Origin of the sequence: Bacillus sp. J33 (genome assembly GCF_000518885.1) — a bacterium.
GTDB lineage: Bacteria > Bacillota > Bacilli > Bacillales > Cytobacillaceae > Cytobacillus.
Genome location: NZ_JAEL01000004.1, coordinates 1 through 57,671 on the forward strand (window position 1 = coordinate 1; position 57,671 = coordinate 57,671).

At 43.7% G+C, this 57,671-nt stretch carries 54 protein-coding genes (1 of these 54 running past the window's edge); 15 read left to right on the plus strand and 39 right to left on the minus strand.

Annotated elements, in window-relative coordinates; genetic code table 11:
• Positions 1-504: 504 nt before the first annotated feature.
• A complete protein-coding gene (locus tag L634_RS0100900) occupies positions 505-987 on the minus strand; it encodes a GNAT family N-acetyltransferase (RefSeq protein ID WP_034261679.1) in 483 nt (160 codons plus the stop codon).
• 173 nt (positions 988-1,160) lie between these two features.
• On the opposite strand from L634_RS0100900, the gene L634_RS0100905 reads away from it, so the two are divergent.
• Positions 1,161-2,426 (plus strand): sensor histidine kinase, encoded by a 1,266-nt coding sequence (locus L634_RS0100905; protein ID WP_026580811.1) that lies wholly within the window; start codon positions 1,161-1,163, stop codon positions 2,424-2,426.
• Positions 2,427-2,499: 73 nt separating this feature from the next.
• Here L634_RS0100905 and L634_RS0100910 read toward each other — a convergent pair whose 3' ends face one another.
• The 6 genes from L634_RS0100910 to L634_RS0100935 all read right to left on the minus strand — a co-directional run bounded on the left by L634_RS0100910 (position 2,500) and on the right by L634_RS0100935 (position 6,150).
• Positions 2,500-3,090 (minus strand): histidine phosphatase family protein, encoded by a 591-nt coding sequence (locus L634_RS0100910; RefSeq protein ID WP_026580812.1) that lies wholly within the window; start codon positions 3,088-3,090, stop codon positions 2,500-2,502.
• A gap of 265 nt (positions 3,091-3,355) precedes the next feature.
• The gene (locus tag L634_RS33180; RefSeq protein WP_157452324.1) at positions 3,356-3,526 is read right to left on the minus strand and encodes a hypothetical protein; all 171 of its coding nucleotides are present in this window, start codon (positions 3,524-3,526) and stop codon (positions 3,356-3,358) included.
• A gap of 70 nt (positions 3,527-3,596) precedes the next feature.
• Complete coding sequence (lepB, locus tag L634_RS0100920; RefSeq protein WP_026580813.1) at positions 3,597-4,118, minus strand: signal peptidase I; 522 nt, start codon at positions 4,116-4,118, stop codon at positions 3,597-3,599.
• Positions 4,115-4,660: a DinB family protein gene (locus L634_RS0100925; protein WP_026580814.1), complete on the minus strand. Its 546-nt coding sequence runs from the start codon at positions 4,658-4,660 to the stop codon at positions 4,115-4,117. The genes lepB and L634_RS0100925 overlap by 4 nt, the downstream gene beginning before the upstream one ends.
• Positions 4,661-4,822: 162 nt before the next feature.
• Complete coding sequence (locus tag L634_RS0100930; protein WP_026580815.1) at positions 4,823-5,647, minus strand: MBL fold metallo-hydrolase; 825 nt, start codon at positions 5,645-5,647, stop codon at positions 4,823-4,825.
• Between the two features lie 110 nt (positions 5,648-5,757).
• A complete protein-coding gene (locus L634_RS0100935; RefSeq protein ID WP_026580816.1) occupies positions 5,758-6,150 on the minus strand; it encodes a GNAT family N-acetyltransferase in 393 nt (130 codons plus the stop codon).
• Between the two features lie 276 nt (positions 6,151-6,426).
• Between L634_RS0100935 and L634_RS0100940 the strand changes: the two genes are divergently transcribed.
• The gene (locus L634_RS0100940) at positions 6,427-8,106 is read left to right on the plus strand and encodes a membrane protein (RefSeq protein WP_026580817.1); all 1,680 of its coding nucleotides are present in this window, start codon (positions 6,427-6,429) and stop codon (positions 8,104-8,106) included.
• 201 nt (positions 8,107-8,307) lie between these two features.
• Here L634_RS0100940 and L634_RS0100945 read toward each other — a convergent pair whose 3' ends face one another.
• The 5 genes from L634_RS0100945 to L634_RS0100965 form a co-directional block, all read right to left on the minus strand.
• Positions 8,308-9,153 (minus strand): STAS domain-containing protein, encoded by an 846-nt coding sequence (locus tag L634_RS0100945; RefSeq protein WP_026580818.1) that lies wholly within the window; start codon positions 9,151-9,153, stop codon positions 8,308-8,310.
• An 80-nt stretch (positions 9,154-9,233) separates the two neighbouring features.
• Complete coding sequence (locus L634_RS0100950; protein ID WP_026580819.1) at positions 9,234-10,547, minus strand: MFS transporter; 1,314 nt, start codon at positions 10,545-10,547, stop codon at positions 9,234-9,236.
• 185 nt (positions 10,548-10,732) lie between these two features.
• The gene (locus L634_RS0100955) at positions 10,733-11,926 is read right to left on the minus strand and encodes a class I SAM-dependent rRNA methyltransferase (protein ID WP_026580820.1); all 1,194 of its coding nucleotides are present in this window, start codon (positions 11,924-11,926) and stop codon (positions 10,733-10,735) included.
• Between the two features lie 370 nt (positions 11,927-12,296).
• The gene (locus L634_RS0100960) at positions 12,297-13,829 is read right to left on the minus strand and encodes an acetyl-CoA hydrolase/transferase family protein (RefSeq protein WP_026580821.1); all 1,533 of its coding nucleotides are present in this window, start codon (positions 13,827-13,829) and stop codon (positions 12,297-12,299) included.
• A gap of 132 nt (positions 13,830-13,961) precedes the next feature.
• Positions 13,962-14,606 (minus strand): LytTR family DNA-binding domain-containing protein, encoded by a 645-nt coding sequence (locus L634_RS0100965; protein ID WP_026580822.1) that lies wholly within the window; start codon positions 14,604-14,606, stop codon positions 13,962-13,964.
• A gap of 312 nt (positions 14,607-14,918) precedes the next feature.
• Between L634_RS0100965 and cbpA the strand changes: the two genes are divergently transcribed.
• Entirely contained in the window at positions 14,919-15,563 is a 645-nt protein-coding gene (gene cbpA / locus L634_RS0100970) for a cyclic di-AMP binding protein CbpA (RefSeq protein WP_026580823.1), read from the plus strand.
• 106 nt (positions 15,564-15,669) lie between these two features.
• On the opposite strand, the gene lhgO is transcribed toward cbpA, so the two are convergent.
• The 7 genes from lhgO to L634_RS0101010 form a co-directional block, all read right to left on the minus strand.
• A complete protein-coding gene (gene lhgO / locus L634_RS0100975; RefSeq protein WP_026580824.1) occupies positions 15,670-16,878 on the minus strand; it encodes an L-2-hydroxyglutarate oxidase in 1,209 nt (402 codons plus the stop codon).
• Between the two features lie 84 nt (positions 16,879-16,962).
• Entirely contained in the window at positions 16,963-17,682 is a 720-nt protein-coding gene (locus tag L634_RS0100980) for a FadR/GntR family transcriptional regulator (protein ID WP_026580825.1), read from the minus strand.
• A 14-nt stretch (positions 17,683-17,696) separates the two neighbouring features.
• On the minus strand, positions 17,697-19,661 hold the full coding sequence (locus L634_RS0100985; protein ID WP_026580826.1) for a TRAP transporter permease: 1,965 nt from the start codon (positions 19,659-19,661) through the stop codon (positions 17,697-17,699).
• Between the two features lie 13 nt (positions 19,662-19,674).
• Positions 19,675-20,691, minus strand: a complete 1,017-nt coding sequence (locus tag L634_RS0100990) for a TAXI family TRAP transporter solute-binding subunit (protein ID WP_026580827.1) — start codon at positions 20,689-20,691, stop codon at positions 19,675-19,677.
• A 255-nt stretch (positions 20,692-20,946) separates the two neighbouring features.
• Positions 20,947-21,441 (minus strand): GNAT family N-acetyltransferase, encoded by a 495-nt coding sequence (locus L634_RS0101000; RefSeq protein WP_026580828.1) that lies wholly within the window; start codon positions 21,439-21,441, stop codon positions 20,947-20,949.
• An 18-nt stretch (positions 21,442-21,459) separates the two neighbouring features.
• The gene (locus L634_RS0101005; protein ID WP_026580829.1) at positions 21,460-21,843 is read right to left on the minus strand and encodes a MazG nucleotide pyrophosphohydrolase domain-containing protein; all 384 of its coding nucleotides are present in this window, start codon (positions 21,841-21,843) and stop codon (positions 21,460-21,462) included.
• A 76-nt stretch (positions 21,844-21,919) separates the two neighbouring features.
• Positions 21,920-23,131 (minus strand): benzoate/H(+) symporter BenE family transporter, encoded by a 1,212-nt coding sequence (locus tag L634_RS0101010; protein ID WP_026580830.1) that lies wholly within the window; start codon positions 23,129-23,131, stop codon positions 21,920-21,922.
• Between the two features lie 841 nt (positions 23,132-23,972).
• Between L634_RS0101010 and L634_RS0101015 the strand changes: the two genes are divergently transcribed.
• On the plus strand, positions 23,973-27,032 hold the full coding sequence (locus L634_RS0101015) for an efflux RND transporter permease subunit (protein ID WP_026580831.1): 3,060 nt from the start codon (positions 23,973-23,975) through the stop codon (positions 27,030-27,032).
• 708 nt (positions 27,033-27,740) lie between these two features.
• On the opposite strand, the gene L634_RS0101030 is transcribed toward L634_RS0101015, so the two are convergent.
• Genes L634_RS0101030 through L634_RS0101040 form a run of 3 tightly spaced genes read right to left on the minus strand, consistent with a single transcriptional unit; the run spans position 27,741 to position 30,856 of the window.
• Complete coding sequence (locus tag L634_RS0101030) at positions 27,741-28,175, minus strand: GtrA family protein (protein WP_026580832.1); 435 nt, start codon at positions 28,173-28,175, stop codon at positions 27,741-27,743.
• On the minus strand, positions 28,129-29,166 hold the full coding sequence (locus tag L634_RS0101035) for a glycosyltransferase family 2 protein (protein WP_026580833.1): 1,038 nt from the start codon (positions 29,164-29,166) through the stop codon (positions 28,129-28,131). The genes L634_RS0101030 and L634_RS0101035 overlap by 47 nt, the downstream gene beginning before the upstream one ends.
• Positions 29,167-29,182: 16 nt before the next feature.
• Positions 29,183-30,856, minus strand: a complete 1,674-nt coding sequence (locus L634_RS0101040; protein ID WP_026580834.1) for a DUF6044 family protein — start codon at positions 30,854-30,856, stop codon at positions 29,183-29,185.
• Positions 30,857-31,057: 201 nt separating this feature from the next.
• On the opposite strand from L634_RS0101040, the gene galU reads away from it, so the two are divergent.
• Positions 31,058-31,918, plus strand: coding sequence for a UTP--glucose-1-phosphate uridylyltransferase GalU (gene galU, locus L634_RS0101045; RefSeq protein WP_026580835.1), 861 nt, complete (start codon positions 31,058-31,060; stop codon positions 31,916-31,918).
• Here the strand turns inward: galU and L634_RS0101050 are convergent.
• The 4 genes from L634_RS0101050 to L634_RS0101065 all read right to left on the minus strand — a co-directional run bounded on the left by L634_RS0101050 (position 31,898) and on the right by L634_RS0101065 (position 34,075).
• Entirely contained in the window at positions 31,898-32,086 is a 189-nt protein-coding gene (locus L634_RS0101050; RefSeq protein WP_026580836.1) for a hypothetical protein, read from the minus strand. The genes galU and L634_RS0101050 overlap by 21 nt on opposite strands.
• A 47-nt stretch (positions 32,087-32,133) precedes the next feature.
• The gene (locus tag L634_RS0101055; protein ID WP_026580837.1) at positions 32,134-32,697 is read right to left on the minus strand and encodes a CBO0543 family protein; all 564 of its coding nucleotides are present in this window, start codon (positions 32,695-32,697) and stop codon (positions 32,134-32,136) included.
• Positions 32,698-32,832: 135 nt separating this feature from the next.
• Positions 32,833-33,594 (minus strand): MerR family transcriptional regulator, encoded by a 762-nt coding sequence (locus L634_RS0101060; protein ID WP_026580838.1) that lies wholly within the window; start codon positions 33,592-33,594, stop codon positions 32,833-32,835.
• Between the two features lie 109 nt (positions 33,595-33,703).
• Complete coding sequence (locus tag L634_RS0101065; RefSeq protein WP_026580839.1) at positions 33,704-34,075, minus strand: hypothetical protein; 372 nt, start codon at positions 34,073-34,075, stop codon at positions 33,704-33,706.
• Between the two features lie 169 nt (positions 34,076-34,244).
• Here L634_RS0101065 and L634_RS0101070 point away from each other — a divergent pair, with 169 nt between their 5' ends.
• A complete protein-coding gene (locus L634_RS0101070) occupies positions 34,245-34,499 on the plus strand; it encodes a DUF3949 domain-containing protein (RefSeq protein WP_026580840.1) in 255 nt (84 codons plus the stop codon).
• Between the two features lie 115 nt (positions 34,500-34,614).
• Here the strand turns inward: L634_RS0101070 and L634_RS0101075 are convergent, their stop codons facing one another.
• Positions 34,615-36,228 (minus strand): acyl-CoA dehydrogenase family protein, encoded by a 1,614-nt coding sequence (locus L634_RS0101075; protein ID WP_026580841.1) that lies wholly within the window; start codon positions 36,226-36,228, stop codon positions 34,615-34,617.
• Between the two features lie 93 nt (positions 36,229-36,321).
• Between L634_RS0101075 and L634_RS0101080 the strand changes: the two genes are divergently transcribed.
• From L634_RS0101080 to L634_RS0101100, 3 genes are all read left to right on the plus strand, one after another.
• Positions 36,322-36,726, plus strand: coding sequence for a MerR family DNA-binding protein (locus L634_RS0101080; protein ID WP_026580842.1), 405 nt, complete (start codon positions 36,322-36,324; stop codon positions 36,724-36,726).
• A 15-nt stretch (positions 36,727-36,741) separates the two neighbouring features.
• Entirely contained in the window at positions 36,742-38,232 is a 1,491-nt protein-coding gene (locus tag L634_RS0101085) for a class I adenylate-forming enzyme family protein (protein ID WP_026580843.1), read from the plus strand.
• Positions 38,233-39,027: 795 nt separating this feature from the next.
• Entirely contained in the window at positions 39,028-39,900 is an 873-nt protein-coding gene (locus L634_RS0101100; protein ID WP_026580845.1) for an aminoglycoside 6-adenylyltransferase, read from the plus strand.
• 26 nt (positions 39,901-39,926) lie between these two features.
• Here the strand turns inward: L634_RS0101100 and L634_RS0101105 are convergent, their stop codons facing one another.
• On the minus strand, positions 39,927-41,234 hold the full coding sequence (locus L634_RS0101105; RefSeq protein WP_026580846.1) for a uracil/xanthine transporter: 1,308 nt from the start codon (positions 41,232-41,234) through the stop codon (positions 39,927-39,929).
• A gap of 853 nt (positions 41,235-42,087) precedes the next feature.
• Between L634_RS0101105 and L634_RS34095 the strand changes: the two genes are divergently transcribed.
• A complete protein-coding gene (locus L634_RS34095; RefSeq protein WP_026580847.1) occupies positions 42,088-42,267 on the plus strand; it encodes a hypothetical protein in 180 nt (59 codons plus the stop codon).
• A 137-nt stretch (positions 42,268-42,404) separates the two neighbouring features.
• Here the strand turns inward: L634_RS34095 and L634_RS0101115 are convergent, their stop codons facing one another.
• On the minus strand, positions 42,405-43,631 hold the full coding sequence (locus tag L634_RS0101115) for a DUF819 family protein (RefSeq protein WP_026580848.1): 1,227 nt from the start codon (positions 43,629-43,631) through the stop codon (positions 42,405-42,407).
• A gap of 210 nt (positions 43,632-43,841) precedes the next feature.
• Here L634_RS0101115 and L634_RS0101120 point away from each other — a divergent pair, with 210 nt between their 5' ends.
• Together L634_RS0101120 and L634_RS0101125 are read left to right on the plus strand one after the other, a co-directional pair.
• Positions 43,842-44,531, plus strand: a complete 690-nt coding sequence (locus L634_RS0101120; protein WP_026580849.1) for an ABC transporter ATP-binding protein — start codon at positions 43,842-43,844, stop codon at positions 44,529-44,531.
• On the plus strand, positions 44,528-45,865 hold the full coding sequence (locus tag L634_RS0101125) for an ABC transporter permease (protein WP_026580850.1): 1,338 nt from the start codon (positions 44,528-44,530) through the stop codon (positions 45,863-45,865). The genes L634_RS0101120 and L634_RS0101125 overlap by 4 nt, the downstream gene beginning before the upstream one ends.
• Positions 45,866-46,184: 319 nt before the next feature.
• Here the strand turns inward: L634_RS0101125 and L634_RS0101130 are convergent, their stop codons facing one another.
• Entirely contained in the window at positions 46,185-46,916 is a 732-nt protein-coding gene (locus tag L634_RS0101130; RefSeq protein WP_026580851.1) for a DUF1836 domain-containing protein, read from the minus strand.
• 196 nt (positions 46,917-47,112) lie between these two features.
• Here L634_RS0101130 and htpX point away from each other — a divergent pair, with 196 nt between their 5' ends.
• Together htpX and L634_RS0101140 are read left to right on the plus strand one after the other, a co-directional pair.
• On the plus strand, positions 47,113-47,994 hold the full coding sequence (gene htpX / locus L634_RS0101135) for a protease HtpX (RefSeq protein WP_026580852.1): 882 nt from the start codon (positions 47,113-47,115) through the stop codon (positions 47,992-47,994).
• Positions 47,995-48,201: 207 nt separating this feature from the next.
• Complete coding sequence (locus L634_RS0101140) at positions 48,202-48,774, plus strand: CBO0543 family protein (RefSeq protein WP_026580853.1); 573 nt, start codon at positions 48,202-48,204, stop codon at positions 48,772-48,774.
• A gap of 418 nt (positions 48,775-49,192) precedes the next feature.
• On the opposite strand, the gene L634_RS0101150 is transcribed toward L634_RS0101140, so the two are convergent.
• The 7 genes from L634_RS0101150 to kynU all read right to left on the minus strand — a co-directional run bounded on the left by L634_RS0101150 (position 49,193) and on the right by kynU (position 55,289).
• Positions 49,193-49,786 (minus strand): SAM-dependent methyltransferase, encoded by a 594-nt coding sequence (locus L634_RS0101150; protein ID WP_026580855.1) that lies wholly within the window; start codon positions 49,784-49,786, stop codon positions 49,193-49,195.
• A 60-nt stretch (positions 49,787-49,846) separates the two neighbouring features.
• Complete coding sequence (locus L634_RS33185) at positions 49,847-50,023, minus strand: hypothetical protein (protein ID WP_332249024.1); 177 nt, start codon at positions 50,021-50,023, stop codon at positions 49,847-49,849.
• 99 nt (positions 50,024-50,122) lie between these two features.
• Complete coding sequence (locus L634_RS0101160; RefSeq protein ID WP_026580856.1) at positions 50,123-50,377, minus strand: SunI/YnzG family protein; 255 nt, start codon at positions 50,375-50,377, stop codon at positions 50,123-50,125.
• Positions 50,378-50,476: 99 nt separating this feature from the next.
• Entirely contained in the window at positions 50,477-51,820 is a 1,344-nt protein-coding gene (locus tag L634_RS0101165) for a sodium-dependent transporter (protein ID WP_026580857.1), read from the minus strand.
• Between the two features lie 226 nt (positions 51,821-52,046).
• On the minus strand, positions 52,047-52,904 hold the full coding sequence (gene kynA, locus L634_RS0101170; RefSeq protein WP_026580858.1) for a tryptophan 2,3-dioxygenase: 858 nt from the start codon (positions 52,902-52,904) through the stop codon (positions 52,047-52,049).
• Between the two features lie 487 nt (positions 52,905-53,391).
• Positions 53,392-54,021 carry an arylformamidase gene (gene kynB, locus L634_RS0101175; RefSeq protein ID WP_026580859.1) on the minus strand — a complete coding sequence of 210 codons (630 nt, stop codon included), beginning with the start codon at positions 54,019-54,021 and terminating at the stop codon, positions 53,392-53,394.
• Positions 54,018-55,289: a kynureninase gene (kynU, locus tag L634_RS0101180; RefSeq protein WP_026580860.1), complete on the minus strand. Its 1,272-nt coding sequence runs from the start codon at positions 55,287-55,289 to the stop codon at positions 54,018-54,020. Before kynU ends, kynB begins: the two co-directional genes overlap by 4 nt.
• 172 nt (positions 55,290-55,461) lie before the next feature.
• Here kynU and L634_RS0101185 point away from each other — a divergent pair, with 172 nt between their 5' ends.
• Positions 55,462-56,079 carry a TetR/AcrR family transcriptional regulator gene (locus L634_RS0101185; protein ID WP_026580861.1) on the plus strand — a complete coding sequence of 206 codons (618 nt, stop codon included), beginning with the start codon at positions 55,462-55,464 and terminating at the stop codon, positions 56,077-56,079.
• Positions 56,080-56,281: 202 nt separating this feature from the next.
• On the opposite strand, the gene L634_RS0101190 is transcribed toward L634_RS0101185, so the two are convergent.
• Positions 56,282-56,974 carry an ABC transporter ATP-binding protein gene (locus L634_RS0101190; protein WP_026580862.1) on the minus strand — a complete coding sequence of 231 codons (693 nt, stop codon included), beginning with the start codon at positions 56,972-56,974 and terminating at the stop codon, positions 56,282-56,284.
• Positions 56,975-56,989: 15 nt separating this feature from the next.
• Positions 56,990-57,671 carry the 3' end of an ABC transporter permease gene (locus L634_RS0101195; protein WP_026580863.1) on the minus strand. Its footprint extends 776 nt past the window's final position, so the window shows 682 of its 1,458 coding nt (coding positions 777-1,458); the start codon falls outside the window, past its right edge — the gene reads right to left on this strand; its stop codon occupies positions 56,990-56,992.

The following is a 57,671-nucleotide window of genomic DNA, read 5'->3' on the forward strand; positions in this document are numbered from 1 at the left end:
TGAGGACGGAAATCGGTGAGCGGCCTGGAAAATGGTCGACATGTAGAGTTCATGAGGACGGAAATCGGTGAGCGGCCTGGAAAATGGTCGCTATGTAGAGTTCATGAGGGCAGGCATGCATCTCTTTATCTCTTTTCCTGTGCCGCCAAGACAATCCAGCGTTCAGCGGGCTGTCTGACGCTCCCCGGTGCATTCGCACCTTCGGGGTCTCCCGCTGACACGCTTCTCACGCAGGACATTGAATTAGCATCCTTGAATAAACACCTCGTCGTAAGGAAATGCGGTAGCATTTTCGATGAGATCGCACCTTCTACCCAATCAACAGGATGCTAAAATTATCAATAAGCTTTAACACAGCCAATTTTTAATAACAATAGAAATACAATCAGCAGCGTGTTAGCCAAGGCCATTTTCGGATTGGACATGGCCATCACACTTACGATTAAAAAAATCGGAAAAGAAGGATATCAGTTTAATAGCAACCTCATATCACATCTCTTGCCCCTATAAACCCTTTTCCAGCTCGATTTCATCTCGTATTGGAATTCCATCATAGCCGGCCAGCGGAATTTGCGGCTTGATTTTTCTCGCTTCTTTGACAGCATCTTTGTGTAGTCTGCAAAGCGTATATCCTCTTTTTTGGTAAAATCTTAGTGCATTCAGGTTGTCGTTAGTTGTAATGAGATGAATTCGGCTGCAGCCATGAGCCCTTGCAGCAGCTTCCGCTTTTTCAACAAGCATAGTGCCAATCCCTTTGCCTTCTCTGATGCTATCCAAAGAGATAATTTCACAATCATGACCTGTTATGATAAAAGTCAGCAGACCTACCAATTCTTCCTTTTCATCGATTGCAGCAAAGCCATCCAGTTTGCTGCAGTCAAACACACCGCTTGAAATGACCATTTCGGGGGTGCCCCAATGGGTTGTAAAGAAATTCATTACTTTATCTGCTCCAATTTCACCGGTTCCCATAATATTCCATTTCATCTTTTCCCCCTCCTTTATTTTAATATAATTCTTAAAGACCTTAATTTACCATACTTTTTATTTTTTCTGACAATTTTCACTAAAATGTGCTAAAATTTAAATCAGTTATAATCAATAAAAAGAAACAATATAGAATTTTTGTATAACATCTTTTTTATGGGGCAGGTGAAACGGTGGAAATCACGAAGCATTTTTTCTTTAATTTATCGCTCTTGATCGTCATCTTATTTTTGGTGCTCGTATGGGCGGAAAAAAGCTCGAAATTCCGTTTTTCAAAAGGCTGCTCCTATATCTGGTTTTTGTTTATGATGTGGATTTGCTTTCAGTTTTCTTATCAGCCAGACCCACATTATTTTTACGATCTAAGAATCATTGTAATCATTATCGGTGGATTATATGTCGGGATTGGACCGCTATTGGCTGTCTCCCTTATTATTATGAGAGGCTTTTATGGCATCGAACCCGGCTTTTATACCAATATCCTTTTATATTTGCCGTTGGGGATTACTCTCTGGAAGCTGTATCCATGGTTTTGGAGGCAAGCTGCAAGAAAGAGAATTCGAACTGCCATAATGCTGGCTGTGGTTACAAGTGTCCTGACCGTGATTACAATGGAAATAGCCATTCCGCCGCAAAACCGCTTTGACGCCTGGTTTGCCTACCTGGTAATCCCTCCATTGGGTGCTGGCATGATTTCGTATGTGATAGAGTTTGCAAAGAAAAATCTCGATATCCGCGAAAACCTTGTCCGGGCCGAGAAGCTAGAAGCTGTCGAGCAAATGGGTGCTGCCATTTCTCATGAAATCCGGAATCCTTTAACAGCAGCAATCGGATTTGTGCAATTATTGCAGGAGCAAAAACTTCCGCCCCGTAAACGGCAGGAATACTTGACCATTGTGAAATCAGAGCTGGAATCAGCCGAGCAGGTCATCCAGAACTATTTAACCTTTTCCAAGCCTGCTTTAGATAAGATAGAAGAAATAAATGTAAAAAAAGAGCTTATGCAAGTAATTAATATATTAAAACCAACCGCCAACCAGAATTCTGTTGAGATTAATTCGGATTTCGCCCTGCTGGGTTCCATTGAAGGTGATCGCCAGAAATTCCACCAATGCTTTTTAAACGTTATTAAAAATGCAATTGAAGCGATGCCGCGCGGCGGACAATTATACATAGAAACACAATATAGCAGCAGCCACATTACAATCGAAATAAGGGATACGGGTGTCGGAATGACTCAGGAACAGCTCCAGCGCCTTGGCGAACCCTATTATTCAACGAAAGGTTCAAAAGGTACTGGGCTGGGAATGATGGTTGTTTTCAGCATCGTGCGGGCAATGGACGGCACGGTTAAGGTAAAAAGCAAAATTGATGAAGGAACTGTGTTTACTTTTTCTTTCCCGTCTTATAAACCCGATATAAAAAAGCATAAAGCATAAAAAAACAGCATGGATTGATCATCCTGCTGTTTTTATTATTTATAAATTAGGAAGGCGAATTACTTCCCCATGATTATTTAATTTGCTCCTTCTCAAGGTGGTTTGTGCAGTTATACAGCTCGCATCCCCACTGGCTTTCCTTTATAAAAAGCTTCGTAATCGATGTGTTTTTTAACGGGCTGGACAAATCAAGATGCGGGACCAGTTCTTTTAAAATATGGCGGATAAAGGAACCATGGCTGACAACAAGCACATTTTCGTCCTGGTGCTTGGCCGCAATCTCCTTCATGAATTCCATTCCCCTTTCACTCACGCTTTCACGGGGCTCGAATCCCAGGTCCATTTCACGCCAGCTGCTGCCCCATCTTTCAAGCCTCTCTGCTTCGGTTGTTCCTTCAATTAGGCCGCCTCCGACTTCCCTGATTCTAGCGTCAAAATGAATAGGAATAGGACTGAATTTTTCTTTGATGACTTCTGCTGTTTGCCGTGCTCTTAACAAATTGCTGGAATAAATCACATCCCATTTTTCATTTCTGAGCCGTTCAGCCAATAGCTCAGCCTCAGCCATACCTTCTTCATGCAGGGGAATATCCGAACTGCCCTGTGCTCTGCCCTCTTTATTCCATGGTGTAACGCCATGCCTGATCAAACCGATTTTAGTCATTTGTATACGTCCTTTCCATTTTCAATTGATGTTTCAATTAGGCTCTTTTCCCAAAATGGTTGTTATACTTTAAATTCTGCCCGTTGATTACAGCACGGGGCACTTTAGCTTTCACGCGGGAGCCAAATGCCCTCCGCTACAATCAACTCAACTTGTTAAACTTACGCTGAATAGCAGCAAACTACGAAAACAGCCTTCTATTAAAAGGGAGGATTTCCTTCAGCATTAATGCATATAAGCGTAATTAACCCCTCCCCACACCGTTTTATAATCCAAACCAATAATACCCGCTCAACACTATAAAACTAATTAAGAAAATCAGGCAAATATGCCTCATGCCATTTTTCCCAGCAGGTTTCCGTACCCCGCCGAAAAAGAAATACATAGATCCTGCAGCAAAAATAAAATAGATTGCTATATTTAGCAGAATTTCCATGGAAACACCCTTTTTATTTTTCAAAGATATGCAAATAGAGCGGAATTTAAAACACACCGCTCTCAGGCAACTAATCTACTACCCGTATATTTTCAAAAGGATAAAAAACAAACTTGCTGACACCAATGATCTGCCCTTCAGGGATAAAACCAAGGCCGTTGCGGCTGTCAAGGCTTTTCAGCCGGTTGTCCCCCATCACAAAGTAATGATGTTCAGGAACGATTAATGGCCCAAAATCACCTGTCAGGTTATTCACAAGTCCTTCAGCTGCTTTGCGATTTTCAGACAGGTAGGATTCATCCCACCGATTTCCGTTAATAAATAGCTGGTCATTCTTCATCTCTATCTCATCACCAGGGAATCCTATGAGCCTTTTAACATAGTTTTTATCTTGGCCCTTAATAATCACAATATCGCCTCTATCCAGCTCTTCAAATTTATTTACAAAGATCTTTTCCTGGTCATGGAGGGTAGGGTCCATCGAAGCCCCTTCCACATAGTAAGGCGAGAATAGAAAAGCCCTAATGATCATTGCTATGCCCAATGAGAACAGGAGCGATTTTAGCCAGCCTTTTACATCAATTCCTTTCATTTTCCTGCACCTTGGCTATAGCTTTCAGCACTCATATACCGATTAATGATCAAGCTGCGGTGGTGAAGCTCATGCCCGGCAATAATATAGGCGATTGCCCTGGCGGATACTTCGGTTCCGTTCGCGTTTCCCCGCTGAAGCAAAGCTTCCTCCTCCAGGCTTTTTACTAGAGTAATTGTATTTTGCCGGACAATGGACAGCTGCTCTAAAAGTTCGTTGATAGGGAAGCGGTTAAAATTCGCATTTTTCACATATTCATTATCATCGTACCCTGGGAGCATCGCCGTTTCTCCTCTGCTGATGCAAAGCAGGCGGTATGCCATGATGCGCTCAGTATCCGTGATATGGCCAATCACTTCTTTAATCGTCCACTTTTCCGGTGCATACCGAAAGTGAGCCTGTTCATCATCCAGATCTTTTAGCAATTTAACAGTTTCCTTATTTTGCCCAGCAAGAATCTCCAGCAAATCACCTTCAGGCACGGAATTGACATATGCTTTGTAATATGGTGCATACTCGTTTGCTTCTGGTTTCTTCAGCATGGCTTCCACCCCTTTTCTTTTACCTAATTTTACTAAAAAAATTTTATCCAGTCACCTTTCAAGACTGAATATCTGTACATTCTTTGCTAATGTCAATGAAAATAGCAATGCTGCCTGATAAAAAAATAGGAAACAAAAATAACGAGCATGCGTGCACACTCGTTACGTCTGAAAAAGCTCTCCGCTGACTGCCTTTATATATCTATCTGCGGAACGCTGAACGGCTTGGCCTGCTTCTTTTTCTATGACTCTATGAAATGCGTTGTAAATCCTGTCAAAGGATAGTGCCTTTATTTTACCGGCCATTCTTTCAACGGTTTTGGCCGGCAAAGGAATGAGGTTCGGGTAGCTGTACATAAAACTGACCCATTTGCGGTCGGAAACAATCTGGATGATATCGCCTGTCAGCAATACACCTTTTCCATTATTCCCATTTTGCCAGTGGAGCACTGCACCACCTTTGAAATGGCCGCCGAGGCGGCAGATTTCCAGGCCGTCGTGCAGCTTTAAACTTTCTCCGCTCCAGAAAATGATGTGCTTACTGTCCCTCATCACCCATTCCCTGTCATCTTCATGAATGTAAATGGGAACGTTGAACCTCTCCGCCCATTCCGCTTGGGAGGAGTAGTAATGGGGATGGGAAAGTGCAATAGCCTGGATTCCGCCAAGCTCCTTTATCGTTTGGATGGTTGCCTCATCTATATAAGTAATGCAATCCCATAAAAGATTGAAGCCATTATTTTGAACCAAATAAGCTGTCTGGCCGATTGCAAATTCAGGTACAGTTGTGAGGCTATAAAGATTGGGTTCATTCTGGGATATTTCATTACTGTATGCATGACATTCCTGCATTTCTTTCATTGTGGTCCATTCCTGGCCGCCCAGTCCCACATACTGACGTTCTTCCTGGCAAATTGGACAGCTTTCAGGCTCGTGATCGGAAGGCGGAAATTGTGTTCCGCACGTTTTGCAAATATATTTTTCCATTATGATTCCTCCATTTCATTAGCTGGCTACAATATCCATTTTATTGGTGTTCGTCCCTTTCTAAATCGCCGGAATGGATGAAAACTGGCTACACCTTTAGTCTGAATGTTTTAAGAATTGTATTTAAAGCCCAAAGTAAACATTTCAAACCCAAGCTTCTCATAATAACCTGCTTTATCTTCCTCGGCGAGCAGCTGAAGGTAGAGCTTCGCCTCGGTGCATCGCTCTGCCATCATACGCACCATTTCCTTTCCCACCCCCTTGCTGCGATAGGAAGGATCAACGATTAATCCGCAAAGATAGGCATTGATAACTCCATCAGATATAAGCCGCCCTGTTCCAATTAAGCGCTCTCCATCATAGACACTTACGACCATCCAGCTCTGCTTCATCGCTTTATGCAGCGTTTCTTTTGGAAGCTTTAAAAAATCCTTCCAGCCGTCATTCTCATATAAACGGTATATTTGCTCCATTTCGGGAACCCTTTCTTCATATCTAAGCACATGTATTCTCCTTTAAAAATAGATTGGTAGTCCTATTCGCGTTAAGCCTTTGAAAATCCTTTTCGATTCAGTTGACAATTTAAGAGAAGCTGTAAGAGGCTGGCTAATGTCTGACACTTCGGCAGAAATCGTTCATTTTTTTATAAGGCTCTTTTGCTTTATAAGTTCTGGTCCGCTGATTAAACTTAGTTCCGCCCGAAAAGCAGCAAAGTTTACGAAACTTTTTTCATGATCCATCCGTAAAGAAATGTAACGAACTGATTAGGAGAGATAATCATGGGAAACATCTTTATTTTTTCGCTGATTGCCGGACTTGCAATTTCAGTCCTTTTGATGCCATTTAGCCATATGGCCAAGTCTGAGAAGGAAGGCAAAAAGCTTGGAACAGGCATCGTGGCTGGGACTCTTATCGTTACCGTCCTGCTTGTTTTTGGGTTTTATTATTTTAGCAATCTGGATCGGAATTTATCGGGCTTATGGCCAATTTTAATTATCGCTTCCCTTGGCGGAGCTGCTTTCGCGGCCGGGAAAGAACGAATGATTAAAGCAGCTTTATTTGCCGGAAGCCTTATTGCCGGTATATTCTTCTTAACTGCCTTTCTCTTTAATGCTGATGAAAAATATGAAAGTGCGAAAATGAAAGAGAAAACGGAGATAGAGACATTTGACGAAACGGAAACGCCAGCCAGCGTACCTCCTCAATTTGCGCGCAACAAGATGAAAAAGGCTTTTGGCCAGGTGCCGAACACGAGCTATTATGAACTCGGCAGCCTGCAGATCCAGAAGGTCGATGGAGAGTATGTGTACATTGCGCCTGTTGAGTTTTCCGGATTTTTCAAATGGTGGAATGGAGACAAAACACCTGGGTATTTTACCATCAGTGCGACAGATTCCACTGCCAATCCGAAATTTGTGAAGTCGGATATGGTTTACACGCCATCGTCCTATTTTAATAAAAACATTGAGCGTCATATCCGGATGCAGTATCCTCAGCAAATCTTTTATGGAGATGTACAGTTAGAGGTGGATGACGACGGCAAGCCTTATTATATCCGCTCTTTCGGTGAGTTTATTTCTGCCCGAAATGGCTTTGACGTTCAGGGAATGGTCATGGTCGATCCGGTGAATGGAAAAACGAAGGCCTATAAGCTTCAAGATGTTCCCGATTTTATTGATGGGGCCGTGTCGCCGGAAACGGTCAGCCTGCAAAACAGCTATTACGGAAATTATGTTCACGGCTTCTGGAACAGCAAATTTGGCAAGACCGATGTAAGGCTTCCTTCAGATGAAGGTACCGAAGCAAATGTAAGCCCCATTTTTGATGAGAATGGCGACATGTACTATTTTACCGATTTTACAAGCCCGAAAGAAGGCGTGGATTCAATGCTCGGCTACTCACTGACAAACTCCAGAACAGGAGAAGCGACCTTCTTTACCGGCAACCTGGAGGAGTCGTATATGGATTCCCAGGGAGCCCTGCAAATCATCGAGAAGAAGTTTATTGAGAAAAAATGGAGCGGTGAAATGCCTGTTCTTTATAACTTCTACGGCGAAGCCAGCTGGCTGACTCCAGTTCTCGACGCAAATGGATTCCTGCAGAATTACTTTATTGTTTCGGCAGCCAATCCGGAAATTTCCGCATACGGCACAACGCCAAATGATGCGTTAAAGCTTTATAAAACCGCACTTCAAAGAGGCGGCGGCACAGTGGACGGAAGCTCGAAGGCAGAGGAAAAACAGATAAGCGGCACTGTCTTGAGAGTTTATAAAGAAAAGTCCGGTGATTTCACAATTGTCTCGTTTTTACTCGACAACCGCCAGAGTTATGTAGTTTCATCTGAAGCAGTACCGATGGCCATCTATTTGCAGGAAGGCGATAAGGTGAGCGTGAAGTATCTGGGTACTGGCGAGGTATTCCTGCCTGTTAAGGAAATGAAAGTTGAAGGACTGGATTAGGAACAAAAGAAGCTGCTCGAAGCATCATTCTCCGAATCATGCTCCTCGCAAGATATTCAAGGGAGCCTATTCGGGATGAAAACTGGCCAGGTGCTTGTGCTAGATGCAGACAACTGTTGACAAAGATATTCACATACTTGGATTTTATAATTTCCTGCACAGCGAAAAAACACGATGAAGGCAGCCTTCATCGTGTTTTTATTAGCTTGGTATTAAATTGGCTGATTTAATCGCACTGGAAAGCGTGGACTTGATCGATACGCTATCAAATGAAAGTCCAAGCTGGACAGCAGTCTGGGCGATTTCCGGCCTTAACCCGGAGATCGTTGTCTTTACTCCGATCAAGCTCAGTGCTTCAATTAACTGGAACAGCTGATGGGCTACCATCGTGTCGATCATGACAACACCTGACAGATCCAAGAATAGCTGGTTCACCCCCAATTTATTGCACTGCTGAAGGGTATTTTCCAGCATGCTCTTAGCACGGGCCGTATCAATATCCCCAACGAGCGGCAGAAGTGCAATGTCATTCGTTAAAGAGATGACCGGAGAGCTTAATTCAAGAATTAAATCCTGCTGTGCCTCCAGCCTTTTTTGGGAATGATTATTATATTCTTCTGTGAACCATGTGACAACTTCACCGAACGTTCTTACAACAATCCTGTGCCATCTTGAAATTTGGCTGTAGTCATATTGGCCATTGTTCATTTCAATAAATTCATCGATTAAATCCAAGTACTGGCCCTGTGTTCTGAAGAATTCATGGAGAATCAATTGTAAAGGCGTACGCAAATGATCTTCATCCTGTGCCACTTTTACGATCCAGTTTTCAAAATCATTAAAGAAGGTCTCTTCATCTTTATTAAAAACCTCACAGAATTGCTTGTGAAATTCATGATTTTGTTTTTTGACACCTTCAATAACTGCAGGATCATCGGAAGTGTAGATTCCGCCACTTTCGCTCTTATCCAAATTTGCATACCAGTCTTCAGTTAATTGCCACGTTTTTTTCAATAAAAATTGATATAATTCATCATTGCGGTGCATCCCTGACTCCCCTTACCGTTCAAATGATTCTATTCATATTTTAACTGAAGAAAATACAAGTGTCGATTTTCAGCCATTTTTTAACTATTCTTTACAGCCATTTGTCCAGCCTTTTGCTGATAGCTGACACCTGGTTTAGGAAGCAGGATACTTAGCGCAGAAGCGCCGGCAAGCAGAACGATGGAGGCAATAAAGGAACTGTCGTAGCTTCCTGTCAGGTCAAATAAAACACCCGGAACAAAGGAACCCAGCGCCGAACCAAGCTGATGGCTTAAATAGATCCAGCCGATTACTGCCCCGACTGACAAATGCTTGAAGTATTCAGTTGCCAGCTTCATCGTTGGTGCCACTGTTGCAAAATTAACCACCCCAAAGCTGATCGCAAACATAATTAATAGATGTGATTGTGAGATGAAAAAACCAAACAGGGAAGCATCATTCACAATGATTAATAATATCACAATTGTCAGAGCTCTCACTCCGTACAAAAATCCCAAAATCATTCTGCAATTCCACCGGTCAGCAAGAAAGCCTGAAGCGATTGTCCCCATAATGTTAAAACCGGCCAGCAAACTGACAGCTGCCCCTGTTATGCCAGGAGTAAAACCGCAATACTGGGCAAAAGGGATAAGATGTGTATCCATCAGGCCAGTTGTCGTGACTCCGCAGACGAAAAAAGGAAGCATAAGAAACATAAATTCTTTGCGCCGCATGAGCTGGAAAATAGAGAGCGTTTCCTTAGCCGTTACTTCCTTTTGGCCGTTTAGGCTTTTTTCAGCCTCTTCTTTTGCACCATAAGCTGTTATGTTCAAGTCTGACGGGCTGGAACGGATAAACAGGAGAAGCAGCGGAAACACAATGAAAATCAGAAAGCTGCCTAATACAATGACGGTTGTTTTCCAGCCTAGCTGGTCGATTAGGAACAAAGACAAGGGAACAAGGACAAGCTGTCCGGCTGCTGTTCCGGCTGACATGAGCCCCATGGCCATCCCCTTTTTATCAGCAAACCAGTTTGCTACAGCAATTGTTCCTGCTACATTGGAGGCCCCTCCAAAACCGACAGACGCGATCACCCCATAAATAATCATCAGCTGGAATGGACCGGTTGTGAAAAAGGTGAGAATTGTCGATAATCCAATCAGTAAAATGCTCCACGAGAGGATATGGCGGATTCCATACTTGTCAATCAGCCTTCCCACATAAGGCTGTGAAATGGCAAAAACAATATAGCTGATAAACGCTACAAGCGAAATGACGCTGCGATTTGTGGAAAACTCACTCTCCCACGGTGTCATAAACGCCCCAAACGAGAGCCGCACTCCTTGTGCCGCCAGCAAAGCAACAAACGTCAAAACCAAAATCACCCACGCGTAATGAACCCTAAAACGCTGCATGATGTAAACCTTCTTTCTTGGCGAATGGCACCGATACCAGTTGTGCATACCCGAATAGATGTCCGGCGCTTTTTAAGAATTATCATACCATAAAAAGTTTTATAACATTCGGAATTTTGCTTAAAGAAAGTACCAGGTATCTATACCACTTAACGGGAGTGGTATAGGCATCTGGCACTCACTTTTTAGAGCTTTTGTATAAATGCTACCTTGAGGTAATTTCCCTCTTTGAATTCCTTGATGGTGCGGAAGTCTTCCGGGAGGGTAAATTCTTCAAGGATTTTGTAGCGGTCTCCTGTCTGACTGAATGCTTTTTTAATAAATTCATTGAATTTCTTCATGTTGAATGTGCTGCAATTTGAGGAAGCGACAATTATGCCGTTTTTTCCTGTAATTTGAATCGCCTGTTCGAGCAGTTCCGGATAATCTTTCCTGGCACTGAACGTATGCTTTTTGGAGCGCGCAAAGCTTGGCGGATCCAGGATAACCATATCAAATTTCAGCTTTTTTCGGACGGCATATTTAAAGTAGTTGAAGACATCTTCAACGATAATGTCCTGTGCTTCATAGTCAATGCCATTGACACTGAACATCTCAATCGTTTTGCTTTTGCTCCGGTTGGCAAGGTCGACACTGGTTGTTTTCAAAGCCCCTCCCAAAGCGGCAGCAGCTGAAAAAGCCCCAGTGTAGGAGAAGGTGTTCAACACGCGCTTCCCCTCAGCATACTTGTCCCTAATTGTCTTCCTTACATCTCTTTGATCAAGGAACACGCCGACCATGGCTCCTTCATTCAGATAGATGGGATAATGGATGCCGTTTTCCTTTACTATCAGAGGAAATGACGCCCGGTCACCGGCTACAAAGTCATCATCTTCAATATAAGTGCCTTTTACTGCAAAGCGTTTCTTTTCATAAAGTCCTTTTACATCAGCCGTCTTCATGAATGCCTTCACAGCGATATTCTTAAAGGCATAAATCCCTTCACTGTACCAGCTGATGACATAATACCCATCATAATAATCAATGGTTATGCCGCCGATTCCGTCTCCTTCTCCATTGAAGACCCGGAAAGCAGTTGTATCTGGATCATTGAAAAGGGCTTCTCTCCTTTCCAGCGCTTTTTTAAACTTTTTAACAAAGAACGTTTCATCAAACGCTTCCTGCTGATTATGTGTCAGCACCCAGCCTCTGCCTTTGTTTTGCCTGCCATAATAGCCCTTGCCAATAAACCTGTTATTCTCATCTACTAGCTCAATGATGGTCCCCTCTTCTATTCCCTTCGGAAGCCGCTGAACAGACTCTTCTGTCACAAGCGGATATCCAGCTTGAAAATTCTTTTTATATTTGGACGCTGCCGTTAATTTTATCGATTTACCCATATGTTCACCCAATCGTTTTGTTAGTGTAGCTACCATTGTAACATTAAATGTACCTGGTACCTATACCAGCTGGCCGAGTGGTATAGGTGCCTGTCACCTGCAAAGCGCCATCTTTCACTGCTATTCGCTATTTGTCATTTTCAATCAAACGTTTGATTGAAAGGGCTGGCACCCATAATGCGGCCTGATTTTTTCCCGGGAAATGAATGGGAGGATTGTCGATGAGTTCAGGATATCATTCGACAGAAGCTTTATGTTGCAGCAGGCTTTTCCCCTTTAGAAATGGCAGGGAATCGTCCTCTAAAACTCGAATTTTTCTATTCCAATATAAAAACTCCAGGCTCCTTAAAGCCCAGAGTTCGGTCATTGCTTAACAAAAGCTCCACTGCGGAGCGGCTGCTTCTTTTTCTTTCAGCATGGTTCCTCTTTTTGCAAAGTCAGTGTGCCAGGAGAGTGCTTTTTCAAGAACATGCGGAGTTTGGCCGCCTCGCGCAAGAGCTTCCCGGTAATATTCGCGGAGCTGATCCCGATACAGCGGATGTGCACAATTCTCGATAATCAATTCAACCCTTTGCCTTGGTGCTAAACCGCGAAGATCGGCATAACCCTGCTCCGTAACAATTACGTCCACATCATGCTCCGTGTGGTCAACATGTGACACGAATGGCACGATGCTTGAAATCTTGCCGTCTTTGGCAATAGATTTGGTTACAAAAATAGCCAAACGGGCATTTCTCGCAAAGTCGCCGGATCCCCCTATTCCGTTCATCATTTTTGTTCCGAGGACATGAGTGGAGTTGACGTTTCCATAGATATCAAGCTCCAGTGCCGTGTTAATCGAAATCAAGCCGAGGCGGCGAATGATTTCAGGATGGTTTGAAATCTCCTGCGGACGCATGATTAAGCGGTCTCTATACCGGTCAAAGTTCGAAAATACTTCTTTCATCTTCTTATCTGATAGAGTGATCGAGCAGCAAGAAGCGAATTTCACCTTTCCGGCATCCATCAAATCGAACACGGCATCCTGAAGGACTTCAGAATAAACTTCCAAATTCTCAAATTCCGAATCTACCATTCCATGCAGCACTGCATTTGCTACAGAACCAATTCCGGATTGCAGCGGCGCTAGGCTATTAGTCAGCCTGCCTAATTCAATTTCCTTGCGGAGGAACTGAATCAGGTGCTGAGCCATCAAAACGGTTTCGTCATCGGGAGAGACAATCGTAGAAGGAGAGTCCTGCTGATTCGTGAATACGATTCCCTTCACTTTTTCCAAGTCAACCTCAATTCCCGGCGTTCCAATACGTTCATTCGCTTTTGTTAAAGGAATCGGATCACGTTCCCCCTGCTTTCCCGGGTCATATAAATCATGCAAGCCTTCCAGCTGTGTGGATTGTGCAAGATTGATTTCGATAATAATAGATCTTGCATTTTCTGCAAAAGATAGCGAGTTTCCGATTGATGTAGATGGAATGATCATCCCATCTTCCGTAATTGATACCGCTTCCAAAACAGCGAAATCGACAGGGTCCATGACGTTAGCGCGAACCAGCTCGGCTGTATGGGATAGATGCTGGTCCACAAACAGGAAGTCACCCTGGTTAATCCCTTTTCTCATTGTCGGATCTGCCTGGAATGGCAGGCGCTTTCCTAAAATTCCGGCTTCAGCAAAAAGCTTATCAACATCTGAACCCAGTGAAGCCCCCGTATAGACATTCACCTTAAAGCGTTCATGTTTGGCACGATCGACCAATGCAAATGGCACCGCTTTCACGTCACCCGCACGTGTAAAGCCGCTTAATCCAAGCGTCATCCCGTCCTGAATCCAGGATGCCGCTTCCTCAGGTGTGACAATCCGGTCATGCAAACGCGTATCTCTAATCCTGTCTAAATGTTTCTCCATAATGCTCATCCCCTCTATCTTGATATATGTAATCATTTTACCCGCGAAAAAGAGGGAGCCAGGATTTTTGGATTATATTACGGAAAATTCCGATAAAACAGCAAATTTTTAGACTGAACCAGGATGAATTTTCTAAAAACCGAGTAATTTTCGGAAATAACTTGAGTAGGATTGGCTGACAGGCACCCGGTCCCCATTTTTCATAGCCAGCAAAAAAGTTGAGTGGGTATCAGGAAAAATCTCCTTAATATGATTCACATTCACAATGAAAGAGCGGTGGCAGCGGATGAAACTATCCTTCGGCAGCGAATATTCAAAATCCTGAAGGGAGTATTTATGTGTGCCGCAGTTGCTGCCTGTATGTACATACGTTTTCTTGTCCTTTGCTTCAAGATAAACTACCTCTGAAAAAGGAATCGGGATCCAGCCATCATTCGTTTTCATTGTCACAACGGATTTGCCGTCTGTCAGTGCTGGAAAAATGGCAGTTACACAGCCTTCGAGCTTCCCTTCATGCAAAAATGGCACTGCCATTCCGTGATAGGGCACGCCAAATACATCCCGATCAATAAACTCAGACACCCGCTGCTGTGTCCCAATAGCTTTATGGGCAATGGTCCCTTCTTTTACAATGTCACCCGGCCTTATTTTTAAATCAATCCGCTTGCTTGGCCGATAATAAATATATTCCTTCGTATTGGAAACCGCGATGGAAATCTCATCGGAAAACAGCTCCCCAATAACATCCAAGAGCGAAACAACAGTAATGCTTTCCACGTTTTTCAGCACCTTTCATGATGATTGCCTTCTCTTATTTTACAAGTTTTTGCAGAAGGTTTCTATGAATCCGAATTTGCTGAAATTCTTATCATTCCTTTGAACAGTCCGGCATAAAATAGAGGATTATAACCCTAAAGAGAAAAGCGGAGGCGCCTTGCCCGCCCTCGACATGCACAAGCCGAGCATATCCCTTTACGTACTGAAAGGCTTGGCTTGCGGCCTTGAGTGGGTAGGCGCCGGAGCCAGACAGTCATTGAAGTTCAAATTTAAAGATTTTTTATTGGGTTAGGGGTAAAGGAGGATGCTGGTATGCTGATTCGCCATCAGATGGTGGAGAAAAGAGACGTCCGTTTCTGTGATGAAACCTTTAATTTGGAAAAGGCACTGCAGTTTTTAAATGAAACAGGTTATCGATGTGTTCCAATTCTGGATCGGACACATACAAAGTTTGTCGGAAATATTTACAAAGTTGATATTTTAGAATATAAAGAGGATCATTCATTGAATGACCCCATTACGGTGCTGGCCACCGACCAGGAGACTGTGATAGAAGAAAATGACTCTTTTATGAAGGCCTTCTTTACACTAAAAAGATACCCTTATTTGCCTGTCGTCAATCAAAATGATCAGTTTGTCGGCCTGCTGACGCATGCTGCCGTACTGGAGCTGCTGGAAGAGGCGTGGGGATTGAACCGGGGCAGCTATACCCTTACATTAGGAAGCTACGGAACGCAAGGAACACTGAAAAAGATGACCAGTATCATCAGCAAGTATAGCGATATTCAAGGCGTCATCTCACTGGATTCCTCCAGCTCCCATGTCAGCCTAATCCGCAGGGTTCTTTTCACACTGCCAAAGGATACATCCAAGCAAACCCTGGATAAAATTAAAAAGGAAATGGACGAAAATGGCTTCCGGGTTATCGGGGTTGAATGCCATGATGGGAAATGCTAATCTGCTTTGAAATAGACTATAGCCGCTCCAATTTTGGGCGGCTTTTTTGCTTAACGGTTATTGCGATGTATAAACTCCTGGTATCCATAAATAACGGTGAAAATAATTAAACTGCAGAATCCAGTCTAAATGTCCCTTCCATTTTCTTCACAATTTCTTTCCCGATTTCAATAGACGCCGTTGCTGCTGGGGATGGTGCATTTAAGACATGTATGGAGCGTTTGCTTGGCACAATGAAAAAGTCATCTACCAGGGAGCCATCGTCCTTTAATGCTTGAGCTCTTACGCCTGCAGGACCGGGTACAATATCGTCTTTTTGGATATCAGGCATTAGTTTTTGAACATTTTTCATAAATAGTTCTTTGGAAGCAGAGCGGACCATCTCATCCACTCCCTCTTTTATATACTTGCTTGCAAGCTTCCAAAAGCCTTTATATGAAATAACCTCCATCAGGTCTGCCAAATTGATATCTGTCTTTTTGTAGCCCTCACGTTTAAAGCTTAGGACCGCATTTGGACCAACATCGATTGATCCATTAATCATTCGTGTAAAATGAACGCCAAGGAATGGAAAGTTGGGATTTGGCACAGGGTAGATCAAGTTTTTGACCAGGCTGCTTTTCTCTGGCTTCAGCATGTAATACTCGCCCCTGAAAGGGACAATTTTCACATCCGTTTTTAATTTGGCAAACTTGGCAATCCGGTCTGAATGCAGTCCGCCGCAGTTAATATAGCAGGATCCTCTTATTTCGCCCTTGCTTGTTCCTACAATCACTTCCTTTGCCGTTTCATCTATAGATAATACTTTATGATTCAGCAGAATGTCCCCGCCTTTTTCCATAATAATCTCAGCCATTTTTTCGGAAACCTGCTTATAATTCACAATGCCCGCCATTGGAACATGAATGGCTTTTTTGCCATTCACATGCGGTTCAATTTCATGCAGTTCGCTTTTATCAATCATCCGGATCCCCAGACCGTTTTCAAGTCCTCGCTGATATAAATTTTCCAAAAGCGGAAGCTCAAAATCCTCGCTGGCTACAATCACTTTTCCGCAAATATCCACTTCAAGCCCATGTTCCCGGCAAAACTTTGTCATGGATTCACTGCCTTTTTTCGCAAGCCTTGCTTTATAGCTTCCAGGCTTATAGTAAATCCCCGAGTGGATGACCCCGCTGTTATGGCCTGTTTGATGAGCTGCAACATAGCTTTCCTTTTCGAGGATCGCTACCTTAGCTGCCGGAAACCGGTTCAGCAGCTCCATCCCTGTTGATAGGCCGACAATCCCCCCGCCAATAATAATGTAATCATACATGATCCTCCACCCTTTCTATTTCTTTAAGGCTCTTTTTTTAAAATAGTGGTTTTATTTTAAGCTGGCCAACAACTTGTTCCGTGATTACAGCGGCACCTTATTTCCGTTCGCTTCGTTTACTTTCAATTTTTTTCTCACATTTTTAAGATGAATATTCATAGCGTCTGCAGCCGCAATTTCATCCCGTTCCCTGATGGCTGAGAAAATACTCATATGTTCCTGAAAAACTTGTTCCCGCTTTTCCGGCAGCCCCACGTTTTTCTGAAGTGAAAAAGAGATGGCTTTTCGATATAGATCATCAATGTTTTCCATCACTTGTATCATGAATCTGTTTTTAGTGGCACCTATCAGGTGTTTGTGAAAATTAACGTCTGCCTGATCTCCTACTGCTTCCGGATTCGTCAGCGTAATCTCGAATTGATCCAGCGCCTGTTTCATTTTTTTCAAATCAGCCTCATCACGACGTAAGGCAGCAATAGCTGCGGCCTGTGTCTCCATTGCGATCCGCATTTCCAGAAGCTCAAAAACCTGATCCACTGGAATTAATTCAATCGCTAAAGATTCAAGCATTTCTGCCATATTAACCTCTTTGACAAAGCTGCGGCCGCCTTGCCTTGATTCAATAATTCCGCTGGCAGATAAAACACTCAATGCTTCCCGAACAGGCGCACGGCTGACGCCAAACAGTTTGGCGAGTTCATTCTCGGATGGCATTGGCTGATTTTGCGGGAACTTGCCTTCCTTTATCATTTCTTTAAGCTGGTCCAGCACTTGAGCCGATATTTTTTTACGTTCAATTTTCATTGGCTTGCAGCTCCTTATATAGTGATTTCGACTGAACTGCTTTTCTTTACTCTTATGATATGGAAGAAAATTGCAAACACACAAAGCACAAGCCCTGCGATATCCGTCATCATGCCTGGTTTAATCAGCATTAGAGCTCCTGCAATCATCAATACTCTTTCGGCAATGGTCAGTTTTGCATTTAAGTAGTTTCCAAGTGCAGATGCCAGAGCATAAATTCCAAGGGTACTTGTGACTAAAACCAGCGCTACAGATGCAAAAGATAAGCTTTCCCCCTCTGCAGGCTGCAGAAGCATATTTGGATTATACGCAATCATGAATGGAATAATAAAACCCGGCAGTGAGATTCTAAGAGCTTCCCATGACGTTTTCATTGCATTGGCACCGGCCAATCCAGCAGCGGTATAGGAGGCTAAAGCTACCGGAGGGGTGATATTGGATAATGCCCCGAACCAGAACACAAAGAAATGTGCTGCGACCGGATTAACGCCTGCCTCAATCAGGGCTGGTGCAGCTGTAACAGCAACCACAATATAAAGCGCTGTTGATGGAAGCCCCATACTTAACACAATGCAAGTGATCATAACAACGATTAAAATAAGCCACAGATTTCCGCCTGTTAATTCAACAATATTATAAGCCAGTGTAGAGCCAATACCAGTCATGGTTACGACACAAATAATGATTCCGATGGCAGCACAGGCTATCCCTACTTGTATGGTTCCTTTTCCGCCCTCAATAAATGCTTCGATTGTTTTTGAGATGGTAATTCTTGAAGATTTGTCTTTTGCCAGCCAGCTCGCTAAAATAACAGACCCGATTCCGGCAAAACCGGCAAATAGGGCTGTTTTCCCCATTAATAATGTTGTGATGACAACGATAATCGGAATAAGCAGAACGCCGCGCTCCTTTAGGATCTGAACAACATTTGGAATGTTTTCCCTGCTGATTCCTTTTAAGCCTTGTTTTTTCGCTTCAATATCAATGGCAAAAATCAGCGCGATATAATAGAGAAAACTTGGAATGATCGCTGCCAAAATGACAGTTGTATACGAGATTCCAAGAAAACCGGCCATGATGAATGCGGCAGCCCCCATAATCGGAGGCATAATCATACCGCCAGTTGAAGCAGCTGCTTCAACAGCCCCTGCAAATTTAGGCTTTAAGCCAATAGACTTCATCAAAGGAATGGTGAAGGCACCCGTTGTAGCTACGTTGGCAACTGCACTTCCGCTTAAAGAACCTGTTAATGCACTTGAAATAACAGCTACCTGTGCAGGACCTCCCCGTTTTCTTCCTGCAATCGCCAGCGCCAAATCATTGAATAGCTGTGTTGCACCGCTGACTGACAGGAAAGCTCCAAATAGGACGAACATAACAATGAAAGTAGAAGCGGTCGAAAGGGTCAGCCCCAAGACACCTTCTGTTGTCATATATAGACGATATAAAAGGCGTTCCAATGAAAAACCGGCATGGCCGAAAATCCATGGGAAGTACGTTCCGAACAAAGCATACACGATCGCTCCCCCGCAAAGGATTGGAATAAAGATTCCCACTGCTCTTCGCGAAGCCTCCAATAACACAATAATCGTAATCGCTCCAAATATGTAGTCAATCATAATTGGCTGGGAGCCTCTGTCCACATGAATGGCTGTATAATTTAATAGCAAATAGCCAAGACCGGCAATGGAAAGGGCAGCAAATATATAATCTGGGATGGTAATTCGATTCTGATCAGAAGATTGCCCGGCAGGATAAAGGATAAAAGTCATAACCAGCAGGAAACCCAGGAAAATCAGGTTTCTATAAATCTCTTGAATATTGGATAATCCGTTTGAATAGATGGCAAAAACAGAAAACATCACAGCGATAACGGCAGCTGCTTTTTTATATGGGCCGTTCAGCAAGCGCATGCCGCCGCCCGCTTCCTTATCCAAATCAGCTGGTTTGATTACATGTTCACTAGATGGCTTTGTCATAGTATACCCTCCTTTATTTCGCTTCCGGCGGTATTAGGTTTTCCGGTATATCCAAACCGGCTTCTTTAAAATACTTATAGGCCCCTGCATGCAATGGAACGGATACTCCATCCAAGGCAGTCTCCAAAGTCATTTCTTTGGCGGAGCTGTGCACTTCATACATTTCATCCAGGTTTTCATAAAGTGTTTTTGTCAGAATGTAGATGGTTTCTTCATCCATTTCTTTTGTAGTCGATAATAAATTCGGCTGGGCAATGGTGTTGATATCCTTATCTACGCGCGGATATGTGCCTGCTGGAATGACATAGCGGTACCAGCTGTCCGAAATAGCATTGATGCTATCTAATTGTTCATCAGTCACCTCTAAAATGGATGCTTTTATATTACTTGCATACATATCCGTTACAGCTGAAATCGGAATACCGGCAGGAAGCGAACCTCCGTCCAGTCTTCCATCTCTCATCGCTGAAACGGTATCACTATAGCCTAGGTATTCTGGAGAAATATCCTTTTTCGTTAGTCCAAGCCCCTCCATCATGACAACAGTTGATTGTTCTGTTCCGCTTGCCTGCGGGCCGACCGAGAAACCTGTTCCCTTAATATCATCAATCGTGCCTGTTTTCACTTTGTCATTCATAAGGACAAAATGCTCCACGTTTGGCCAGAGCATGGAAATCGTACGGAGATCCTCGTAGCGCTTCCCTTCGAAGGAACCGTTTCCGGCATATGCCTGGGATGAAATCAGCCCTTGCAGAATTGCCAGCTGAGCTTCCCCTTCACGAAGGAGCTCAATGTTTTCAATAGAACCGGCAGATGACTGACCGCTCGCTTGGATTTTTTTATCTTTTAAATGACTGCTCCATACATTGGCCATTCCTACTCCGATTGGATAATATGTACCTCCTGTTGATGCAGTAGCGACAGAAACAAATTTTTTGTCTTTGTTTTCTGCAGCAGTACGCACTCCAATAATCGCAATAAACACTAATGTAAAAATGGATATAATAATCTTCCACTTTTTTTGCAGCATAGACCTTCCTCCTCTTCCGATGAATGTAAGCGGTTTTTTGAACTTGTATTACAAGCATACAACATTATGGATTTATAATTCAATGAAAATTCTAATTTTTTGTTTTATTATGCAAAGTCGGAGGATAAATTCATTATTATTTCATGCTTATTTACATTTATTTCTTTCCCTTGTATAAGATTTTAAGAAAAATAGATATTTGCAAAATTTGGTATAAAAAAGACCATTTTCCCAAATAAGAAAATGGTCTTTCATTTAAAGCAGCTTCCCCATATAATACTCATCCACAAACTCGCCGTTGATCAAGAGGGATCGTTTTTTAATGCCTTCGATTTGAAATCCGGCTTTTTTGTATAGAGCCAAACCAGCTTCGTTTTTAACAACGGTTGTTAGTTCAAGGCGGCGGATGTTCTGGTTAAAGGCCCATCTGTTCAGTTCCTCAAAAAGCTTGGTGCCCACTCCTTGCCCCCTGTGTCCCCTGGCTATGCCCACAACCAGATAGGCAGAATGGCTGTTTCTTCTTGCAGAGCCGCCCATAGCCATTAGAAAGCCAATCAATCGGCTATCCTTCTCCGCTACGATGATGGTTGAATGATCTTCTTTTTTGATTGCTTCGATTCGTTTCTGTTGCGCCTCCGGTGTCGTCCTTCTTTCGCCAGGTTCGAAAAGCATATATTCTGACTCGCTTTCCACCTGGTTGATCAGGTTGGCCAGGGCCTCGGCGTCGGATGGTTTTATGTGCCGAATCATAAGATTGTCCCCTTTCTCTTACTTTTTTACTAGACTTCCATCCTTATTCTTCCGGTTCCTTACTTCCTCCATCTTCCCATAAAAACTTTCCTCCATATCAATAGAGAAGAAATTATAGAATTTAATTAAATAAGCGAGGCAGTCTGAGAGCTCCTTTCCTATATCCTCTTTCAGTTGATCCTTTGCCAATTCAAAGGCTTTTTCTTCATCCATTCCTTCTTTAGTGTACTCATGGACAAGATTGAAAGCTTTCCGAAGCTCTTCCGCCACCTCTGCCACTTCGGTCGTCAGCAGCAAGTAATTATTCAATAGAGAATCCCGGCTCTCAGCATAATTCTTCTCACTGATCTCCCAGCCCATCTCTTTCTGGTAATCTCTCATAAAGTTTTGCAATTCCTTCATTAATTCACACCTCTTTTTCAATAATTATCAAAAAACCTGGCAGTCCCGGGGTTTTCGTTATAATAACTGGCACTCCCTACCGTTCAATCGTCCGGGACAATACTGCACCGGCAACCAGTCCCCAAACTGGCGCGCTAATATGGAGAAAGCTGATGCCTGATAAAGTGACAATGAAGGCGGCGAGTGCGCTTAATCGAAAGCGGTTCCCAGAAAAGCCCATTTGCAGGCTTGAGTGCAGAACACCGATCAGTGCAAAGCCAGCCAGCAGCGAAACAAAGGCTTCCGGAAGCGATTGGATAAAAGGGACGATTTTCCATGCGAAAATTCCAAAAATAATCGTGATGGCACCAGAAACCACCGCACCCATATATCGTTTCTCCCTTGGCCCTGAATCTGGCCCGGCACAAATGGCGCTCATCATTCCTGCGATATTGGCACACTGACCTCCAAAGAAGCTTGTGACTATTGAGAAAACACCGCTCGATGATACAATTTTTCGAATAGGCGGCTTGAAATCCGCACTTTCAAGCGCCCCTATCCCCGGTGCAGCGTCATTGCTTAAAATCAGCATGGCCAGCGGCAATGCAATCGTGACCAGTCCCATCCAGGTGAATTCAGGTATCTGTAAAGAAGGAAGGAAATAAGAAATCTCTTTGGCTGGGGTGAGTTCGGCTGTAAAAAATAAAACCGCAAAGGCTGCAGCGACTGCCGCTAATACCGGCGGGAACTTTTTTACATACCTTGTAAAAAGCAAAAAACTGATTAAAGCGGCCCATCCGGCAAGAGGCATTTCCTGTATCGCCGGAACGAGCTGCACCACATAGCCGGCTACGAGCCCGCCCAGCATGGATGCAATCACTTCTTTAGGCACCCAGCCAATAATTTTTGTAAATAGGCCCGATATGCCTACCAGAAAGATCAGCACCCCCGACATCACATACCCGCCAATCAATTCCGGATAAGTATGCTGGGCTGTGACCGTCGCCAAAAAAGCAGCCCCTGTAATCGAATGCCCCCCGGTAATCGGAATCCTATAGAGAAGGGGCATAAGAATGCTATATACGCCCCCGAAAAAATAAACAGCAAACATCCAGTTGATTGTCTGCTGGTCAGTAAATCCTCCGGCCGCCGCTGCCTGTAAAATGATAAGGGCCGGCCCTGTCATGACCAGCGTACTCGCAATAATGCCCGATGAAAGATTTTCACCTGTCAGATCCTTGACCATGGAATGCTTAAGTAATTTTTCCTTTGAATGATGCTCTCTGTGCTTCTCCTCCGGCAATCCCATATTCCTGCCCCCGACCTTCCTTTATTTTTTATTACTATCATGATTTTAAACGAACCAATTGTCAAACTATTTCGTATACGGAAGTACTCTTTAATGGCTGCTAATCCTTCTTAATAATTACTATCTTCCCTCCCGCTCTTCATATTTGGTCGTTATACCTGCTGATTAACTACCATATTCTTTCCCACTCCCCATTTTGGTCACTAACCGTTCTTAATAACTACCATTTTCTCCCCTACTCTCCACTTTTGGCCGTTATTCCTTCTGTTTAACTTCCATTCTCTCTACCTCTCTCCACTATTGGTCGTTAACCCTCTGATTAACTATCATTTTCCCTCCTTCTCCCTACTTTTGGGCGTTATTCCTGCTGATTAACTACCATTTGACCTCCTTCTCCCTACTTTTGGGCGTTATTCCTGCTGATTAACTACCATTTTCCTCACTCTCCCTACTTTTGGCCGTTATTCCTGCTGATTAACTACCATTTGACCTCCTTCTCTCCACTTTTGGTTGTTAATTCTGCTGATTAACTACCAAAACTTCCCCTCCTTCCCTTTTTTGGTCCTTAAGCCCTCTCTTTAAATCATTTATCCTTTCCTTCTCAGCCTTAGGTCCGAGACAAAGATATGTCTCTGGCTCGTTATGGTACCAGCGGATCGAAGCTAAGATGGTATTTGTAAGAATTGTTAAGTTTTTCCTGCAGACAAGGTCTGATTTTGCCGGAATAGGTCGCCTAAATTATTGGATTTTTTACCAAATAATAGTCATTTATGCCTATTAAACTGTGCATAGTTAGATCTTGGATACAAATTTTCACTATTAGGGAGTAAGGAGACTGGTTATGAAGTTATTAAAATTGGTTGTACAGAGAAAAATCCTGGTGGGACTAATGACCGTATTGATTTTGGCCATCGGCAGCTTTTCTATTTTTGAATTGGATAAAGAGCTGATGCCGCCGGTTACGATGGACGGCGCTTATGTAGAGGTCAGTGCCGGTGAAATGGCGGCAATAGAAGTGGAGCGATCGATCACCACCCCCTTGGAGCAGCAAATCAGGGGGATTGATGGAGTAGAAAAAATCGACTCAACAACAACCATTGGGCGAAGCTCCTTTCAAATTACATTTGAACAGGGCAAGGGCGATGACCTTTTTAAAGAGGTAGAATCTATTGCAAATGCGGCTAAGGGGGAAAATACAGCCATCACTGATGTCACTTCAGGTCAGTATGGAACTGCTCAAAGCTATGAATTTTACATGGATGTATCTGGCGGAAGCATGGAGGAAATGACTGATTTTGCAAAAAATGTCCTCGAACCGCGTTTGGAAGCATTAGATGAAGTCCGTGACGTATCGCTTGCAGGCGTTCAGGAACATGAAGTGACAATCGAAATGGACCGCAGCAAAATAGCGGAAAAAGGGCTGGATGCCACAGCCGTAATGGGTGCAATCCAGCAGGTAAACAGCGAGGCAACACTTGGGGAACTGAGCAGTGATTCCAACTCTCCTTCCCTCCGCTGGAACACGAAATTGGAAAACGTGGAGGATGTAAAAAATATTAAAATTCCTTCACAAGGAGGATACATTGATTTAAAAGAAGTGGCAGATGTTTCACTTCAGCCGCTTGAAAGCTCATCCTTTGTTTGGAAAAACGGCACAAAAGATTTTATTTTTGTCCAGGCAGGACGTGCTGCAGATGCCACACAAATTGAGATGGCAGCAGCCGTACGCGATGAAATTAAAAACATTCGTGAAGATGGTTTAGTAAAAGGCTTTGAATTAAATGAAATGGTCGCCCAGGCTGATTACGTCCAGGAATCGATTGATGGGGTGACCGGCAATATCCTGATTGGCGGCATTATCGCAATTGCGATCCTGATCGTTTTCCTAAGAAATCTAAGGGCTACCTTTATCATCGGCTTGTCGATACCAACCTCGATTCTTCTGACATTTACAGCGATGTGGGTGTTTGATTACAGCTTTAACATCCTGACCCTGATTGGTTTAGGTCTTGGAATTGGTATGATGGTCGATTCCTCTATTGTTATATTGGAATCCATTTACCGAAAGAAAGAGCAGGGCTTTGGCAAGCTGGAATCAGTATTGGAAGGAACAAAGGAAGTGGCATCAGCTGTTATTGCATCCATGCTGACGACGATTGTGGTCTTTCTTCCGATCGGGCTGATTGGCGGCGATGTCGGAATATTTATGATTATGCTGACAGCAGTTGTCGCGATTACTTTGATCAGCTCTGTAGTCATTTCGTTCACACTGATTCCGTCTCTTTCTGAAAAATTGCTAAAGCTCCGCAAACCGGAGAAAGAGAGCAAAGAAGGACCTTTCATGCGCCTGTATAGCCGTACCGTTGCATGGACCGTAAAGAAAAAACGATACAGCTTTGCTGTCATTGCCGTCTTTTTCCTGCTGTTTGCCGGCTCTTTAACACTTGTGACAAAAATCCCAATGACCATTATGCCGGATGTTTTCAATCGGTATACCGAGCTGATGGTTGACCTGGAATCTGGAGTTTCTGCTAAAGATAAAGAAGCCATTGCACAGGGGATCCATAAAAAACTGCAATCCATTGAAGATGTAGAGTCCAATTATGTCATGGATAATGGCGGCATGTTTTACACCATTATCAACATGACAAAGGGCGAAGATATCACAAGGGAGCAAAAAGAAATAAACGAAGACATTATGAGGGAACTCCGCGGCTTGTCGGATACGCTTCCCGTTGAAAATGTCCAGAGCGCCATGTCAAGCGGCGGGGGTTCTCAAATCCAGGTGAATATTAAGGGTGAGGAATTTGCAGATTTGCAGGCGCTTGCCGGCGATTTCTCCAAAAAACTTGAAGGCATCGATGGGATTGCTGGTATTGCAAATTCGATGGAACGCACTTCCGAGGAGCAGGTTATTGTTCTAAAGGAAAAAAAGATTGAAAAAGCAGGACTGACACAGCCGCAAATCAAACAGTTTATCGAACAGGCCTTCCTGCAAATGCCTATCGGTGAAGTGACTATAAATGATGAAAATATGCCGCTAGCTTTGAAATGGGCTGAAAAGACAGATTCCCAAACCGCTTTATTGGATTTAAGAGTCCCAACAGCTGATGGAGAAAAACCTTTATCTTCTTTTATTAAATTGAATCGTGTTAATGCACCAAATGAAATTTCGCACAGTGATGGAGAGCGATTTATCTCGATTTCTGCGGATATAGAGGGAAAGGACCTTGGTGCCATTAACCGTGATGTCCAAAAGCTCATCAGCGATTTTGAAGCACCTGCTGGCTATACAGTCTCCGTTGCCGGTGATCTAGAGCAGCAGCAGGAATTGATCATGGATATGGCGTTTGTGTTAGCCATTGCCATTTTCCTAGTGTACTTGGTGATGGCGGTCCAGTTTAACCATCTCGGCCACCCGCTGATCGTCATGTCTGTCATCCCAATGACAATTGTGGGCGTTATTCTTGGCTTGTTCATAACGCAAATGGAGCTTAGTGTTATGTCAGGTATGGGTATCGTAATGCTGATAGGCATTGTGCTAAACAACGCCATATTGCTGATCGACCGGACGAAACAGCTCCGTGCAGAAGGCTTATCTGTGGAAGACTCCCTATTGGAGGCTGGAAAAAACCGGATCCGCCCGATCTTTATGACGACGCTGACTACAGCTGGCGGAATGCTTCCTTTAGCCTTAGCATCCGGAACATCAGGCAACTATCAGGCACCAATGGCAACTGTCATTATTTCCGGACTGCTATTCGCAACCTTTATCACACTCCTGCTGATTCCGGCAGTATACCGCTTGTTCACTACCTCCAGCCTTCGTTTCGGGTGGCTAAAGAAGAAGCGAAAAAAAGAACATGACGATGTAAAAGCAATTCCTGATACAGTGAAATAATCCTTTTCAGTCCCCCCTCTATGCTGAGGGGGCATTATTTTTTTAGGCATGCGCGGATGTTTCAAGCACTAGGGACAAGGACTCTTCCCTTCTGATTTTCCAATCATATATTGATAGCAATTAATAGGAAAGGAGTGAATCTTATGTGCCACAATTGTATTGAAAAAAAGATAATCTGCTGTATAAAGAAGGACAAACATCACTGCTCTTGCAAAAAATGCTTCCCTGATTTCCATCACTGTTCATGTAAAAGATGCTTCCCTGATTTCCATCACTGCTCTTGCAAAAGATGCTTCCCTGATTTCCACCACTGCTCTTGCAAAAAATGCTCCCTTGACTTTCACCATTCCTTTCATAAGAAGTGCTCATGCCACTGCTGCTAGAGTAAAAGCAAACAAGCCATCAAAAAAAGCAGGGGCCCCCTGCTTTTTTTGATAAGGCTCTTTTCGTAAGGTTTGTTGCTATTTGAAGGCGAACGCAGTTTACCCAACTGAGCTGATTGCAGCGGAGGGCACTTAACTCCTGCTCAGAAAAGAGGTAAGCGGAAGACCCCGCAGGAAAAGCCGGGGAGGCTCGCATCGCTCCTTCGCGGAAAGCAAGTGTCCCGTGCTGAAATCAACGGACAAAATTGATAAACTAAAACAACAATCTATGCGAAAGGAGCCTTTGACAAAATCCTTTTCGATCGCGCTGCATATCCTGCTGCAGTTATTTAAAAACAAAATATTTCTGGCCAATATAATTGGTTAATGTGTAAAAAGCTGCCCCCATTAAAACGGCAAGCTCCTCCCGGGAAAGATCATACCCGGCAAAAATAAGGTCCTGAATATTGCCGGCAGCCAAACGGCCTATTGTATAAGAAAGAAAGTAGCAAAATATAACGACAGCCAGAAAACGGACAGCACTTTTTGGAATGCTTGCTTTGCTTTGGAAAGTAAAAGTCCTATTAAGAAAATAGCTGATGGCAGCTCCCGTGCTATTGCCGATAAAAGTTGCTGCCCAGTAAGACATTCCAAGCAAATTTAAAAGAGCAAACATAATGGATAGGCCTGCCAGCGTATTGACTGCCCCAACAAGCATAAAACGAATAATGGTATTAGTTCGTTTCAGATAATTTCCTGAAATTAATGTTCGTGAACTCATTTTCATTGCCTCCGTCAGAAATCAGCTGCCGGGATACAGGCAAACTAAAACCATCAATTTCAACTGAAAATTTAGGTCTCCGTTTTGTTTCCTTATAAATTTTCCCAATGTATTCTCCCACCAGGCCAATCGCCGTCAGCTGAAGCCCCCCAAGCATCCAGATGGAGGTGATTAAAGAGGTCCAGCCTGTCTCTGTTTCACCAAAAAACCGCAGCCCAAGGAAGTAGATGCCAAATAAAAGACTAACAAAAAATGAGCTGATCCCTAATGCCATGACCATCCGAATCGGTGTAACAGAAAAAGAGGTAATTCCTTCAAAGCTAAAGGCAAGCATCTTCTTTAGCGGATACTTGGATTCCCCTGCAAGCCTTTCTTTACGGTCATAGTACACATTGGCTGTTTTAAACCCAAGCAGAGGCACAATCCCGCGCAGGAACAGATTTGCCTCCTCATATCGCTGCAGCTCTTCCAATGCACGCTTGCCCATCAGCCGGAAATCTGCATGGTTATAAACAAGATCGACTCCCATCTTCTTCATTAACTTATAAAAGCCCTGGGCAGTGCTTCTTTTGAAAATGGTATCCGCATCCCGGTTTCTCCTAACCCCATAGACTATTTCATATCCTTCCCGGAATTTCAGGATAAACTCCCGGATTACTCCTATATCGTCCTGCAAATCGGCATCGATGGAAACCGCACAGTCTGAAACCTTTTCTGCAGCTGTCAGACCGGCAAGCAGGGCATTCTGGTGACCCACATTTTTGGCAAGTTTTATTCCCCTTACCTTATCGTTATTTAAGCTTTGTCTGTATATGATCTGCCAGGTCTGGTCCTTGCTTCCATCATCCACAAACAGAATCTTGCTTTTATCTGAAATTAAATCGTCTTGCACAAGCTCATCCAGCAAATAGCTCAGCTGATGAACGGTTTCCGGCAGTACCTCCTCTTCGTTAAAGCAAGGAACCACGATGGTAAGTACTGGGTTGTTCATTCTATTTCCTCCTGCATTATATGGCTTTATAAAGGTAGATTTTCCAGACAGAGCTTTTTGATTCAAAAACCTTCTCAAGCCGAAGCCTATTATCCCCCGCATTATCGATCGGAACGGATGAAAAAATATAGGAGCCGCCCATGGCTTTGAATGCATCTGTATTCAGTTCAAGATTTTCCAATCTTTTCTTAGTCCGCTTTTTAAACATATAATGCTTTCCCAGCTCGTCCGTAAATACATAGCATCTTCCGCCCCATTCATCAAAATATTCGCGGATTCTTTTGTTCTTTTCCAGTTCTTTTTCAATGATTTTCCGAAATTGATATTTGTATGTTAAGGGATAAAAATTATTATACGTATCTAAAGTATAGAAGCCATTATACTGGGCAATGGCAGGGTGAAGGCCTATGCTTGCAACACGGTATTCCTCCTGCGGGACCCCAATGTATTCCTTAATATCCGAGAACTGCTCTTCTGCGTAAAATTGCCTGACAGTAGGCTTATCTTGGAAAAGAATTTCCTCGTTAAAAAAGGAAGCCACAAACACTTGAGCCAGCAAAAAAACGGGAACCAGCCGCCTCCAAAACAAATCGCTGGACCAAATGATCTTCAAAGACAAGGCAAAGAGAACATAAATAATCAGCGGCCTTAAAAAGTGATACCTGGCAAAGTTGAACGTATCAAGTACATGAAAACGCTCTGTCAGCGGCAGCCAGCCTTTGTAAAACCAGAAGGCATACCATGCCGACAAGGCAAAGTTTAAGACAAACAGGAACAAAAACACTTTTTCATTTTTCCAGCTCTTTTGCCTGATGATCATAAAAAGGGCCACAAACATAAGCGGCAGGATAACCAGGGTGTGGATCGTAGCAGCATGGTGGTGTCCTATAGCAAAGTTTTTAAAGGTTAAGCGGACACAATGCCAAAAGGTTAACCTGGCATGGAAATATTCATCACGGCTGTTGGGTTCATCATCAAACAGAAAGGAATAAACAAGCCGGTATTCCACGATAAGAAATATCCCGGTCATATAGGCGATCGAAAGCAGAAAAGGCCAATTCCATTTTCGCTTCCTGATCACATCTGTCAGCCAGAAGATCCCCATCGCGCTCAGGAAAAAGAAAAATCCCAGGACAATGCTCGCATACAGGGGCAATAGTGTTAGGACAAGAATGTTTTTCCAGGACCTTTCCCCTTGCCTTATATTTAAAAAAGCCCAAAGTGCAAGCGGCATTCCTAGCGTGCTCAGCATACCGGAAGGCCAGAAAGGAGTGAAGGCAAATGCCAGAGCTGTCCCGATCGTTATAGGCGCCCATTTCTCCTCTTTAAGAAAATGCTTTTTCAAAAGCAAATACATGCCGATAAAAGCAAACACCCTTGTAATCGTCTGGCTTAGAGCATAGGCCATCATCGTTGGAAAGAGTGCATATAGCCAAACAATTAAGGTAAATTCAGAGCCAAATGCATTTCGGGACAGATTACCGTTTATAATTTGCGGAATAGCCGCATCAATCGGCCCTGTCAGCTGGCCGCTCTCGGCAAGAACTTTATACCATGCAAGATTGGAATCCAAATTATCATGTACGCGAATATGTGCATTTTCACCTAATAGGTATAGCGGGGACACGAACAAAGCCAAAGCAATAAAGGCTAAGACAAGGAGTTTTTTCTCGGCTGTTATTTTTTTCAAAAGCAATCTTTACACCTCTAGGTTCAAGATTATTTACAGATTAGGGTTTACGAACATTTGCAAAATATTCCTAAACAGCCATTCCAAGATGATAAAGGGGATAATACAACCTTCCGGCAACATAAAAATAAAGAGAAACCGCATATAGGCCTGTGGATGAATTCAAAGAAAAGTGCTCAAGAAACAGCTTGGGGGGATATTATGATTAAAAAAGCGGTCATACCTGCTGCAGGACTTGGAACGCGCTTCCTGCCGGCTACAAAGGCCCAGCCTAAGGAAATGCTCCCAATTGTCGACAAGCCAGCCATTCAATATATTGTGGAAGAAGCCATCGCTTCAGGGATCGAGGATATCATCATCATAACCGGCAGGAACAAAAGAGCCATTGAAGACCATTTTGATAAATCGGTTGAAATGGAGTTATTGCTTCAGAAAAATGGAAAGGTCAAGATGCTTGAGGAAATACGTGAAATTTCGAATTTGGCCGATATCCATTATGTCAGGCAAAAGGAGCCGCTCGGACTGGGGCATGCCATTTTATGCGCCAAAAAATTCATTGGCAGCCAGCCTTTTGCCGTCCTTCTTGGGGATGACATCATTGATGCCGAAAAGCCTGCTTTGCTTCAAATGATCGAGCAGTATAACAAAATGGGTACGAGTATTCTCGGGTGCGATGAGGTGCCAATTTCTGAAGTAAATAAGTATGGGATCGTCGGATACTCAGAGCAGCGGGAGGAATTATATAAGGTTGATAGCCTTGTGGAAAAACCGCCTATTGAAAAAGCCCCATCTGCCCATGCCATTATTGGCCGTTATATCCTAACCCCGGCTATTTTTGAAATGCTTGAAAACAGCAAGCCTGACAGCAAAGGAGAATGGCAGCTGACAGATGCGCTTCATGCATTGCTCGGCCGTGAGAGAATCTATTCCTATTTAATTAAAGGCAATCGTTATGATACTGGGGATAAATTCGGTTTTTTAAAAGCCTCGATCGATTTCGCCCTGCAGAGGCCAGAGCTAAAAGAAAAGCTATTACTATATTTAAAGCAAATTCATCAATAACTTCTTACTTTTGTATCCGTCAGGGTGAGAGCTGTGCCATCTCCATGCATCCTGAACCATCTGGCGGATGGATGATTTTTTGGGATGCCAGCCCAGCACTGCCTGGGCTTTTTCTGATGAGGCAATCCATTCCGCCGGATCTCCCGGCCTGCGGGTGGCAATCTTCACGCTAAAAGTTTTCTCCGATACCTCTGCAGCCGTTTTAATCACTTCTTTTACTGATATGCCTTTGTTCTGCCTATCATCCGATTTAAGCCTCTGATCAGCAAACGCACGCCCAAAAACAAGAGAATAAAGCCGATAAACGAATACGTATGCTTCCAATGAATCATTACGAATATATTTAAAAAGCTGAATAACGGTTCAATGATAAAGGCAAAAATCGCCGCCAGGATAATCGCTGCTGCAGAAAAGCTTTTCCAGGTGCGGAAATATTGATAAATCAGCATCCCTGAAACAGGTATAACAACAAAATCTGCCGGGATCAACGACGGGATAAAATAAAACAATTTATCCGGGTAACCCCACAGCATAAGACCCACTCCCAATACATCCAGGAAACACGAAACAATTCCGCAGGTTAAGCCGAAAACAAGGATTTCAAAAAAGCGCTCCTTGTCCACCAGCCTCCACCAAATAAAATAAGGAAGAATGGCGGAAGCAACTAACAGCCACCAATTGAAACTGAATAAATCTTCCTTCACCCAATGTTCAAAAGAAACATTCTTTAAAACTTCTCTTGCTTTTTGCACTTCATCGTAAGAGGGAAATTTGCTCATATCGTCACCTGCCGCGCGAGTTGATCGTTTGTTATCATCATTCCCCATGCAAGAAGTTACATACAGTAAGCCGATGGTTTTAGTAAAATATAAAACACAAAAAACGGCTGGCCGAAGCCAACCGCTATCCATTCCCTATTTTTGCCCTGTATAAATTAAGATGGCATCCCTTAAAAACTCGGCAGCACCTGGATGAATTTTATCATAATACGCTTTAAATCTTTCATCTGCCACATACATTTCCGCAAGGCCTGCATGGGCTTCCTTGCTGTATTCACTCCAATAAAACGTAATCCATTGTTTATGGAGATCAGCTGCTTTTTGTGCCAGATCGCCTGAGGGGTCGCCTGTTTTAATGGCATCAGCCAATGTGCTGTTCACTTCTTCGGCTAATTTCGTTACTTCCTCATGCTGATCCTTGGTCATATTCATAAGCTTGGCGTTAGATTGATCAACAGTCTCGTCGCCATATTTTTCACGGATTTCTTTCCCGTATTTTTTCTCATTCTCTTCAATCATTTTCTTCTTAAATCCTTCAAACTTTTCTTTGTCTGACATCGTCCTTCTCCCTTCTGCTGACATAATGGTTTTTTCTACATTCGCAATAAGCAAATCCAGCTGCTTTCTTTTCTCAAGAAGTTTCTCGCGATGCTCTCTCAGTGCATCGGCGGCATCAAAAGCTGGTGCCGTTATGAATTCCTTAATCTGATCCAGGCTGACCCCAAGCTCTCGATAAAATAGAATCTGCTGCAGCCTGTCAACTTCCGGCTGGCCATATATCCGGTATCCCGATGAATTGATCCTTGCCGGCTTAAGAATCCCAATTTCATCGTAATACCTTAGAGTCCTTGAACTGACCCCAGCCAGCTGAGCCAGCTTCTGCACTGTGTATTCCATGCGATCATTTCCTCCTTTCGAAAAGCAGAAAGTACTTTCTGTTTATTACGATACACCTTTACGCAGCGTGAAGGTCAAACACTTTTGATAAAAAACTTATTAAATTTTTTTAATCCATCTTTTTAATCAGGAGAGCTGCGGTCGTCTTTGAAATTCTGCATCCTTCCAAATCCTGCTCCTTAAGCAATCCAAGATCCAGTGCAGATTTAATTTTCCCTTCATCCGGCCGCTTTTGAATCAGGTCAATAAGATTCAGTTCCTCCAATTTACTGACAGTCGGTACCGGGTCAAACCTCTCTGCTCTTCTAATCTGTCTCTGTAATCTATAGTTATTGATCTTTACTTCCCCTTTTTCATTCTTTCCTACTGCGGTATCGAAATACTGGTGGAACAAGTCTTTGAGTTTATCCAGCTCAGTTTCCAAATCCTTCTTCTTGCGGTTCAGTTCTTCAAATCGGGCCAGCATATCCTTCGTAATCATGTTTGCCACATGGATCCCCTCTTTTCTTGGATGATATTTCATCTTATTACAGGGATGGCAGGGATATGCATATATACAGAACATTCGTTCTTAATTTATTCAGATCACTCAACATGAATAATTTGGTGTAAAATGGAATTAATAGACAAACTCAGATTGGGAGGGAAAAATGCTATTAACCATTTTTTGGATGATACTCGGGTTATATGTATTGCTTTCACTTTTCTTCGTGCCTTTGCAATATCGATTTTTGGCTGCCCTAAAGAAGGAGGAAGCCGAAAACAAGAGCAGGGGCAATACACAGGGAGAAATGTATGACAGCATGGGAGCTGGAGAATTGGCACTTCACGAAAACATGCAGGGAAACCCAATCTTCTTTCTGGCCAATTTCCTTGCATTGATTATTTATAGGGTTAGGCATTGAACGGTTTCGCTTTTTTTCGGCGACATATTGAAAATTTCGCGGAAATATCTAAATTTCCGCGATCAAGTGAGAAAAAATGCCTGGCAGCCTTTAGATGAAGGTGCCAGGCACTTTTTTATTCCAATTCTTCAATCGCAACCGTCTGATACGCTTTAAAAAATGAATCACAGAATTGATCCCACTCTTCAGCTGCTTCCATGGAAGCTTCGCTGACTTCCCCGCATACCGGGCGCTGCAGCAGGTCTGTCAGCTGATCGGCAAATCTTTCAATCGTTTCCTGTGGAGCACCTTCCAGCACATTCGCCACAAAATCAGCTGGCGGATACCAGTCAGCAACTCGCTGAATATCCCGGTAAATTTGTGTCAGCAAAAGATTGCGCGGACCTTCCCACTGCTCATTTACGACCACATCACGGAAAATGCGCGGCAGTGAGGAGAATTCCTCCATGACACCATGGCCGGCAAAAACGGAGATGGCCTCCCGCAGAACTTCTGCTCCTTCATATGTTGTACAGATTTTTTGGAGCAGGACAAGCTCCCTTAGATTGAACAGCTGCTTCCTTAATTGGAGCGGCTGTTCAACTGGAATTCCGGCATTCAGCGGCTGGTCGAGGCGCAGGAACAGATCATAGATTTTAAAAGCGCCTGCCGTTGTCCGATGGGCGGCGTTTTCAAGCCGCTTCAAGGTTCTGGCGGATAGGGGATAGTCTTTTACCTTTTTCCCAAAGACTGTCCGGAAATCGCCATAAAGGTTTGCTTCCCGGGCTGCACGGAGCATAAAGCCAGCACAGGCAATGCCGATTTCAAGGCGGGATAATGTTAGAACAATGCCAACGGCAACCGCCACGCCTTTTCCAGCCGGCCCAACCGGATAGGCTAACGCTCCATCATACTGGAATTCCCCGGTCGGCAGCTCGGCCGTCCCCATTTTCCACTTGATCCGGTTGATTTCATAGCCATTGCGTTTTTCCTTTTCCTTATCACCAGGCAGCCAGGACGGAACAATGAATGTCGATACTTTATCAGTGCCGAAAATTTTCGCCGTTACCACTGAATAGTCGGCGTGGGCAACTGAGCAGAAAAATTTATTTCCATAGAGGCGATAGTTTTTCCCGTCTGGAACAGCTTCCAGCACATTGGCAGGCAAATCAGAACCGCCCTGGATTTCAGTCATGAACTGGGCACCGATTGCGAAGTCCCCGTCTATTCCTTCTTTTGTATGATGTAAAATTTCCTGAAGTTCAGGATGATCTTTATTTGGATATTGTTCAAGGAGTGCAATTAATCCAATCGTACATGTCAGCGGACAGGCGACACCAGCTTCCCCCAGCTGATGAATCAGCATCCGTTTCACAAAACTTTCCCAGGATGGCATTTTGCTTGAAAATAGGCCTTCACCAAAAACTTCTTTTTCCAGCTGATGAGTTTCCATTGGCCGGACAACACGGTCAATCCGATGGTTGAATGCATCATAGTGCAGCATATACGGACGGACTTCGGGCCTTGCCGCTCTCTCGGCAAGCGTGTTCCATTTGGACGAGACTGCTGGAGAAAAACGCAGCAGTTCATTATGTAACTGCTCATAATTGGCGCCTGCAAATTTTTTTAGGGCCTTTTGCAAAAAAGAATCATCTCTATACCAATCCAGATTGCTGCGCAGTTCCAAAAACTCATCAAATGTGTATGAATTCTTTCCTCTTGTTTGCTGGTCCTGGGAAGTTAAGTTCATGGAAAAATCACTCCTTTTTTAATTGACAAAATGTTATTTTCAGAATTATTATAAAACTAAGCTAACGTTAACGTCAACTAGGAGGATGCAGAGATGGCAGAGGAAAAACTTTTTACCATCAGTGAGCTTGCAGCAATGTTTGATATCAGTTCAAGGACAATCCGTTATTACGAGGAAATTGGCATGCTGACTTCCGAAAACCGGGATAGCCTGACTAAACAGCGCAGCTATACGAATAAAGAGCGGAGACGCTTGAAAATGATTTTGCGCGGAAAAAAGCTCGGGTTTAGCCTCCAGGAGATCAAAGAAATGATCGAGCTCTATGAATTAAACCCTGAAGGAGAAGCCGAAAAAAGCAGAATCCTTGCATTTGCAGACAGCAAGCTGAAGGAAATCGAGGAACAAATCATGCAGCTGCAAATGCTGCGGGAAGACATTTTGACGTACAAAGAAAAGTATGAAAACAGCCAGGTAAAGACAGCCAAAAATCAAATTTAAAAGGGGCTGAGCCAAGTGGGAGCAACGATTCACGGAGTTTTGGAAAGAAACGCAAGAAAGTTTCCTGAAAAGGACGCATTTATTACAGCTGCAAACAGGCTTACATATGGGGACATGAACAAAACGTGCAACAGGCTGGCAAAATATCTGCAGGATGAGGGAGTCCAGCGCGGCGACCGGATTGCCGTGATGTCGCGGAATAATGAGCACTTCTTTTATGCTTTTTTCGCCTGTATGAAAATTGGCGCCATTCCGATGCCGATGAATATCCGTTTGACACCGAAGGAATTAGGAGCGATTTTTACTAATTCAAATGCAGCTGGGATGCTGTATGAGAATGAGTTATCTGAAACCGTTACGGCTTTAAAAGAAAGCGGCCGTTTGAAGCACTATTTTTCCATTCAGGATAGTGTAGGGACATCCGCCCATTTTTCAGGCGAGAATTTAAATATGCCTATTGATTCGGGTGATGTTTGCGAAATTCTCTTCACTTCCGGCACGACCGGAACGCCAAAAGGAGTCGTCTTTAACCATGAACGCATTCTCGCGATTGCTGCGGCTGTTTCCGTTAATTTCAGCCTTTCCCATAAAGATTCCATGCTCACTCTGATGCCGCTCTCCCACTCTGCTCCGTTAAATACTTTTTTCATGAGCGGCTTATACTGCGGAGCTTCCCATGTGATTGGGGACTTTACACCAAAGGGGTTTTTGAATTGGATCCAGCAGGAAAAAACGACTTTCTCATTCGCAGCACCAGTTGCTTATCTGCTTGCTGCCAAAGACCCCGAGCTTGCATCTTATGACTTATCAAGCATGTGCGTATTTGCTTACGGAGGCGGCCCTTTTGCACTCGCTTCATATCATCATGTTAAAAAAGCATTCCAGAATGAAAACTTCTACCAGGTTTACGGTTTGACCGAAGCAGGGCCAAACGGCATTTTGTTATATCCGGAAGAACACCTGAAGAAAGCCGGAAGTATCGGCAAGCATCCTACCGTCAATATGGAAATTCGGGTCGTTCGCCCTAACGGGACCGATACCGCTCCAAACGAGTATGGCGAGATTCTTTTAACAGGCGACAGCTTAATGCTGGAATATGACAATAACCCGGATGAAACGAACGCTGCCATCAAGGATGGGTGGCTGTATACTGGAGACATTGCCTATCGCGATGAAGATGGATATTTTTACATCGTTGATCGAAAAAAGGATATCATCATTTCAGGGGGCATCAACATCTATCCGCGGGAAATCGAAGAAGTCCTCGCCAGGCATGATGCCGTTTTAGAATCCTGTGTTGTTGGTGTTCCTCATGAAGAATGGGGCGAAACCGTCAAAGCGGTCGTTGTGCTTAAGAAGAATGTTGAAGAAAATGAGCTTCGTGCGTTTGCCGCTGAACATCTGGCTGAGTTTAAATGTCCCCGTATCTACTCCTTTGTCGATGAGCTGCCACGGAATGCGAGCGGGAAGATTTTGAAGGAGCAGGTGAAATTGGTTTATTCATAATAGCGGGTTTTGGATGAAGGGATCAGAATGCGGAGCAGCCGCCTGGTCCCTGTTTTGTTATTGGGCTATGAAGACTTTTTTCGCTTATCGGATTTATTTGGGGAGCCATGAAGGGTTTAAGAAGATCTTTTTTCGCTCTCTGATTCCATTTGTGGCTTCATGAACTCTTCATGGCTACCTTTTTCTGCTCTTGGATTTCATTTCCGGCTTCATGGGCCTTTCATGGCGACCTTTTTTTGCTCTCGGATTTCATTTCCGGCTTCATGGGCTCTTCATGGCTACCTTTTTTCGCTCTCGGATACGATTTGNNCGGCTTCATGGGCTCTTCATGGCTACCTTTTTTCGCTCTCGGATACGATTTGTGGCTTTATGTTCCCTTCATGGCTACCTTTTTTTGCTCTCGAAGTTCATTTGCGGCTTCATGAACCCTTCATGGCGACCTTTTTTGCTCTCGGATTTTCATTTGCGGCTTCATGAACCCTTCATGGCGACCTTTTTTCGCTCTCGGATGCCATTTCCGGCTTCATGAACGTTCCATGGCTACCTTTTTTCGCTTCCTGATTTCATTTGCGGCTTCATGAACTCTTCATGGCGACCTTTTTTCGCTCTCTGATGCTATTTCCGGGCTCCATGAATCCCTCATGATAACCTTTTTAAAACTGCCCCGTACACTTTGCTGCTTCATAAAAATTTGTGGCGCCCCCCTCTCCAATAGCATATATTTTGTAATCGGCAGGGAATGCCTAATGGACGAAGTATATTAGTAGGAGAAGAAAAAAAATACATGGAGGCCATATGAGATCTGAAACCGAAATGATGGAACTAATTTTATCAACAGCCCAAAACGAGGAACGAATTCGTGCTGTCATCATGAATGGCTCGCGCGCCAATCCAAAGGTGAAGAAAGATATTTTTCAAGACTACGATATTGTGTATGTTGTGAGGGATATCGGGTCTTTTACCCGCGACCATAGCTGGGTGGATGTGTTTGGCGATCGGATTATGATGCAGCTTCCGGAGGAGAAGGTGCTGCCTCCTGCTGATGGGGCCGGCCGTTTCCCTTATCTGATGCAGTTTAGGGATGGGAATCGGATTGATTTGACCTTGATTCCGGTTAAAAAAATGGAGAAGCTGCTGGCACACGACAGCTTGAGTGTGCTGCTTCTTGATAAAGATGGACTCATAGGTTCCATGCCGCCTTCAACTGACCGGGATTATTGGATCAAAAAGCCTACTGCCCAAGAGTTTGCAGACCTGTGCAATGAATTCTGGTGGATCAGCATGAACATCAGCAAAGGGCTTTGGCGCAAGGAGCTTCCGTACGCAATGTTTATGCATGAGCAGATCAACCGGAATGTGCTGATTAGAATGATGGAGTGGAAGATTGGCATCGAGACAAATTTTTCAAAAAGTGCGGGCAAGTTTGGCAAGTATATGCCGGATTTTCTTGCTGGAGAGGAATGGGAACAATTCGAGGCCACTTATTCTAATGCAGATTTTAACAGCATTTGGAATGCTCTCTTCACTATGTGTGGCCTTTTCAGAAAAAATGCTGTCGAAGTCGCAGAGAAACTGCAATTCGAGTACCCTTTTGAAGACGATAAACGGGTGACAGCATTTTTAAAGCATGTCAGGAATCTGCCGGCGGATGCAACATCCATCTATTAAAAAATCCCCTTATCCAGGGGATTTTTCTAGTTATTCTTTAATTCGAATTGCTCAAATGAAGACCAGTTCACTAATTTTTCCAGCAGAATTGAGATGAGCACACCCATGATCAGCCCGTTTGATAAAAAGGGCTGAATTAGGACAGGCAAATCCGAAAACAATGCAGGCGGCGTATTCATAAGGCTTATGCCGATAAGCACTGGTGCGGCCAAACGGAAGATCGTATCTGAGTTAAAAACCTTTCCGCTTAAACTGTTGAAAGCTGTTCCGAACAGCTGGAGATACGCCACAAACAGCACTGCGTTCCCTACTGTTACCGGCATGCCTGCCAGCCATGAGCCTAATGGCGGGATTAGGCCAATCACAGCCAGCAGCGCACCCCCAAGGAAAAATGGTGTCTTCATTAAGATCCGGGTGCTTTGCAAAAACCCAATGGATGAAGTGAATGGCGTATACGGCACCAGGCCAAATCCGCTCCCGATCACGGTAAAGACAGCTGTTATAAAAATGGAGCCGCGATATTCCCGCTTCCCTGATTCCTTTTTATATAGCTGGTCACCTGCACTGATCGATGCGACTGTGTTGCTCAGGTTCATCATACCTGCAAAGAAGGCAACAGCGATAATACCCATCTCGAGGTTAGGCTGTCCCAGCGGAAACAGCGTAAAGTTCATATCTCCGGCTGGGGCCCCCTGCTGCGCTTCACTTGTGAACAGCAAATCATAGCCGATCCACCCTGCCAGTAATCCTATAAGAATTGAAAAATTGCTTATGGTGGTGTTCCCTTTTAATTTTAGTAAACTAACAAAAATAACGAGTGCAAAGGAATATAAAGTGACCGGAACATCAATTGTACCCTGCTCGCTGACTTTCATCATGCCTTTAAAGAAGATAAAAATCAGCTGGAAGGTTAATAGAAACAGATAAACGGACATTACCATCGGATTGAAAATGGATTTTAATAGTGATATTCCGTTAAAAGCTGCGAGAATGAGTGTGACAGCTGAGGCCAAAAGCACCCCTGTCGCGATTCCGCCTCCAATTTCCGTATAACTCATTCCCAGCGAGGATGCCGACAAGCCCAAATTTAAGATGACTCCCCAAAGCAAGCCTGAATGGCCCTCCATCAAGGGATAGCGATGGCCTTTCCATCCCTGAAAAATGGATGCAAGCCCTGTAAACACAAGCGAAGCCCTCAGCATCATCGCAATGGTTTCACCTGGCAGCTGGAATACAGTCCCCACTGAAATCGGGATCATTACTGTATTCGCAAATATAAAGAAAAGCCACTGGACGGAAGAAAATATCGTTACAGTCCCAAACCGCTTATTCATGCTGCAAACACCGCTTTCCAATCTAAAAGTTTCGTAGCTCTAATCATAAACCAGCTATTATTATAATATAGAAGCTGATAAATTTCCTTGGATTTCACTTGAAGAAAACTGGAAATTGGTTTAAGGTGTCCGAACTTACTCTCCATATAGCCAAAAGCCCGGTATATAATCAACGGACCGAATACGCTTTGTTGGTTTTCAGGGCTAACAAAGTAACCAACTTAGTTATTGCAGCGGGGGACACTTGACCCTCGAAAAAGCATCTTAGGACGGGGATGCTTTTCCAATGTCCAGTGGGATGGAGATGGGAGGTCCAAAACAGACGAAGCCGAAGAGGCTCTCATCCCTCCCCTCTGTGCATAAGGACTGCTCTAATTGTCATTCCAGGTAAAATGCCTTAAAAACAGTCTGGAGCCATTTTACTTTCAGAAACTGGTTATAAGCACGGCCAAGCTCATCCTTTTTAAATATAATGTAGTGTTAAAAATTTTTGATAGGGATGTGGCAGATTGGTGTCTCAAAAGAAAAGGAATGTTTCTAAACCAAACCTCTTGACTCCCAACGATCTGCATTCGATACATTTATGGATTTCCAGCATGAAAAAATGGGAAAATAAAGGTAGTTTTTCAAAGGTTTCTATGGCAAAAAGTACTTTGCGGTTAAAGTATAAGCTGTACGGTAAAGGATATACCAGGATTGTTATGATATAGGGAATAACTATGTTTTAAAAGTAGCCCTTTCAAATTTAGGCCTTAAATGCAATAAAACTGAATTTGAAATTTTCACCCATAGTCCGCCTGATATAAAAAAACACTTGTGCCCAGTCATACAATACGGAAACGGCTGGATCATAATGGAAAAAATTCCTTTTAAAGTGCCTGATAATAACCGATTTAACCATGAAATGATGCAGCTAAAAAATAAATTTAGAAGCCATGGGATTATACCGATAGACTTTAAGAAGGAAAATTTAGCATTATCCAAAGGTCAGATAATTAAAGTGATTGATTATGGTAATTTTATACAGAAATAAATGTTCATCTTCCCATTAATTTAGTTTTTCATTATAAAATCTTGAATTTATTCCCTCAGGCTGTCTAATCTTCTCACATCCCAATGCTGATACTAGCATAATAAAACCCGCAATAAGATTGCGGGCTTGGTTTTCAGTTACATAAAACCGGAAAACCACAGACCAAGCGTGGTTCCGATATAGTTGCCAATAATATAGCCAAGCGTTCCGACTACGAGAATCGGTCCAATCAAGTCCTTCCACCCTTTTGCGATCGCCATGGCTGCAGCGGTTGTTGGGCCGCCGACGTTCGCATTGCTGGCAAGGAGAATTTCTTCCAGATCATATTTTAATAGTTTGCCAGCAGTTAGTGACACAGCCATGTTCACTACAACAATGATGAAGACAAACACAAGCAGAAGCGGGGCATTTTGCACAATCAGCGGGATGGATGCCGGGATGCCGATGACGACGAAGAACAGGTAAATCAGGAAAGTGCCGATTTCCTGGCTTCCGTTAATAGATTCAAAGTACTTTGGAAACATGGCCAGTGTCAGGAATGTCAAAGTTGTCAGCATTAAATATTTATCTCCAAATAGCCCATTCAGCAAATTCAGAAAAAAAGAAGTCTCATCGCCAGAAGGAATGAATCCGTCCAGGAATTCTGCAATTTTAAAAGAAACGATGACGAGCAGAAATGCGGTACCAACGGATAAAGCCATATCCTTCAACGAAATATCCTTCCGTTTCCAGAAGCTTTCCGCCAGTGTTTTCCCCTCCTCCCCTGCACTCCCGCTCTCCACTTTTTCAACATGCGGCGCTTTAAAACGGCTTCTGAAAAAGCTCATCGCCGGAATAATCATCAGAACGACAAAATAAATGGCCATCATTAAATTGTCTGCGACAACCGCGGAAGAAACCATTTCGCCAGGTGTTTCAAATTTAGCCGCCATGGCCGCGAAGTTCACACCACCGCCAATATAGGACGCGCTGAGCATGGCGCCTATTTTATCGAGGACTGGAATATGATCCTTCAATAAAAAGAAGCTGATAATAACACCCGCAACCGTACCAATGGAGCTGATCAGAAAGATAATCAGCAGCCGTCCGCTTTCCTGCCAAATTCTCTTAAAATTCACATGGAAAAGCAGCAGCGGGATGGCGAGAGGAATAATGAACGTCCAAACGGCATCATAAACAGGTGATTCTGTAGGAATAATACCGGTATTTGATAGAATAATAGCTCCGATAAGCGCCACAATCGCACCTGAAATTTTAGCAGCCCAGCTATAGCGCTGCTCCAAGTAAATGCTCGCTGAAGCCCACACGACAATGATTCCCCATAATGTCATATAATCATCGGCTTTGATAAGTGTCTGCTCCACTAATTATTCCTCCTTTTTCAAGTTTTATAACCACTATTAACATATTAATTTTTCCCGCCCCATAATTCAAAATATTCAAATAGAGAAACAAAAAATATTGCGTGATTTCCGGCACCAAAAAATTTCTTTTCATTTTTTTGAAGCTGAAAGTGCCTTTTGGTTCGTCTTTTAGGGTGGCAGGTACTTTTAATAAGAAAGTAGGTTATAAAGTTGATAGAGGTTAAAGAGTTAAGCCATGCTTTTGAGATTGGCAAGAAAGATAAGAAGACGGTTATCCCCGTTTTAGAGGGTGTTTCTTTTTCAGTGGCAAAAGGTGAGATTGTCACCGTTGTGGGAAGGAGCGGATCCGGAAAATCGACGCTCTTGAATATCATCAGCGGTTTTATAAAACCAAAGCATGGTGAAGTCTGGATAAATGGCGAGAGAGTCAGTGACTTTAACGAAGGGAAATTTGCTGATTTCCGTCTGGCGAATCTCGGTTTTATATTTCAAAGCTTTCAGCTGATCCCGAGCATGACAGCTTTTCAGAATGTCGAGCTGCCCCTCATTCTGAAAGGGATGAACGAAAAGGAAAGGCAGCAGAAAACGGAAGAAACGTTAAAGCGCGTAGGCCTGCTTGAATATAAGGATCATTACCCAAGTGAGCTTTCAGGCGGCCAGCAGCAGCGGGTCAGCATCGCGCGAGCGCTTGTGGTCAATCCTCCCCTCATTCTGGCTGATGAACCGACAGGGAGCCTGGACAGTGAAACGGAAAGTGAACTCCTTCAATTCATTAAAGAGTTAAATCACGATATGGGCATCACCTTTCTGATTATTACCCACGATGAAAAAGTGGCAGCCATCGGCCATAAGAGCATCGAAATCGCAGATGGAAAAATAATGGAGGGAGTATTGGCATGACATTTAAAGATCAATTCAGGTTTGTAAGGCAAAATATGAAAAAGAATAAAACCAGGCTGTTTATGACCATTTTAGCTACAGCCATCGGATGTACCTTTCTGATTGTACTCGCTTCTGTAGGATTCGGGCTGCATAAATCGATCATCCAGGATGTGATGGAAGACCGCCTTGTAACGGAAGTCCAGGTTCATGGAAAGGAAGCTGGCGAAGGAAACTTCCAGGGCATCAAAGATGAAGATATCAAGAAATTTGAAGAATACAGCCAGGTAAAAGCAGTTACCCGCAGGCAAATGCTGCAGCAAAGTCCGACTTTTAAAACAGGGGAGTATTCTGCTCAATCTGATGCAGTCGCTGCATATTTCCCGGAAGAAGTGAAAGCTGGCTTCGAGCTATCAGAAGGACGCCTTCCTGAAAAAGAGAATGAAGCCGTCGTTGGCTCCTCCTTTCTGGATGCTCTTTCACTGGAACCTAAAGAAGGGGAAAATGCCTTTAATGAAGACGGAACTGTAAAAGATAAATATGCCTATAAAGGTGATTTAATCGGAAAAACGATTGAAATGGAAGTCGTCAAAATGGAGAATGGCAAGGAAGTCAAAAAGTCCATTCCCCTGACCATAACGGGGATCACGAAAAAGCCTTCAAAAGAATGGATGCAAATTCGAAGTGTCTATATTTCTGAAGAAGTGCTAAAGGAAGTTGAGGCCTTCACTGGCACACACGGCGGCAATCCGGAGCCAGTGGAAGGAACTCCTGAAGACAAAGGCCGGATATACGACACCGTCAGCATTTACGCTGAAGATGTCCAGGCAGTCACAGCGATCAATGAAAAACTGAAAGACGGCAATTATATGGTTTATTCTATTGTGAACGAGATGAAGCAGATCAATATGGTTTTTACCATTTTAAAAATCGGCCTTCTTTTTATCGGAACCATTGCGCTAATCATTGCATCCATCGGCATCTATAACACGATGACCATGGCTGTCACGGAACGGGCCCCCGATATCGGCATCATGAAAGCGATCGGCGCCCATCCGAAAACGATTAAGCGGATATTCGTCCTTGAAAGCAGCTACATCGGCCTGCTTGGAGCCCTGTTTGGAACGATTGCCGCTTACGGAATCAGCTATGCTGTAAACCTGGCCCTTCCGCTCGTGCTTGAAAGGGTATTTGAGGAATCCCCTCCTGAAGGACTTATGCTTTCTTACATTCCATGGACACTTACGCTGATCAGTGTCGCCATTTGCTTGACAGTCACGATCTTCTCCGGCTGGCGTCCGGCCAAGCGCGCTACGCAAGTGGATGTGCTGAAGGCGATGAGGAGAGAGGTATAATAGTGAAAACATCGCTGGTTCTAACCGGCGATGTTTTTTCTTTATACATTTTCGGCAACAAGCAGAAAGAAAGTTGAGAGGATTAACTACTATTTTTTCTTTCCCTCTGCCTTTTTCGGCGTTAATCGAGTGGATTAACTACCATTTTTTCTTTCCCTCTGCTTTTTTGGCGTTAATCGAGTGGATTAACTACCGTTTTTTCTTTCCCTCTGCCTTCTTCGGCGTTAATCGAGTGGATTAACTACCATTTTTTCTTTCCCTCTGCCTTCTTCGGCGTTAATCGAGTAGATTAACTACCGTTTTTTAAGACTTTCTCCATTTACCCATTTAAAAATAGGGTGGCGGTGACATATTTTTTGGTCAGTGATTTATAGTATGCAGAAATGACAGTTAAGGATGCGGTGACCAAGATACTGGAGACAATGTCTTTCTGCTGTCCGGTCAGATCCTGAAAAGTCTCCAAGGTCCTTAAAGCTTCTTTCTTGATGCACTGTTCAATTTCCTCGTGCATGCTTTCGCTTACTACATTATGGTGATGGACTTTTTCAAAAATGGCTGCGTATGCCGAATAAAAAGGGATCGGCTCAATCACATCATCTGTGCGGTCATCAAGGTCATTGAAAAGGAGAGCAAGGATTTTCCGAATGGAATCAAAATCGAGTGTCGCTTTCAGATCCTCCACAATAAAAAGCATGGCGGCCTGGTCGACAGAATACTTCTTTCCATTCTGAGGACTGCCAATCAGCTCCTTCACATCTCTCTTCACCCAGTTTTGCACCGCAGTTGATGATAAATTCGTAAACTCGATCTGGTTTCCCAGCGCGACAATTTCATTTATGGAAAAGCCGATTTTCTGCAAATCAGCTCTTAGCAATTTTTCAAAAATGGCCGGCATCTTTGTATCTAAAAAAGCCTCCATTGGCTTTCCGCTCTTTTGATGTGCAGCTGCCCATGCATTCTGGAGAATTTCTTTCGGTGTATATACCCCTGCCCCTTTTAGCGCCAAAAGGAAATCAGCCATGCTTTTTCTCGATAGCTGGAATAATTCCAAGGTTATCAGCCCCTGCGTTCTTCTATTGGATGTCTCCATCCTAATTGTTTCCTATTTAACAGTCAATGTCCAATTACATTAAAACCATGGCTGCCCTTATTTAATTCTTGTAATTTTCTTAGAAAGATTATAAAATATAGTCAGATGACAAGTTCATAAGACCTTAAAATAAAAATTTTACAATAAGGGTGAGAAAATGGGTAAGCGTATATTCTACTTTTTATTAACAAACGTCCTTGTTCTATTGACGATCAGCATCATTTTCTCGCTGATCGGCGGAGGAAATTATATCAATGCCCAGGGTGGCATTGATTTCGGCGCATTGCTTGTTGTTAGTGCTGTCATTGGTTTCTCTGGCTCCTTCATTTCATTGCTGATGTCACGCTGGATGGCAAAGAAAATGATGAATGTCCAGGTGCTTGATCCAAATGGGGCCCTATCACCAGCAGAACGCGATGTTGTTGAAAAGGTTCATCGCCTTTCAAGAGCAGCAGGCTTAACGCATATGCCTGAGGTGGGAATCTATCATTCCCCTGAAGTGAACGCGTTTGCCACTGGGCCATCTAAAAAGCGTTCCCTTGTTGCAGTGTCAACCGGATTGCTGCAGGAAATGGACGACGATGCCATTGAAGGCGTTATCGCCCATGAAGTAGCGCATATTGCAAACGGAGATATGGTCACCATGACCCTTCTGCAAGGTGTCGTCAACACATTCGTTGTATTCCTTGCACGAATTGCAGCATGGGTGGCATCCCGTTTTGTCAGAGAAGAAATGGCACCGATCGTACACTTTATTGCCGTAATCGTATTCCAAATCGCTTTCTCCATTCTGGGAAGCCTGGTTGTCTTCGCCTACTCCCGCCATCGTGAATTCCATGCGGACCGCGGCGGTGCAGACCTTGCTGGAAAGGACAAAATGAAACATGCCCTGCAAATGCTGAAGGCTTACACAAACCGCATTCAAGGCGAAGATCAGACATCGATTTCTACTTTGAAAATTAATAATAAAAGCAAAGTTTCATTGTTCTCCACACATCCGGATTTGGATGAGCGTATTAGACGTTTGAGCATGAAGTAATGGAAAGGGTGCCCTTTTGATGAGGGCACCCTTTATTTTAGGAAAAATCTTTTTATTCAGCTAAGTCGAGCCTATCCTTTAAGTTTAGACCTCATGAAGGATAGTCATATCCCGTCAATCCGGTTATGTTTTCTAAGAGATATTAAGTATAAAAATCAAACTCTGGAGGAAATATAAGTGCCATAATATCTATAAGGTAGTGTTAAGATGAACTTTCAGGATGGGTTAAATCTTATAGACAAAGCAAATAAGATGATTACGGAAGCAAATAAGATGATTACAGAAGCAACCTATAATGCTTTTTTATTTACCTGGAACTGGTGGATAGCACTGGGCATGTTAGTGATTCCTTGGATTCTTTGGGGTGTCTTCCGCAAAAAGGACAGCTCCTCCCGTCTACTTTTTGCAGGGTTCATTGTCATGATTCTTTCTTCCATTCTAGACTCATACGGGGTTGATAGGGGCAAGTTTGCCTATCCGGTGAAAGTCATTCCGCTTCCAACTTTAAGCTATTCTTTTCGATATTCCATGGTTCCTGTTACAATTATGTTCCTTCTTCAATATAAGCCGCACCTCAACCCGCTTATTAAAGCTATTCTGTTTGCTGGTTTTAGTGCTTATATCGGCATGCCTCTGATGGCTATGATTCATTTGTACAAAAAAGTAGATTGGGCTTATACCTACTCTTTTTTTATTTTATTTTCTTTATTTATGATTGCTCATTGGTTTAGTCGCAGAAAAAGTTTTGGTGAAATCGCCGGAGATAGTCCGGAGCAGTAAATGCAGTAAACCAGTGGGAATTGGCACGACCTGCTTCCGGACTGCATGGATTCAACCTGCGAGCAGCTTTTCACTTCAGTTTAAGGATTTAAATGTTTTATCACTGATATACAGCTTCTTGGCGATCTCTTGATTGATCGTTCCCTTAACAAGGCAAATAAGTACATCTAAGTCAGCTATTATCCTCCTGGCTGCGGGAGGGCAGATGACTGATCGCACTTTGCAGCTGTACGAACCGCTACTGCCTGATCTGATTGCTCTCCTAAAAAAAACCCACCCATTGTAACCTTGAGCTCTCCATTATTATTAAGTATATTTCTTAAAGAGAAAATACAATAAAAAACCCAAACTGGCATAATGGCAAAGCCGTTGGCCAACCTGGATATCAAAATAACAGAATAGCATCCATCACTTCAACTCAACAAAAGTGATGAAGCCGATACACCAAAAACCGCTCATTTTCATTCCGCTCGCTTAACTCAATTTCCTTCACCAGCTCAAAAGCTGTGCTGTTCTCCAAATAATAAATGTAATCCTCTGAAGGATAGTACAAAATGATGTCAATCTCCCGCGGATGTTCCTCAGCAGACTGCAGGATATGGTTGACGACTTTTATAAAAATCTGCACAGTAAACGGATTAAAAAAGTAAAAACGGCTGTCTTCAGGCACAATCTCATATTCCTGAGCCAGACAGCGCTGAAATTCAATCTGCTCTTTATCTCCTCTATACTTCTGTAAATTGGCAACAGCTTCATTATAAAAATCTTCGCTCATCTCTACTCCGGCTGCGGATGCGCGAAACTTATGCTGAACATAAAATGCCAGCCGCCCCTTTCCACAGCCAAAGTCCACAAGCCGGTCATTGCTTTTCAGCTTATATTCTGCAAACAATTTTTCCAATCCCGCATAAGGGGTAGGCTCATATCGATGATAGTGAAAAGAATTGTGGAACCCCTTTTGCTCACCGACCGTTTGGATATTAAGCAACTCATCAAAATATGACTCTTTCATGCTGTGCCTCCTCTCTAAAAAAATGCCTGGTACTGCTCATGGAAAAGTCCAGTGGCAGTGTCAGGCAGCTCGTGTATGTATACTTATTATTTCGAATCCAGCACTAAACATTCCCAATAATGTCTGCTGCAAAGCTTCCTTTGTTTCAGCCTGGTTCTCGAACGTAATCCCGGCAAGTATCATTTTGCGGACAAGTTCAGCGCGCAAGCCGGTAAGGACAGCTTTGCACCCCATCATCTTGATGCTGCTCAAGATCTTTTGAAGTGGACAATCACATCAATTTCCCTATCCGCAATAGTGTTATTACTCTTATTTTGCTCCTATAAAACTTTAACCTCACAAAAGCGATGAAATTTTGCCTTTTAGGCTTGAGGAGTTTGTGTACAATAAATAACTGGAGCTCTTTGTTTTTATCCGTACCCTTTCAACTGTGCCATATGGAAAGCCAATCCGGATGGCTGAAGGGTCTTCACCTGCATAGGTATCATCAATGCTTATATCGACAATCTCAGCAATCGGAATTTTGATCTTATTCAATTGCCATTTAATTAAAATGCTGTCATCGATCTTTTTCACTTTAATATTAAACATGCCCAATCCCCCCGCTCTTATATCTAGTTTTCTCTACATTTCATCTATAGAAAAAGTTCCATTTTAACGAAAAAAAGCGCCGCAAAGGGCGCTTTCTAATTAAATAAAACCTAATGTGCTCATAAACACAACAATAATCGTAATCGGAACGACTATTTTCATCAGGAAGCTCCAGGCTGAGTAGAGAGCAGGTGAAAGGGTATTGCTGAGTGTGAATTCGTCTCTCACAAGCTGCTTATTCATTTTAAATGAAATAAACAGCGCAATCAGGAAGCTGCCCAGCGGAAGCAGGATGTTGCTGACAAGGAAATCCGTGGCATCAAAGACATTTTTCCCGAAAATAGTGAAGTCTCCCAGCAAGCTGTACGACAAGGCGGCAGGAATTCCGGCTACAAAGACAACGAGACCTGAGATCCACGAGATTTTTTTCCGTGAATGCTTTCCGTTTTCGATAAAAGCAGATACGATAATCTCAAGCATACTAAACGATGACGTTAATGTTGCAAACAAGAATAGCAGCAGGAAGATCGCCAGGAAAAGTTCGCCCATTGGAATCTGTGAAAACACCGCAGGCAGAACGATAAACAGCAAGCCAGGCCCTTCTGCAGGCTCAAAACCAAATGCAAAGACAACCGGGAAAATCGCCAATCCAGCAAGGATGGAGATAAAAATATTCATGATGACAACGGAACCTGCTGAAGCAGGGATGCTCACCTTTTTATCCAGATAAGAGCTGTACGTAACCATGCAGGAAAAGCCGACTGCCAGTGCAAAGAACGACTGCCCCAGTGCGTAAAGGGCGGATTCCCCGGTAATTTTGCTGAAGTCAGGGTTCAGGAAAAACTTAACCCCTTCCATCGCTCCATCCAGCGTAAGAGCGCGGACGACAAGCACGATAAAAAAGACAAATAAAAGCGGCATCATATATTTGCTTGCTTTTTCAATCCCGTTTTGAATTCCGAACGTAATAACCACAATGTTAATAAGTAAAAAGGCAGCCAGTCCAAGAAGCGTCAAACCAGCTGTTGACGTAACGCTGCCAAACAAGTCCGGATAAGCGGCATCCGGCGTAATGATTTGTCCGCCAATTGCCATTATACTGTATATCAGTACCCATCCCCCTACGACCGCATAGAAGGAAAGCAGCAGGAAACAGCCGATCACGCCTAGCTTTCCGGTGATTGTCCACCAGCTATTAGGAGCCAGCTTGTAATAGGCAGAAACCGCCTCTTTCTGAGCGCCCCGCCCGATAATAAATTCCGAAATGAGCATGGGAAGCCCGATCAGAATCGTAAACACGATAAACATGAGCAAAAATGCGCCCCCGCCGCTTGTTCCAGTGACGTAAGGGAATTTCCAGATTGCCCCCAGGCCGATCGCTGCACCGGCTGAGGACATGATAAAGCCAAATTTAGATGACCACTGCTCTCGATTTGTACTCATAGTACCCCCCTATTAGTCTCTCTATTTTATCGCAGATTTAACGGTCAGTACTATCCCCACTTTTATATATTAAGGAAATACAGGTAAGATAAGCGGAGGATAAACCGCCCGTAATGCCCGTAAGACTAAAAGTGCTACGCCCTGTGGCGACTCCTGCGAAACCCGCGCACTGTGGGGCACCACTCACCATTTGGGGATAGCGCACCCAAAGATAAAAAATTTCATTTTATAACTCAGTGCGGATATCCCAAAGTTCCGGGAAGAAGCGCTGATCCAGCACCTTTTTCAGATAACCGACCCCTGAAGATCCGCCTGTGCCCATTTTAAAGCCGATGATTCTCTCCACTGTTTTCATATGGCGGAAGCGCCACTGCTGAAGCCAATCTTCAATATCCACAAGCTTTTCTGCCAGCTCATAAAGTTCCCAGTACTTTTCCGGGTTTTTATAAACGGTCATCCAAGCCGCCCGGACAGAATCATTTTCTTTGTATGTTCTTGTGACATCTCTGTTTAGAATATCTTCATCAATGTGAAGCCCCGCTTTATGCAAAGCGCGAATCGCCACATCGTAGAGGCCTGGCTTTTCGAACGCTTCTGTTAATTTTGCATGAAGCACAGGATCTTTTTGATAGATTTTGAGAACATGCTCGGTTTTATACCCTAACGCAAATTCTACCATACGATACTGGTAGGATTGAAAGCCAGATGCCTGGCCAAGAGAACCGCGGAACTCCATATACTCGGACGGTGTTAATGTGGACAGTACATCCCAAGCCTGGATAATCTGCGATTGCGTCTTCGAAACACGCGCTAGTCGCTTTTGGGCTGTGGATAAATCATTGCTTTCGATGGATTCGATAGCCGCACCCATTTCATGAAGAATCAGCTTCATCCACAGCTCGCTCACCTGATGGATGACAATGAACAGCATCTCATCATGATGGCCGGAAAGCCTATTCTGCGCAGACAGGATCTTATCCAGCTGCAGATACTCGCCGTATGTCATATTGTTAGTAAAATCTGTATGGATGTTTTTTTCAGAGGTTGTCGCGTTCACATCTTGATGTTTTTTTTCGTTGATCATGGTGGATCCTCCTTTTGATTGGTTCTGGCTTTTGGTGTGGATATGTGTCAATAATTGACCGGTAAATGAGATTGCGCAAGCTGTTATGAATCTGGGGCCTGCACAAAATTTTTGGCCGTTTTTTTTGCGGCCGCATCGAAGCCGGAAAGCCGAAAAATCGGCTTTTGGCCGATAAACTTGGGCAGTTGGCCGATAAACCTTCTAGTTTGGCCGTTAAATATCCGATTTTGGCCGATAAATCTTTCAAATTGGCCGTTAAACGGTAGATGACGTTCATCTCAAAGTACGAAATTACCGGCTGGGACGCCAAATCATGCTGTTCGGCCGGCTTTTTATGAAATTTGGCCGGTAATTTTATAATAATTGGCGGTTTTTCTTTTACTGCTGCTGCACCGAAGCCAGAAATCTAAAAAATCAACTAGCCAGCAATTAAAGTCTGGTAACTTTATAAGGTAAAACGGAACCTGGCTTTCAATACTCCCCATTCCTATATCGGCCGAATAACCGCCCGTACCGGACTCCCATCCGCCTCTTTAATCGGCAGCGGCAACGCGATCAGCTCATAATCTCCTTCTTCTATCTCATCGAGCATGATATTTTCCAAAATATGAATTCCATTTCGATACAAAGCATGGTGTGTCTCCATATCCTTGCTGTCGAGCGGATCGACGGATGGAACATCAACACCCAGCAGGCGTACGCCTTTACTGCCCAAGTACTCCGCCATGTCCGCCGTCAATTCAGAAATCCTTTCCGGAAATACTTCCGGATTATTCGGAACAGCCGTTTTCAGCAGCACACGCTCCACACCTTCCAAATCAAAACCGCCTAGAATTTCAGCATCCACACGATCAAAAGCAGACACATCAATCACCCGCGCAGGGCCGATATACAGCTCGATATCTAATTCACTAATCTTCTCGCCTTCGTCATTAAAATGGAACGGTGCATCAACATGGGTTCCGGTATGCAGGCTGGTTGTGATCCGCCCAATATTTACAGAACCAGTTTGTTCTTTTGTAAAAGCCGTCTCATAGCTGAATGGCGTATCGCCAGGCCAGTGTGCAATCTCACTGCTTAATGGCTGTGAAATATCAATCCATCCTTTTTTCGTCATGCCACGACTCCTCGCTTATTTTCATATTGCTTGTATTTTTCCTCTTCCATAATGCCTTTTAAAATTTGGACTGTTTTCCACACATCTTCAAACGTATTATATAAAGCCACTGGAGCCAGCCGTATTCCATTTGGTGTGCGGAAGTCAGGAATGACCCCCTCAGCCTTCAGCGCTTTGCATATCCGGGCCGCTTCCTGATGTTCAAGGTAAATATGTCCGCCGCGCTTCTTCTCATCAAGCGGATTTCGCAGAATAAAGCCGTGGCCATCCAGCTCATGATGGATCAGGTCCATCATATAGCCTGTCAGTTTAAGAGATTTTGCGCGGATCTTCTCCATTCCTGCTTCATTAAACATGCTTAACGACCCAATAATCGGCGCCATGCTAAAAATATTCGGCGTTCCAATTTGATAGGCGCCCGCATCTTCCGCAGCAGTCAGCTCATGTTCCATATCAAATTGCTTGTCTTTTCGGGAGCTGAACCAGCCAGCAAGGCCTGGCACTCTGCCAAAATGGCGATTGTTTACGAACAGTCCGCCTGTGGATCCCGGTCCGCCGTTCAGATGCTTATAATTGCACCAGAATGCAAAGTCAACATCCCAGTCACTCAGCGCATGCGGCACTGATCCAACCGAATGGCATAAATCAAAGCCAATTTCGATGCCGCGCTTATGTGCTTCGGCAGTCAAATATTCCATATCCAGCACTTGGCCGCTGCGGTATAAAACGCCCGGCAGGACAATCAGCGCGATCTCATCTGTCATTGCCGCCACAATATCTTCTTCCTTCAATGTATGGCCATCCCCGCTTTTCACCCTGATAAGATGCTCAGCAGGATCATAGCCCTTCAGCTTAACCTGGCTTTGCAGCGCATATATATCGCTCGGAAAATTTAGCTCGTCCGCCAATATTTTTGTTCTTTTTCCTGAAGGCTTATAAAAAGTGGATACCAGCTGGTGCAGGTTTATAGTTGTGGAACCGCTTACAATTACTTCCTCCGGTTTTGCCCCGACGATTGGCGCCATTTCTTTTCCAAGTGTTTCAGATAAATAGAACCAAGGGTTGTCCCCATCTGTCCAGCCGTCAATTCCATGGTGCTTCCAGGATTCCAGCAAGTCGAGAAGTGATTTTTCCGCTCGCTTGGAGAGCAGGCCAAGAGAATTTCCATCCAGATAAATTCCGTCTTCTTTTATATAAAACTCTTTCCGGTAAGATGCCAGTTCATCCTGTCCATCCTGTCCGATTGCATATTCAAGTGAGTAATTCATGGACAACCAACCTTTCAGAATATTTATTATTTACGAAAATTATATTGTTTGGTTGACACTATGTCAATGATATAATGTCAGTATGGTTGTCAGAAAACTCAAAACCAATTAAACTTATTAAAAATACTTCAGTATCCGAAACATAAAAGCAAATTGGCAAAGGAATGAAACCATGACAAACTCAATCGACCAATTGCCGGCAAGGCAGCAGCAAGCCCTTAAGACCCGCAGCAGACTCCTGAAAGCCGGAAAAGAGGTATTCCTCGAAAACGGCTTTCAAAAAACCACCATCTCGCAAATTATTAAAAAAGCCAAAACAGGCTACGGAACGGCGTACGTCTATTTTAAAAATAAAGATGAGCTTTTCATCACCTTAATGGAAGACCTGATGAACCAATTTTACGAAGTGGCGGAGATGCCCTTTACACCGAAGTCAAAAGATGTGGCCTATGAAAATATTAAAAAGCAGGTCCGCCTTTTCCTGCAGCTGGCTTTAGATGAGCGGGATATGATGAGGGTGGTAAAGGAAGCGATCGGCGTTTCTCCTGAAATTGACCATAAATGGTATAGGATCCGTGAACGCTTCATCGAGCGGATTTCAGTGGATATCCGCTATGCCCAAGCGCAAAAGCTTGCCAAACAGCATCTCGACCCGTCCCTTACCGCAAGAGGCTGGTTCTACTCCAATGAAATGTTCATGTGGGAGCTGGTCTTGAATGAGGATAAATACAAGATGGAGGATATTATTGTAAACCTGACAAGCATGTATACCGGCGGACTGTATGTATAGAGAGCAATAACAGTATGATTGGCGCACAATAGAGGCACTTAACATTTATGCACCACTTTCCTAGATTTGCGCTTCACTTTTTCGATTTATGCTTCAGTTTTGCTCAACATATGCACCACTTTTGAATTTTATGCGCAGCTTCCCATTTCACCGTTGTTTTAAGAAAAAAGGTGCCTCCCACATTCTGGGAATGGCACCTTTTTCAGCTCAAAACCAGCTCTTTGGAAGAAACCGAAATGCTTCCTTTCGACAGCTTCACCGTCACATCTGAATCCCGTGCAATACTTGGATCATGGGTGACCACAATGACGCACTTCCCTTCTTCATGGGCGAGAGCCTTCAGCAGCCCGACGATTTCCTGCGCCGTATCTTCATCCAAGTTCCCGGTCGGTTCATCCGCAACTATCAGCTCAGCATCACAGCACAGGGCACGCGCAATCGAAACGCGCTGCTGCTGGCCTCCGCTTAAGGTAAGAACTTTTTGCCTGGCCTGGATCTCGGAAATTCCAACCCGCTGCAGCATCTCCAAAGCTATTGCCTTTTTGTTCTTCTTAGCAGCCCCTGTTATCTCCATCGCGGTCAAAACATTCTGCAATGCTGTCATATAAGGCAAGAGATTATAAGATTGAAAGACAATTGAGACATATTTATTCCGGAACCTGGTCATCCCGATTTTCCGGATGTCTTTCCCTTCATACAGAACTTTTCCCTCTTTCGGAACGTCCAGGGCACTGGCCAGCGCAAGGAACGTTGTTTTCCCGGAACCGGATGGCCCAATGATGCTGTAAAAATGGCTTTTCTCAAAGCTGACATTAATATTTTTCAAGATATCGTGTTTTTTGTTTTCGTGTTTATACCAATAGCTGATATTTTTGAATTCCAGCAATGAACTCATGTTTTTCATCTCCTTTTAATCTTGCTTGCTAAGAATGGCTTTTGGCTGGAGGCGCAAAACGGAAAGAGAAGGCAATAATGCTGATACAGCCGCGATCACCAGCCCGATTAGTGCCAGGAAGCCAAGATCTTCTGCTGTCATCTGGACATTAAGCTCATCCACTGTCTCCACTGAAGCTTGAGCCTGCATCATTCCCGGAGAGAAGCCTCCCATGCCTCTTCCTCTAAAAGATTCCGGGGTATACGATTGTTCCGCTGACTCCAGCTCCTGATTCAAGAGCTGGTCGCCAAGCTGACCCGCCACTACATTGCCGCTTGCTGCTGCAATGCCAAACGATAGCACGGTCACAACCAGAATTTCTGCAATAAACTGGCCGGCGAGCTTCCACCTTTTTTCGCCAATGGCCAGAAGAACGCCCATTTCATATTTTCTCTCACGGATTGACATCATGACGATCAGACCCAATATGATTGCTCCAGCCGTAGATACCAAGTACACAATATGATTGGAAAAGCTCGCTACATTTTCGATTGGTCCAACCATTTGCTGATAAAGCTGGTCATCCGCATCAAGTGTAAAGGTTTCAAAATCAATGCTGCTCTCGCGCTTAGCCTGGTCAATAAAGCTTTGCATATCGGCAGGTTCATCTATGTAGTAGATGGCGCTATCAATCGTATTTTCATAGTCCGCACCTTTC

Excerpts from the sequence above, each read along its gene's own strand:
- L634_RS0100900 (WP_034261679.1), bottom strand. The coding sequence starts at position 987 with ATGAAATGGAATATTATGGGAACCGGTGAAATTGGAGCAGATAAAGTA.
- L634_RS0100910 (WP_026580812.1), bottom strand. The coding sequence starts at position 3,090 with ATGACTAAAATCGGTTTGATCAGGCATGGCGTTACACCATGGAATAAA.
- L634_RS33180 (WP_157452324.1), bottom strand. The coding sequence starts at position 3,526 with ATGGAAATTCTGCTAAATATAGCAATCTATTTTATTTTTGCTGCAGGA.
- lepB (WP_026580813.1), bottom strand. The coding sequence starts at position 4,118 with ATGAAAGGAATTGATGTAAAAGGCTGGCTAAAATCGCTCCTGTTCTCA.
- L634_RS0100925 (WP_026580814.1), bottom strand. The coding sequence starts at position 4,660 with ATGCTGAAGAAACCAGAAGCAAACGAGTATGCACCATATTACAAAGCA.
- L634_RS0100930 (WP_026580815.1), bottom strand. The coding sequence starts at position 5,647 with ATGGAAAAATATATTTGCAAAACGTGCGGAACACAATTTCCGCCTTCC.
- L634_RS0100940 (WP_026580817.1), top strand. The coding sequence starts at position 6,427 with ATGGGAAACATCTTTATTTTTTCGCTGATTGCCGGACTTGCAATTTCA.
- L634_RS0100945 (WP_026580818.1), bottom strand. The coding sequence starts at position 9,153 with ATGCACCGCAATGATGAATTATATCAATTTTTATTGAAAAAAACGTGG.
- L634_RS0100950 (WP_026580819.1), bottom strand. The coding sequence starts at position 10,547 with ATGCAGCGTTTTAGGGTTCATTACGCGTGGGTGATTTTGGTTTTGACG.
- L634_RS0100955 (WP_026580820.1), bottom strand. The coding sequence starts at position 11,926 with ATGGGTAAATCGATAAAATTAACGGCAGCGTCCAAATATAAAAAGAAT.
- L634_RS0100960 (WP_026580821.1), bottom strand. The coding sequence starts at position 13,829 with ATGGAGAAACATTTAGACAGGATTAGAGATACGCGTTTGCATGACCGG.
- cbpA (WP_026580823.1), top strand. The coding sequence starts at position 14,919 with ATGCTGATTCGCCATCAGATGGTGGAGAAAAGAGACGTCCGTTTCTGT.
- lhgO (WP_026580824.1), bottom strand. The coding sequence starts at position 16,878 with ATGTATGATTACATTATTATTGGCGGGGGGATTGTCGGCCTATCAACA.
- L634_RS0100980 (WP_026580825.1), bottom strand. The coding sequence starts at position 17,682 with ATGAAAATTGAACGTAAAAAAATATCGGCTCAAGTGCTGGACCAGCTT.
- L634_RS0100985 (WP_026580826.1), bottom strand. The coding sequence starts at position 19,661 with ATGACAAAGCCATCTAGTGAACATGTAATCAAACCAGCTGATTTGGAT.
- L634_RS0100990 (WP_026580827.1), bottom strand. The coding sequence starts at position 20,691 with ATGCTGCAAAAAAAGTGGAAGATTATTATATCCATTTTTACATTAGTG.
- L634_RS0101000 (WP_026580828.1), bottom strand. The coding sequence starts at position 21,441 with ATGATTCGGCACATAAAACCATCCGACGCCGAGGCCCTGGCCAACCTG.
- L634_RS0101005 (WP_026580829.1), bottom strand. The coding sequence starts at position 21,843 with ATGAAGGAATTGCAAAACTTTATGAGAGATTACCAGAAAGAGATGGGC.
- L634_RS0101010 (WP_026580830.1), bottom strand. The coding sequence starts at position 23,131 with ATGGGATTGCCGGAGGAGAAGCACAGAGAGCATCATTCAAAGGAAAAA.
- L634_RS0101015 (WP_026580831.1), top strand. The coding sequence starts at position 23,973 with ATGAAGTTATTAAAATTGGTTGTACAGAGAAAAATCCTGGTGGGACTA.
- L634_RS0101030 (WP_026580832.1), bottom strand. The coding sequence starts at position 28,175 with ATGAGTTCACGAACATTAATTTCAGGAAATTATCTGAAACGAACTAAT.
- L634_RS0101035 (WP_026580833.1), bottom strand. The coding sequence starts at position 29,166 with ATGAACAACCCAGTACTTACCATCGTGGTTCCTTGCTTTAACGAAGAG.
- galU (WP_026580835.1), top strand. The coding sequence starts at position 31,058 with ATGATTAAAAAAGCGGTCATACCTGCTGCAGGACTTGGAACGCGCTTC.
- L634_RS0101055 (WP_026580837.1), bottom strand. The coding sequence starts at position 32,697 with ATGAGCAAATTTCCCTCTTACGATGAAGTGCAAAAAGCAAGAGAAGTT.
- L634_RS0101060 (WP_026580838.1), bottom strand. The coding sequence starts at position 33,594 with ATGGAATACACAGTGCAGAAGCTGGCTCAGCTGGCTGGGGTCAGTTCA.
- L634_RS0101065 (WP_026580839.1), bottom strand. The coding sequence starts at position 34,075 with ATGATTACGAAGGATATGCTGGCCCGATTTGAAGAACTGAACCGCAAG.
- L634_RS0101070 (WP_026580840.1), top strand. The coding sequence starts at position 34,245 with ATGCTATTAACCATTTTTTGGATGATACTCGGGTTATATGTATTGCTT.
- L634_RS0101075 (WP_026580841.1), bottom strand. The coding sequence starts at position 36,228 with ATGAACTTAACTTCCCAGGACCAGCAAACAAGAGGAAAGAATTCATAC.
- L634_RS0101080 (WP_026580842.1), top strand. The coding sequence starts at position 36,322 with ATGGCAGAGGAAAAACTTTTTACCATCAGTGAGCTTGCAGCAATGTTT.
- L634_RS0101100 (WP_026580845.1), top strand. The coding sequence starts at position 39,028 with ATGAGATCTGAAACCGAAATGATGGAACTAATTTTATCAACAGCCCAA.
- L634_RS0101105 (WP_026580846.1), bottom strand. The coding sequence starts at position 41,234 with ATGAATAAGCGGTTTGGGACTGTAACGATATTTTCTTCCGTCCAGTGG.
- L634_RS34095 (WP_026580847.1), top strand. The coding sequence starts at position 42,088 with ATGGAAAAAATTCCTTTTAAAGTGCCTGATAATAACCGATTTAACCAT.
- L634_RS0101125 (WP_026580850.1), top strand. The coding sequence starts at position 44,528 with ATGACATTTAAAGATCAATTCAGGTTTGTAAGGCAAAATATGAAAAAG.
- htpX (WP_026580852.1), top strand. The coding sequence starts at position 47,113 with ATGGGTAAGCGTATATTCTACTTTTTATTAACAAACGTCCTTGTTCTA.
- L634_RS0101140 (WP_026580853.1), top strand. The coding sequence starts at position 48,202 with ATGAACTTTCAGGATGGGTTAAATCTTATAGACAAAGCAAATAAGATG.
- L634_RS0101150 (WP_026580855.1), bottom strand. The coding sequence starts at position 49,786 with ATGAAAGAGTCATATTTTGATGAGTTGCTTAATATCCAAACGGTCGGT.
- L634_RS33185 (WP_332249024.1), bottom strand. The coding sequence starts at position 50,023 with ATGATGGGGTGCAAAGCTGTCCTTACCGGCTTGCGCGCTGAACTTGTC.
- L634_RS0101160 (WP_026580856.1), bottom strand. The coding sequence starts at position 50,377 with ATGTTTAATATTAAAGTGAAAAAGATCGATGACAGCATTTTAATTAAA.
- L634_RS0101165 (WP_026580857.1), bottom strand. The coding sequence starts at position 51,820 with ATGAGTACAAATCGAGAGCAGTGGTCATCTAAATTTGGCTTTATCATG.
- kynA (WP_026580858.1), bottom strand. The coding sequence starts at position 52,904 with ATGATCAACGAAAAAAAACATCAAGATGTGAACGCGACAACCTCTGAA.
- kynB (WP_026580859.1), bottom strand. The coding sequence starts at position 54,021 with ATGACGAAAAAAGGATGGATTGATATTTCACAGCCATTAAGCAGTGAG.
- kynU (WP_026580860.1), bottom strand. The coding sequence starts at position 55,289 with ATGAATTACTCACTTGAATATGCAATCGGACAGGATGGACAGGATGAA.
- L634_RS0101185 (WP_026580861.1), top strand. The coding sequence starts at position 55,462 with ATGACAAACTCAATCGACCAATTGCCGGCAAGGCAGCAGCAAGCCCTT.
- L634_RS0101190 (WP_026580862.1), bottom strand. The coding sequence starts at position 56,974 with ATGAGTTCATTGCTGGAATTCAAAAATATCAGCTATTGGTATAAACAC.